The following is a 57,671-nucleotide window of genomic DNA, read 5'->3' as shown; positions in this document are numbered from 1 at the left end:
AGATCCTTGCCCCGAATAAATGAGAGAACGGTCATTCCATCCCGGTCCGGCAATCCGAGATCGAGAATTACCGCCAGGTAGGGAATAGCCTGGATTGCCGCCTCGGCGTCGGCGGCGCATTCCGCCGTATCGACCGCGAAACCATTGCCGGTGAACGCTTGGCTAATGATAGCCCTGAGACGCGAATTATCCTCAACCAAAAGAATCCGCATTACACAGCCAGCAGTTTGCCGCAATGAACAAGCCTGTTGCCGTATCTCATGGCAACGTTAGCGCCTGCCATTTTGGCCGGTTGGCTCGTTGTGCCGAATCGCGTGCTGCACGATCGGTATCGCCATCAATGCATCACGGTCTTTGGCGGTCTCGGTTATCGAACAATCGTAAAAACGCATCTTTAATTTTCCCAGGCGCTTCGACAAGGCACTAGATGTTTACGGTGGGTACAGACGGCATTTTGGTGCCGACGAATGTCTCGATTTGTTTCCGGGCTGGTCGCCCATTGGTCAAAAGCCGGTGGGCCGCGGCTTCCTGGAGCGACGTTACGATGCAGGCGAGGGGTATTGCGTATTCGGGGGCTCCCGAACAACACTCTGAAATCAAGCTCAGCACGTCCGCGTAGCTCGAATTGGCAAACCAGCTTTCGCCCGGGCCGGATGGAATGATGACGGCCGTTAAATAGGGCTCGCCGTGCCCGACGACCGCACAGAATGCAATGCGCAGGTCACCGAGCAGCATGGTCTCAACCCATTCGGGACTGATGTTTCTGCCGAACGATGTGACGATCAGGCTATCCTTGCGTCCATGGATCGTAAGAAAGCCGTTCTGATCGATCGCCCCCAGATCGCCCGTCCGCCAAGGCCGTTGTGCGGGTCCCTGTCCGAGGTATCCGTCGGTTATCGAGGGTCCATCGACAACGATTTCGCCGTTGTCGATCGACACATCGAGTTCGTTGAGCGGTCGACCGACAGTATTGGCACAACGCTCGCCCGGCCGGTTGACCGCGACGACCGAACAGCATTCCGAAAGGCCGTAGCCTTCGTGGACGGGAATTCCCAACTGCCACGCCTTTTCAGCCACCTGCCGGGGAACCGGTGCACCTCCGACCGCCACGAAACGGAGCGAAGCAGGCCCACGAATGCCGGCGGCCTGAAGTTCTCCCACCCACTGTTTGAGCAATTGTGGCACCACGACACTGGTCGTGGGTTGTTTTAGATCAAAGGCTTTCGAGATTCCCTTCGCATCGCCATGACCTACCCGTTCAGCCAGAGCGGTATCGAAATGAACGTAAGCGCCCAACATTGCCGGAATAAATATTGAACAGATCGTCTCCAGCAGCAGCGGCAAAGGCAGTACCGAAAGATAAGTATCTTCCGACGTCGCTCCGGTTGCCGTCGCCAAGGCTGTAGCCGACCATGCGATCTGCCCGCTCTCATGACGAACGCCCTTGGGCTGACCCGTGCTGCCTGAAGTATAAATAATCTGCCCGAATCCATCGACTGGATCTGGCGAACCCGTTGCCGCGACATGATCGCCGATCAGGCTGGTCTTCACGCCCGACTGCAGCGTTAACGGCCTGGTTTGCTCGTTCGTGAGGATCAGCCCCACCGACGCGTTGCGCACGACGTGACCGAGTTGCGTCGGACTGAAGAAGGTCGGGAGAGGTACAGCGATCTTGCCGGCCAGCGCGCTGGCAAGCTGAGCGATTACCCAATCGATGCCGTTTGGCGCCAGAATTCCAATCGTGCCGGGCTGAGTCTTGAGATCCGCGGCAACGCCAATCACTTTGGCCAGAAGCTCACCGCGATGGATTACCCGATCGCTATCGCTTACCGCTGCTTTATCGCCGGCCTTCATGGCGTGCCGGCTTATCGCGTCAAACAGCTTCCGCATAACGCGATCCCGTACCTTGCCGGTCGTTGCGCTCAAGCGCGAGGCGAGGACTCGGGATCGCAAAGACCTTCGGTTCCGAGGCGTAGTATGTGCCCCATCGTTCGTGGTCTGGCATCCGGCGATAGTCAGCGTCGGCCAAATGTGTCAAAGGATGACCTAGTCGATCAACCAGCAGATAAAGCCGGCGAGTAAGTGTAAAGAACGACCACAGAAAGCCGCGGCTTTCGCCGAAAGCTCCCACCGCCTCGATGAAACTCGCCGTCGCGCGAGGCGCCTGGCTCGCGAGCGTTGTGACCTCGAAGATCTCGTCCCGCGCAATTGTGCGCTTTGACGTTACGCCCAATACCTGTTCGATTGGAGAATCGAGGTAGCGTTCGGAAAAGAAGCCGTCATCATGGAGGCGAACGCCTGCGGCGCAAACTATCTTCTCGCGGTCGTTGAGAAGGGCAAAAATGCGGGAAGGAAACGCCTGGAGCTGCGCGCCATACTGAGCAGTATAGACTTCCCGAATAAACGTTTCGGCAAGACCGCGTAACGCACCGTCCTCGCGAATCACAACGATTTCGCAAATCGCGCGACCCTGCGGTTTCATGGAAGTTCCTGAATTCACAGGATTTAGAATTATTCTAAATTACGGTTTATTTGTGGAACTTGCTAATCCAACGTTTCCATTCGTTACATCATACTTCAGCGATGGCACGACCTGCATCGAATAGTCAGTTGAGCCCGGACGAATTGAAGAAGCTCGCGGACGCACAAATTGCCGAGGCCATGCGGATTGAAGCCGCGCCAGAGGGCTGAGGGTGCTGACGGTTGCCGATGCGCTGATCAATCTGGCCGAGATCAAGAAGCTGCTCTTGAAATACGAGCGACGGTTACTGAACTAGGCCATGCCGGGGCATGGTGGCCAAGCAACGTCGGCATTGGAAGCGCTCGATGCCCGATCCAGTAACGCAGTCTATTTGACGAAGCTGAGATACGAGGCGAGCGCCTCGATCTCATCCGGGCCTAGATGGGTTGCGACCATCGGCATCGGAGAGTCCCTCTCCGAATGATATCCCTCGCCCCATTGTTCAAGCCGGCCCTTTAAATAGAAATAGGCCAGTCCTCCCAGGCGAGGAATGCCTCTCACCCCCTCGGCGTTCGGACCGTGACAGGCATAGCAGGACACAATGTTGGCTTCCGGGATTCCCTCCAGATAAATCGTTCTGCCCCTGTCGGCGAGATCCCTGTTGCCATCGTTGGCGGCTTTAGGATGTAGCGCTGCAAAATAAATGGCCAAATCGCGCGCCTCACGCGGACCCAAAGCCGCCACGGCGCCCCACATATATTGCCTCGAAAATGGATTGTCTCGCGTGTGCTCGCGAAGACTCCGAAGCTGTTCCGCGATATATTGTGGCCGCTGTCCGGCCAAACGCGGCGCCACCATATAGCCCTGCCCCGATGTCCCGTGACACCAGGTGCAATTGCGGATGCTGGCGCTCCCGCTCTCACCCGCCCAGGCTGGAACGGCTGAGGCGACAATCGCCAGGATCGCTATTTTCAATCCGATCCGCTTCATGACCCTCAAGCCTTCGCGCCTCATGCATTCGTCGGCGATATTTAAGATGGCAGCACTCACGGCAGATTACTTACGTAGGCGGCGACCGCTTCAACCTGTGACCGCGTCATATTGTGCGCGGTCGGCGCCATGATGGCGGATGTGTCAACCGCCGAACCCTGACCTCGCTCCGTCTTCCACCCGCTTAACTGGCCCACGGTGTAGGGATAGAGCTGGCCCGCCAGCCGCGGGATTTCGTTCTGGCCGTGGCCGTCGGTGCCATGGCAGGCGGAGCAGGCAGGAACGTTGGCTTCCGGCAACCCTTCCTCAAAGATTTTTTTCCCTTCGGCCAGCGATCCCCTTGGCGCTCCACCGAACGGCCTCGGATTAAGACCCCTGAAATGCGTCGCCAAGGCCGTCAGCATCGATGGACTCAGGACATGCGCGACGTTGAACATGATCGGGTTGGTTCGCCGCCTCTCGATGAAGGCACGCAACTGAGCCTCGATGTAATCAGGCTGCTGTCCCGCGAGGCGCGGCATCGGAAAATATCCCATGTAACCCTGCCCCGACAGTCCGTGGCAGGTCTTGCAATATTCAAGCTTGGCCTCAAGGCCGCCTTGCCGTGCAGGCGCGGCCCTGTACTGCGCGTTTCCGGTCGCGGTAAAAATCACCGTCAGCATTGCCGCCAGCAACACCAACCACAGGCCGGTCGCCTTCATGATCCGCCTCCGCGCCAGCCGCTTGACACGATGTCCGCCTCATTTGAACGGGCCAAGACCATCACCAGCCAGGTCCCCAGATGTGAAAGTTCAGTCCGGCCTTCACCACCTGGATGTTCTGTCTGACCTCTACGTTGCCCAGGAACACATTGGTCGGGTCTGACATCGTGACGAGCCGGTGTCCAAACCCATAATAATCGTATTCGATGCTAGCGGACCAATGCTGCGAGAACGCCCATTCCACGCCGCCGCCCGCGGTCCAGCCAATGCGGTTTTCCAGGCCCGTAAAGCCGAACGGAATGTCGACGAATGAACCGCTGACATCGTACCGGTCTGCCGCCAAGGCAACGCCGCTTTTGGCGTAAAGCAGCACATTGTCGAACGCGTAACCGACCCGCGCGGTCACGCCGGTGAGGAAATCGGTTTTTGCCCGCACTAACGCCGTATCAGGACTGCCGAGCGGGAGCCCGACAGTCGTGGAACCCTTCATGGTCGAGCCCGAGGCGGCGCCTTCGATGCCGACCACCCAGGACGGGGCGAACTGGTAGTCGCAACCGATCTGTCCGCCGATTACGACGCCCCCTGGCGCCGGGCTGGCGGTGGTGATCCCGGTTGTCGGGCCGGCGCCGAATGAATCCTGCACCAGTTCTACCGGGTCAGTAATGTCCTTGCGGGCAAAGCCGCCGCCAAGATGGCCGCCGAGATAGCAGCCGGTCCAGCTGAACCGCGCTGCGAACGGCGTCTCCGTCTTGAGCGGCAGGTCGGCGGCGCGCGCGGGTGCCGCGATGGACATCACCAGCGCCGCGACGGCTGCAAAAGACAGTTTTCTCATCGGACGATCTCCGTCTGCGGGCGAGCCCGCCTACATGGCAAACCAGGCGTGGAGGAACAGGGTGTTGTTGTCGTGGGCGCCGATCGTGGAGCCGTCGAATTTGTTGTAGTAGATGTACTGCAGACCGATCCGCGCGTTGAACCACGGCCAGCCGAACGATTTGCTGAGGCCGAACGGGATATAGGCGATCTCCGCCATCCAGCCGTTGCTGTTCGGGGTGTTGGCGGTCGGGTCAGCGGCATTCGTATACAAGAATGGGTCGGCGGTACCCCAGATGTTGAAATATTGCCCGGTCAGAACGATCCTGTTGTCGCCGCCATAGGCAAACGAGGCCTGCAACTTCATGCTATTGAGCTGGTTGGTCGGATTGGCCGAAGCAAAGTTGGCAAAGCTCGCGTCCAGCCGCTGAGACTCTCGAACATAACTGCCACGTAGCGTCAGCCAGTAATTGTCGCCTTGATACTGATATTGCGTGTCGAAGCCGATATCGGTGAATTTGTCCGATTGGGACAGCGTCGCGGTCGTTCCCGTCGCGAACGTTGGATCGAGCCACGGATGCACTTCGAGATACATTCCGAACGTGCCGAACATCAGGGAATTCCTGCCCCAATGCGGTTCGAGCGCGACGCGCCAGTACGGCGCCACGCCTCCGAACAGTCCCGGCCCGTCGAACGGATTCATACCGAGCGAATTCTGCTGGCTGAAAGACAGCGTCCTGTAAGCGCTCAATTCCAGATAAAGCAGGTCATTGATCATCGTATAGGCGCCGACCCCGCCGACACGCGCGGCAAACGTGCCCTCGATCATGGTGCTTGCGGCAGGCGTGCCAGCCAGCGACGATACGGCGTAGGGAAAGGACCATGCCGGCGTAGTGTTCCACAAGTCCTGGACAGTCGGATTGTTGTTGGCGGTAATGCCGTAGACAACGTCAAGAGACCCGATGCTTGCGGTGCTGGCAAAGCGAACGTCGGCATTGTCCCACGACCAGGTATGCTTGAACTGGTCTGCCGGCGTACCCGAAAAAGCGGACAAGGGATCCGGCGCGCTGTAGGTGACCTGAGCGAAAGCGCCGATATTGTCGGTGATCGCTCCGCCCCAGAAACCGCTGAATGGCGTCAGCACCACATTATCGTTCGCGCTGTAAGGATCTGTCGGCGGCGCCACCGTTGGTCCCTGCGTGTGCGTGTAGCCGACAATCGCCATCATCGAGACCGGCGGAACGTATTCCTTTTGGTTGTCGGGCTGAGGATCCAGTGCCTTCACATACCCGCGCAGCTTGTCGAGCTCCGCCCGCGCGTCACGGCCGGTTTGCGATGAGAACGGCGTTGTCCGGAATTCGCCGCCGCCGGCGGTATATCCGAGCAGCTTGAACCTCCGGCCGTACGGGGTAAGCGCAGGAAAATCGGTATGACAGGTACCGCAGGGTTGCCCGGTCTGGCGCGCGAAACTCGGAAGTGCCTGCGCTGGCGGCGCAAAGCCGATCGCAAGAAAGCCGCTCAGCGCAGCAACAAGCGCGACCGCAGCGAGCAAGTTACTGCCGTTTCCGAAGCGTCGGGTAAAGCGGTCACTTCGCATCGCGCGCTATCCATGTCGCTCACGGCTCTTGGTGCAGAGTCGTTCACGCTGATGAGAGTAGTGCAAGCGTCGAAAGCGCGGCTAAGCCAATATCAATACCGGACCGGATTTCGCGGTGGCGAGACATTTCGGCAACAATGGTTGCGCATGCAAAAATCCACCGTGCCCGGAAGCTTGCGCTTCTTGGCTCGATGACAAATGAATCATAGCGTCCCATCTGTCATAAAAGCCCGTTTGCGGGTTTTGGCAATGATCTAGATCAAATTGTCTAGAAAAAGATTGGGCTGGATCGAACCCCCTCGCGAAGCGTAACATATTGGCTTGTAAGAAGGCGGGCTCATGAACTTGCAATCAATGTTGCTGACCGCAGCCGTCGCCAGCGTGGTCTCCGTGGCGGCGCACGCGGAGGACAAGGCAGCGCCCGCCGTCCCGGCGCAGGAGCTCAAGGCCAAGACGGACTACTGCAAGACTTGCCACGGCGTATCAGCGCAAGGATTTCGCGGTGCCGTTCCGATGCCGCGACTGGCGGGACAGCAGCCCGAATACCTGAAGAATCAGTTGCAGGCATTTATCGAGCACAGGCGCACGAATCCCGTGATGTTCAACGTCGCGCACGTCCTGACCCCGGCGATGCTGACGGACCTGACGACGTATTTCAAGGATCTCAACCCGAAGCCGCTGGGAGGGGGTCCAAAAGAGCTCATGGCCGCAGGCAAGAAAATCTACGAAGAAGGTGTTGCGAGCGCCGAGGTTCCTCCCTGTGCTTCCTGCCACGGTCCGGATGCCAAGGGCGCCGACGCGTTTCCTCGCCTGGCGGGACAGCTCAACGACTACATGATCAGGAAGCTGACGAACTGGGACAAGGAGCGCGGCCAGGACAAGGCCAATCCGGACAACTCGGCGATTATGCAGCCGATCGCGCATAATCTGACCGAAGCCCAGATCAAGGCCGTCGCGACCTATCTCAGCTATCTGGAGTAGACGCAATCAATCGGCTCACACAGCAGGAAAACGGGTCATGACAGAATCAAGCAGGATTACCAGACGGCAGGCTTTGACCATCGCGGCCGGCGCCGCGGGCGCATCGATGACAGGCGCGACAGCGGTCATCGGAACCACGGCATCGGCGCAAGCCGCCAAAGTCGCGCAGAAAGTCGTGAAGTATCAGGACACGCCGAAGGGCGAGCAACGCTGCGACAATTGCGACCTGTTTCAAGCCCCCTCATCCTGCAAGAATGTAGATGGAACGATTGCTCCACAGGGCTGGTGCATCATCTACAGGAAGAAAGCGGCATAGGATTCACGGGCAATATGCGATGACTTCCGGCTTCGAAAAATAGCCGGCGCCGGCGCGACTACTTTCGTTCGGCTTCGGCCTCCTCCTCAAGCCGCAAAATATGTACGCGTAGCGTATCGAAGCGCTCCTCGGTGACATCGCTGAACAGCGGATCCTTATGACCGGTCACGGCGGAAGCGATCTCCGTCCAATCTTGGGGCTTGAGGACCCTAAGCGCGGCAGGAAAGAAATCTCGATCTTCCATCATCATGTGGCGCCGCTCGTGCCCAATGAAATCGCGAACAATAGTATCGACGTTTTGCCGAAGAACTTCTCGGTCCGCGAGCACGTTGTCGACCGCGTGAGCGACGCTGCGCAAGCGTTCTGCCCCTTTGTGGTGTTCGCTAGCGAGATCACCGATCTTCGCAGCCGCAATCGGATCGCGCGTTCTTAGCTTGGCAAAGACAAGGTCCTCCTGGGGATGGTGGTACACCTCCGGGTAGACTTCGAAATAGCTGATCACCGCGCGAATAACCTCGTAGTCGGGGCGGTCTCCGCGGTCGAAAACCTCAAGTTCCCGTTCGAGGATGGCGAGCAGTTTCTCAATATTGCGATGTTCTCGGGATAAGCGCTCGATGATCATGGCGGCTCTCCACACATTAGACCACGATACATTATCTCCGACGCGGTAACTGCGTTTGCGGCAGATCAAACCTCGGTCGGAATAAGGTGGGGCGATTCCATTGCGCCAACGCGCTTGCTACCCCAATTCGATCTCGTCGCTGATCTCATGCGACAGGCTGACGCCGCCGAGCGTGAGGACCATTTTGGCCTGCAGCTTTTCGTTGCCTTTGAGACGGCCGGCTGCCACCGCGTCACGCACCGCCTTTTCGATTTCGCGCTGCGAGGTGATGCCGACCTTCTTGAGAAATTTGCGCAGGCTGGTGTTGAAAACGTCTTCGTTCAAAATGGCCTCCTCTCGCTACGGATGCACCGGATTGTTCAGCATGTATTCGCCGAGATCGCGCTGGCGGCTGTCGGCGCGGCTCTGGGCGTTGGCGCGCTGAACGTCGCGATCCTTGCGGCAGGCGATGTATTCCGGCGAACCAGGCTTGACATTGTTGGCGCGGCAGAAGGCATCGTCGTCATCGCCACCGGCATTGACCATGGTCGACTGTCCGCGCTCAAGGCAGCCCGCCAGCAGCGGCACGACCAGCAACAGGGCGATGCAGGTTCCCGCGGAGTTACGTCGCATATCTGAATTCCGTCCGTCACTCGTCATTGCCGGGCAAAAGCGCGAAGCGCGTCTTCATAGCTGATGCCCCGGCAATCCATCAAAAACAAGGCAGCTTCTCGAAGTATGATGGATGCCCGGGTCACCTAGCGCGACGACGCGCTTCGCGCTTTTACCCGGGCATGACGATGGGGTGACCCTCACACCCGCCCCTTCAGCGAGCCCTCGATTTCCTCCAGCACCTTGGGATCCTCGATGGTCGGGGGCATGGTCCAGGCGTCGCCGTCGGCGATCTTCTTGATGGTGCCGCGCAGGATCTTGCCGGAGCGTGTTTTCGGCAGCCGTCCCACCGTGATCGCGAGCTTGAACGCCGCGACGGGACCGAGTTTTTCGCGCACCAGCGCCACGATTTCCTTTTCGATCTCAGCCTGGCTTCTGGTGACGCCGGCCTTGAGCACCAGGAAGCCGCAGGGCACCTCGCCCTTGATCGCGTCCTTGATGCCGAGCACCGCGCATTCGGCGACGTCGGGATGCGAGGCCAGAATCTCCTCCATGCCGCCGGTGGAGAGCCGGTGGCCGGCGACGTTGATGATGTCGTCGGTTCGCCCCATCACATAGATGTAGCCGTCCTCGTCGATGTAGCCGGCGTCGGAGGTTTTGTAATAACCGGGAAACTCGTTGAAGTAGGCTTCCTTGCAGCGCTCGTCCTGCTGCCACAAAGTCGGCAGGCAGCCCGGCGGCATCGGCAGCTTGATCACAATCGAACCCATGGTGCCAGCCGGCAATCCTTTGGCGGCCTCGTCGACCACCTCGACCTGATAGCCCGGCATCGGCACCGTCGGCGAGCCATGCTTGACCGGCAGCATGCCGAGCCCCATCGGATTACCGGCAATGCACCAGCCGGTTTCGGTCTGCCACCAGTGATCGATCACCGGCCGCTTCAATTGCTGCTCGGCCCATTCCACCGTCGGCGGATCGGCGCGCTCGCCGGCGAGAAACAGCGTGCGGAATTTCGACAGATCGTAGTGGCGGATGAACTTGCCATCGGGGTCTTCCTTCTTGATGGCGCGGAACGCGGTCGGCGCGGTGAAGAACGCCACCGCTTGATGTTCCGAGATCACCCGCCAGAACGCGCCCGCATCCGGCGTGCCGACCGGTTTGCCCTCATACATGATCGAGGTCGCGCCATGAAACAGCGGCCCGTAAACGATATAGCTGTGGCCTACCACCCAGCCGATGTCGGAGCCGCACCACCAGACTTCGCCGGGCTTGACCCCGTAGAGATTGAACATCGACCATTTCAGCGCGACCAGATGCCCGCCATTGTCGCGCACCACGCCCTTGGGAACGCCTGTGGTGCCCGAGGTATAGAGGATATAGAGCGGATCGGTCGCCAGCACCGGCACGCAGTCGGCGGATTTTTTCGCAGCGATCGCCTTGGCGCGCAGCCCGGCCCAGTCGTGATCGCGGCCCGCAACGAGATCGCAGGCTTGCTGCGGCCGCTGCAGGATGATGCAGGCCGGCGGCTTGCTGCTGGAAAGCCTGATCGCTTCATCGAGCAGCGGCTTGTAGTGCACGATGCGGCCGGGCTCGAGCCCGCAGCTTGCCGAAAAGATCAGCTTCGGCTTGGCGTCATCGATCCGGGTCGCCAGTTCCTTGGCCGCGAAGCCGCCGAACACCACCGAATGCACGGCGCCGATCCGCGCGCAGGCCAGCATCGCGACCACGGCTTCCGCCACCATCGGCATGTAGAGGATGACGCGGTCGCCTTTGGCGACGCCGAAATCCTGCATCACCGCCGCAAGCGTCTTCACCTCATGCAGCATCTGCGCATAGGTGAATTTGGTGACGGCTCCCGCCAGCGGCGAATCGTGGATCAGCGCCACCTGGTCGGCGCGGCCGCCCGCGACATGACGGTCGAGCGCGTTGTAGCAGGTGTTGACCACGGCACCGGTGAACCAGCGGCCGTAAAGTCCCATGGCCGGGTCGAAAACCTTGCTGGCCGGCTCGATCCAGTCGATCTCGCGCGCCGCTTCGCCCCAAAATCCCTCGGGATCCCTCAGCGAGCGGGCATAGACCTCGTGGTATCGGCTGTTGTCCTGGCTGTTCATTGTGGCATCGCCCTCGCTGGTCGACCGTCCCGCGCCATGCCCGGTCTTGTGCCGGGCATCTACGTCTTTCTGCCTGCAGCAGCAGAAGCCAGACGTGGATGGCCGGGACAAGCCCGGCCATGACGAGGCAGAAGAAAATCATCTATTCGTCGAGCCATTGTCACGGGAAGTGGGTTCATTTCAAGGGAGGACTGGCTTTGTTCTTGATGGCCATCTGCGCACCGATCCGTTCCAGCTCCAGCGCCAGCGCCTTATAGTTGGCGCGCGCCGCCTCAAGCCGCGGATTGAGCCTGATCGCGGCGCCGAAATCGGCCAGCGCGCGCGGCCGGTCGCCCTTTTTGCGCCAGAGTTCGCCCCGCGCGTTGAAGGTATCGGCCAGCGTCGGATCGAGCCCCAGCGCAGCGTCATCATCGGCAATGGCGCGGTCGACCTGGTCCTTGCGCCCATAGGCGCTGCCGCGCGCGACCAGCGCCTTGATGCGATCGGTCCTCAAGGTCTTCTCGTTGTCGATCAGCGCGCCGCAGACGGCGATGATTTTGTCGTCATCGTCGGCGGCTGCCGCCGCGACGCAGGGCGCGGGATCGACCAACGGAGTTGAGGCTGGATCGGTGCTGATTGCATGCGCGTCGTGCGGCAGCACTGAAAGGATGAGGACCAAGGCCGTGAAATAATGCAGCATTGTCGTCCCTGCGAAAGCAGGGACCCATATTCCGTGTCGTCTCGTTTTAAAAATGCTGTTGGACAACTACCTTTAACCACAAACACCGGGGGTTATAGGTCCCTGCTTTCGCAGGGACGACGATTGATTTTACTTATCAGCTCCGCTGGGACGACGAGAGTCTACCCCACCTTCAGCGTAATCCCGCCATCGACCACCAGTTCCAGCCCGGTGACATACTTCGATTCGTCGGAGGCAAGAAACAGCGCCGCGTTGGCGACATCCCAGGCGTCGCCCATGTGGCCCATCGGCACCTGGGCGTCGCGCGCGCGCCACATCGCTTCGACGTCGCCCTTGGCGTAGCTCGCCGCCAGACCGGCCGAATGTTCGACCATCGGCGTTTTCATCAGACCCGGCAGTATGCAGTTCACCCGGATCTTCTTCGGCGCAAACTCGACCGCCGTGGTGCGCGTCATCTGGTTCATCGCAGCCTTGGTGGTGGCATAGGTGACGTAGGAAATGCCGAGATGGCGGATCGAGGCGATCGACGAGATGTTGATGATCGAGCCGCCGCCCTGCCGCGCCATCACCGGAATGACGTGCTTCATGGCGAGGTAGGCGCTTTTGAGATTGACCGCGAAGACGTGGTCCCAACTCGCCTCCGATACCTCGACGACGCTGCCCATCTCGGCGATGCCGACATTGTTGTCGAGCACGTCGATGCGGCCATAGGCCTTCAGGCAGGCCGCCACCATGGCTTCGACGTCGCCGGCGCGGGAGGCATCCGCCGTGAACGCGGCCGCCGTGCCGCCTTCGGATATGATGATATCGACCGTTTCCTGCGCGGCATTGCCGTTGCGATCGACGCAAAACACCTGCGCGCCTTCGCGCGCAAAGCTCGCGGCGGTCGCCTTGCCATTGCCCCAGCCGGGCCCGATCGAACCGGCGCCGACCACCATCGCTGCCTTGCCCTTGAGCCGCGCCATCGACTTCTCCTTGTTTCAATTTATTGTCGTTGCCGGGATTTCGTCATCGTAGCCCGGATCACTCAACCCGTCATCGCCCGGCTTGACCGGGCGATCCAGTACGCCGCAGCCTCTCGGTTAATTACAACCGCCTTTGGAATACCAGATCGCCCGGTCAAGCCGGGCGATGACAGTTGTGCCTATCAGGGCTGCGGATCGCAGGCGCTCATGGTCGTAACATTGGCGCCGATCGGATGCCCGAAAATTTCCGACAGCGTCCGGCAATTTCCGTCGTTGCACAACCGCCATTCGCTGGCGGCGCCGGAATTGCCCAGCACCACCTGCGGCATCGGCGCGCGCTTCGGCTGCCATTGAAACCAGCCATCGACCAGGCGCGCGTCCGGCGGCGGCTCCATGCCGGCGCCGGAGCCCTTGACGCGGGCCTGCACCAGTTCGAGCCCCTGCGGGGTGATGCGCCAGTCCTCCTGCCAGTCCACCTTCTCGATCGAATGGGTCCATGCCAGCGTGAACGCCGCGACCGAAAGCGTTTTGACGACGCCGAGCGAAGTTAGACAAAGGCTCAAGCCGCCGCCACCACGGGGCGCGAACGCTGCCGCCACTGCCAGAGCACGCAGGCCGCCGTCAGGATGAAGCCGGCGGTGTCGCTGAAGCTGAAATCGCCGAGCAGGCACAACGCCGCGATGAAGGCGACCAGCCGTTCCGATGGCGTCAGCCGCGTAAACAAAAAGCCGATCGCGACCATGCCGAACAGGCCGATGGCGACCAGGGCCTTGAACGTCGCAAACGCCGCCGCGCCGTAGAATCCGAGCTGGGCGGCCAGGGGATCGCCGGCCTGCAGCATCAGCGCCGGCGAATACACAAAGACGAACGGAATGACGTAGCCGGCGAGCGCGATGCGCATCGCCTCCCAGCCGATCTTGTCGGGGTTCTCCTTCGCGATCGGTGCGGCCGCCAGCGCCGCCAGCGCCACCGGCGGCGAGAGGTCGGCCATGATGCCGTAATAGAACGCGAACATGTGGCTGACGATCAAGGGCACGCCGAGCTTGGCCAGCGCGGGGGCGGCCAGCGCGGCGGTGATGATGTAGGTCGGAATGGTGGGGATGCCGGTGCCGAGCAGGATCGACAGCAGCATCGTCATGACCAGCGCCAGGAACAGGCTCTTGGCGCCGAGGCCGATGATCCAGCCGCCGAACACGGTGCCGACACCGGTCTGCGTCATCATGCCGATGATGCTGCCGACGATGGCGCAGGCCATGCCGACGGCGATCGCCGACTTGGCGCTGTCGGCCAGCGAGTCCCGGCATGCCTTCAGTGTCACCCGGCCGCCGCGCGTGATCGCCGCGATCAGCATCAAACCGCCGACCACGCCGGCCACCGGAACAATCTCAAGGCCGTTGCGCGATATCCCGACGACGACCAGCGCAAGCCCGATCCAGAAAACATATCGCAGCATGGTGGTGGAAAGGCCGAGCGCTATGCTGGCGCCGAGGATCAGCGCCACCGTCAGCGCCAGGCCCATGCTGCCGGCATAGAGCGGCGTGAAGCCCTCGAACAGCATGTAGACCAATGCCGCCAGCGGCAACACCAGATACCAGCGCGCCACCAGCGCTTGCCAGGCGCTCGGGATTTCCGACTGCTTCATGCCGACCAGGCCGTATTTGCCGGCTTCGAGGTGCACCATCCAGAACGCGGAGGCGAAATAGAGAACGGCCGGGATCACCGCGGCCTTGACGATGACGGAATAGTCGACGCCCAGCGTCTCGGCCATGATGAAGGCGACCGCCCCCATCACCGGCGGCATGATCTGTCCGCCCATCGAGGCGGTCGCCTCGACGCCGGCGGCAAAGGCACGGCGATAGCCGAACCTGATCATCAGCGGAATCGTGAACTGGCCGACGGTCACGACGTTGGCGACGCCGGAGCCCGAGATCGTGCCCATCATGCCCGACGCGAATACCGCGACCTTGGCCGGACCGCCCCGGGTGCCGCCGACCAGCCCAAGCGAAACGTCGGTGAATAGCTGGATCATGCCGGCGCGTTCGAGGAACGAGCCGAACAGAATGAACAGGAAGATGTAGGTCGCCGATACGTAGATCGGTACGCCGTAGAAACCCTCAGTGCCGTAGGACAGGTGGCTGACGACCTGGTCGAAGGCGTAGCCGCGATGGTTGAACGGCGCCGGCAGATACTGGCCGAAGAACCAATAGAGGATGCAGGCGCCGCACATCAGCGGCAGCGCGAGGCCCATCAGCCGCCGCGTGCCCTCGAAGATCAGGACCGCAAGCAAGGTGCCGACGGCCAGATCGAGCCGGCTCGGATCGCCGTCGCGGGCGATCAGGTCGGCGTAAAAAATCCACTGATACAGGCCGCAGAGGAACCCGGCGAGGCCGATCAGCCAGCCGGCCGCGCGGCCGGCGTCGCCCTTGGCGGTGAAGTTGCCGATCAGGCCGAAGCTCATCAGGAGCAGGAAGCCGACGTGAACGCCGCGCACCACCTGGCTCGGCAGGTAGTTGAAGGCCGCGACGTAAAGCTGAAACACGGCGAATGCGATGCCGATGGCATAGGCCAGGTGTCCCCAGCCGCCGGGGCCGAAGCCTTCGGGAAAGCCGTGCTCGAAATTGTCGAATTCGACCTTGACGGGTACCTCGGCGCCCTCAGCCTGCAGCATTTCGGTCGTTCCCCAACGCCCCACGAGCGACTTAGCCCCGACAACCCGGATTCGTCATGCCCGGGGCAACGCGCAAAGCGCGTCTTCGCGCTAGATGACCCGCGCCTCCATCAAAACAGTCCTTTCAAAAAATGGATCGCCGGGTCAAGCCCGGCCATGACATCCGAGCAAGTTAGCCCCTACTTGATCAGGCCTTTTTCCCTATAATAGCGGATCGCGCCGGGGTGCAGCGGCACCGGGCTGCCGAGCGGCGCGGCCTCGAGCCTGATGTCCTTGCCGGCCGCGTGCGAATTGGCCAGTTCCGGCAGCGACTCGAAGATCAGTTTGGTCATCTGATAGGCGAGATCGTCGGACACCGCTGAACTCGTCACCAGATAGTTGATCACCGCCGCGGTCGGGACGTCCTTGTCCTGTCCGGTATAGGTATTGGCGGGAATCTTCACCGCAACGAATGGCGGGCCGATCTTGTCGACCACGTCTTTGGGAACCGCCACCACGGCGACGTCGGTCGAGGTGCTCAAATCCCTCAGCGAGGCCACCCCGAGCCCGGCCGATTGCAGGGTCGCATCCAACTGCCGGTTCTTCATCAGGTCGACGGATTCGGCGAACGGCAAATATTCGACCTTGCCGATATCCCGGTAACTCAAGCCGGCGGCGGCGAGGATTGCGCGTGCGTTGAGTTCGGTGCCCGACTTGGGCGCGCCGACCGAGAGGCTCTTGCCTTTGAGATCGGCCAGCGTCCTGATGCCGCTGTCGGCGGTGGCGACGATCTGAATATAATTCGGATAGATCGCGCCGATGGTGCGCAACTTGTCGAGCTTGGTCTTGAAGCCGGCTTCCTCGTCGCCTTCCCAGGCGGCTTTGAGCGAATCGCCCAGCGTAAACGCAATCTCGCCACGGCCCTGCTGCAGCAGGATCAGGTTCTCCACCGATGCCTTGGTGGCCTGCACCTGGGTCTTCACGTCTGGAATCTTGTCGCCGTAGATTTTTCCGATCGCGACGCCGAGCGGATAGTACACCCCGGATGTGCCGCCGGTCAGCACGTTGATGAATTGCTGGCCCCGCGCAGGCAGCGCCGACAGCACCGCCGCCGCTGCGATCGCAGCGGCAATCGACCTTGAATGATTGAACATTGCCCCTCCCAGAATCGGCCGGAAATTGGACGGACCGGAACGCGTGGTCAACCCATCGGGGCGGCCACAAACGGGATTACCGAAAATAAGCGCTTGAAATCGCGACGGCTAAACCGTGGTTCCGCGGCGGAACTGAAAAACCATGCTGCCGCGAAGCACTACTGAGCTACTGAAATGTCATGTCCACGCATTTCGAAATGTCGGAGCCGAGGCCGGAACTGACGGTAATGCAGCCGCGGACTTTCTGCGCGGTGTCGTCGCTGGCCCAGACCGAGTAGCCGCCGGGACCGAAAAATGAATTGGTGTTGGGCGGCTCGGTTTCGGTGGCGTCGAACGAATAGTGCGAGTCGGTGTCGAAGATGCGGGGTTTCCTGACGCAGCCGCCGTCGGTCTGGACGTTGATCACTTCCTTGTTGTCGCGCGTCAGCGCCAGGCTGACCTGGCACCTGAAATATTCCGATGTCCTGACGTTGAAAAGATATGCGTAGGATTTGCAGGTCGCGGTATTGAGCTTGCCGGCGGCCAGCCCGCGGCTGCAGGAAATTCGCTGGTTGTTGCTGAGCTTGAATTCATCGGCGCGGGCCGCGGCAACCAGCGTCATGAGCGACAGTGCTATACCCAAACAAATCTTCATGACGTGGTTCATCCGAATCATCCCTACGACTTATTTCGCAAATACGGCTTGTAGACCGAACCGATAGGATAGTCGCGTCATGGGACACCGGAAATCACAAAGTCGCGGGGGGACGTTCGCCCACAGCGAAGCCGGTGATCTCGTTGACGGGATCATGACGTTCGTGGTTTGTTCAAGAGATTGGCGGGCCACCAACTTCGAATAAAGTTTGCCGGGAGAATGCACGATGACGAGATTTTCGACCAAGACCCTGTTGATGGCCGCAGCACTCACCGCGCTGACGACATCGGCATTCGCGCAAAGCCCCGCGCCGACGCCCTGGGTGCTGGCGCCGGACATGGGCTATGGCTACGGCAAGGACGGCAAGACCTTTTCCTACAAGATGGGCACCAACAATGCCGGCCTGCTCTTGAAGGGCGCCAAGAAGGTGCCGAAGGGCACATTGTTTTTCATCGGCCAGAACGGACAGCTTTACATGCGGAGCGGACCGTACCTTGAAGGCGACGGCAAGTTCATGTTCGGCTCGGACTGAGGATTCTAGAACGCCGCCGCGAGATCTCTGGCGCCCTGCAAATTGCTGTTGCTGTCCATCCGGCTGTCGGTGACCGCGAGCAGTCTTGCGACCGTGTTGTTGCGGATCGCCACCGGGTTACGCTCGTAACCCGAGCGCTGGAAAAAATTCGCGGTCGGGACCTGCTCGCGCATCGCCTGCGGCATCGTCACCATGTCGAGCCCGGTGCCGTCGCCGGTCAGGTTCATCATCTCGAGTTCGGCCGCCGTGAGCGGACGGGAATAGCCCTTGATGCGCGCGAAGATCACGGAGGTCAGGAGCTTGTGGGTCTGCAGCAGCGGGCCGACATCGATATCCAGCACCATGGCGTGCACCGCCCAGCCCTGCGGCGTATTCGCAAGCCTGTCGTGCTCGGCCCATTCGTCCGGCACTGATTTCGCGAACGCCACCATCCGTTTCAGCACGTCGATCTTGTGATCCATCGCCTGACGCGGCGCGCCGAACAATTGCGCCGCCTTTTCCTTCAGCACGCGCACGAATTCCGGGCCCTGCTCGGCAATCAGTTCGACGCTGTTGGTGGTGAGCAACTGGTTGTAGCCGATCGCGGTGGAAATGGCGCGCTTGCCGCCGTGCTCGATGCCCGATTGCACATCGTAGTTGCCGGTGCCCCCGGTCTCGAACGAATAGACCCGCACCGCCTGCTCGCGCGTCAGCCCCGCCGCCGCCGCGACGCGGGCATAGGCGCGCTTGAATTCGAGCTCGCTGGCGGGCCGTTGCGGCTTGAACTGGTATTGCTGGGCGGCGGCCTGCAACAGGTCGGCGACGACCGGAATGGCCTTGTGCTCGCGCGGCGGACGTTCCGGCTCGGGCTCCGGCAGCGGGTTCACCGGCCGCTTCGGCCCGGTATAGACCGGAGGCTGTGTCAGGACGTAGTCATCGAGCGCGATCGGCTGGTGCTCGCGGCGCTTGGCGTTGCGGCCGCGCCGCTTCTCCGCAATCGAGTTCCAATAGGCGCCGGCTTCCTGCTCGAAGGCTGCGCGTGCCTCGAGGTATTGTTTCAGCCTGAAGCGATATTCCGCGATCGCTTGCGGCGAAGCGGCCTGCGCCATCGCATTGGCCGTCGCCGCCGGCAGCGCCGACGCATCCAGCGCCGCCGCCTGCGGCGTCAACAGCAGCAGCGCGGCCGCGAAATATCGGGGGCGAAAACGAATCGCATCAAGAGGCATGGCTTGTTGTAGCAAGCAGATCGCGCAAGTCAGCCCCGAAATGGCGAAGGCTTCCGCGACAGCGCCGTTACTTCCAGGCGAATACCGGCTGTTCCAGCTCGGCAACGCGGGTAGCGCGGCCCGCCAGCACTTCGCGGAACTGATAGATCAGCGCCGCCGTCGGCGCGTGAATGAATCGGCCGGCGTGGCGAAACCGGATCACGCGCCGCGTGCTTTCGGGAATGGTGACAAAGTCAAACGCATCCGCACGTTCGATCGCATCGAGTGTGATGCGATGCACGGATGCGACCTCCGCGGGGTTGGGCGAAACGGTCGCGCTTTGGGCCGCCCACACCATCACGGGCGTGATGAGGTAACCGGAACGGGTCGGATAGTCGTCGAGCAGGCCCAGCACGTCATCGGCGCGAGATTCCAGGCCCAGTTCTTCGTGAAGCTCGCGCAGCGCGGCCTCAATTTGGGTTTCGCCTTCGTCGCAGCGTCCGCCCGGGAGCGCCCACTGGCTGCGGTGGGCGCGCAAGCCCGCCGCACGCAAGGTCAATAGCAGCGCGGTACCGCCGCCGTCGGCCTCAACGAGGGCGATGGCGACCGCGGCGCGCTTGAGCGCCGGCCCCGATTGGCTTTCGGGCAGCCGCGCAAACGCCGCGCAGCGCTCGGCGATATTCCGTCTTGTGGTATCGTCAAAGGCCCAGATCATCCCGCTTGACTACAATACGCGAGCGATTGATGAAATGACCGTGGCGCCCCAATTCGCAGCCGGAACCGGAAAACAGAAGAAATGACCGACAAGTCCGCGGAGAAACTCAAGGCCTCCGGCTGGACCATCGTCGAAACCAGCGGTTTCCTCAGCCTGGTCGGGCCGCTATGGCAGCGCGTCGTCAGCGGCGAGCATGAATATGCGCTCATCACACAGGACAAGCACCACAACCGCCGCGGCCTGGTGCAGGGCGGGGTGTTGATGACATTCGCGGATCGCGCTTGCGGCATGACCGCGCGTTTCGTCTCGGGCCGGCCCAAGCTTGCGACCGTTCAGCTTGACACCCACTTTGTCGAAGCCGGCAAGATCGGCGAGATCCTGACCTCGAAACCGCGCGTGCTGCGCTCGACCCGCAGCCTGATTTTCGTCAGCACCGAGGTGACCGTCGACAAGCGCTGTATCGCGATGGCCAGCGGCGTGTTCAAGATATTGAGGAACGACCCGTAAGGTTGCGAACGGCGCATGCTGAAAGGATTTGATCCATGCAATATCGTCAACTCGGCCGCAGCGGCCTGAAAATCTCGCCGATCTGCCTCGGCACCATGATGTTCGGCGGCCCGGCCGATGAGGCGACCTCGGCGCGGATCGTCGCCAGGGCGCGCGAGGCCGGCGTCAACTTCATCGATACGGCGGATGCCTATAACGGCGGCAACTCCGAGCAGGTGGTGGGCCGCGCCATTTCCAACAACCGGCAAAACTGGGTGCTCGCCACCAAGCTAGCCAATGCCATGGGCGACGATCCCAATCGCGGCGGACTGTCGCGGCGCTGGACCTTGCAGGCCGCCGACGAAAGCCTGAAGCGGCTCGGCACCGACTACATCGACATCTACTACCTGCACAAGGAAGATCATTCGACGCCGCTGGAAGAGACCGTGCGCGCGATGGGCGAACTGATCCGTCAGGGCAAGGTGCGCTATTTCGGCGTCTCGAACTATCGCGCCTGGCGGGTCGCCGAAATCTGCAACATCTGCGACCGCCTCGGCATCGACCGCCCGATCGTCAGCCAGCCCTATTACAACGCCATGAACCGGATGCCCGAGGTCGAGCATTTCCCGGCCTGCGGCTATTACGGCCTCGGCGTGGTGCCCTATAGCCCGCTGGCGCGCGGCGTGCTCACCGGCAAATACCGCCCCGATGCTGCGCCCGACAAGGACACCCGCGCCGGCCGCAACGATACCCGCATGATGCAGACCGAGTGGCGGCCGGAATCGCTCAAGCTGGCGCAGCAGATAAAGGCGCATGCCGAGGCCAGGGGCATTACCGCCGGACAATTCGCCGTGGCATGGGTGCTTAACTCTTCGTTCGTCAGCACCGTGATCGCCGGCCCGCGTACCGAAGCGCAATGGGACGATTACGTCCACGCGCTGGACTATCGCTTTACCGCCGAGGACGAAGCCCTGATCGACAAACTGGTCGCCAGCGGCCATCCCTCGACCCCGGGATTCAACGATCCGGCCTACCCGATCGAAGGGCGAAAAGTGCGCACTTCGGCTTGAAAGCAAGCCGTTTCAAAGAAAGTCATGGCTATTCGGGCTTAAAAGGCGCACTGGGAGGGACCGCAGGATGTTTTCGACAATTCGAAAACGCCTGACGCAAAGGAAACTCCATGCAAATTCTTTCCGCCCGCCACGTCAAAACCGAAGAGTCGCTGCGACTGGGCGTCGTGTCGGGTTGGTACTCGACCAAGGTGAGCGGGACCTTCGTCACCGGCCCTCACACCACCCAGGAAGATTGCCTGTCGAAAATCGCCGAGCTCAATCCGCCGCCGGCGAGAAAGAAATTCTGACCGCCGGAACGGATCGCCGGTCAAATCGAGGAGAGACAAGACATGGCGCTCACCCAAGGCGACTTTCGGGAATACGATTCCAACCGGAGGGTCGTGCTGTTCACGATGAAGAACGACCAGGCCGACGTCACCTGCGCCGTCTCCACCGAAGCGATGGATCAGCTCGAGGGCGTATCCAGGATTCAACCGGCCCAGCGCGAGCAGCAGTTTCTGAGGCTGCGCGAGCAGATCGAGGAACGCGCCGCGCGTAAATTCAGCGATGTCGAACTCGAGGGCAATCCTCCAGGCGTGATCCTGCGCACGATCGATTTTCGCGCGACGCAGAAATAGTCGGACGCGCCGTCGCCGCGACGAATTAATTGCTTGAAATAACTTACGAATCTGCTTTTTGATTTTTCGGTATTGGCCGGCATGTCCTGTTTACGTTGGGCACCGTTTCGGTCCGATGCACATTGAAAAGGCAAGCGTTGGCGGCATCCAGCTTAGAGCGGAGACTGCGCACGCCATCCGGTCGATTTGAGTGCCCGGCTAGCGACACTAACGCGCGGGTTCCCTCCCCTCCACAAAACCCCATGAAGCTGATATCGACAGGCCTCGGTCCCACGGATAGGGTCCGAGGCTCAAAAAACCATTCCGGAGAGGCGGCGTTGCAGGAGAAGTTCAAGCTGAAGCGCGACTACTATGCCGGCGCCCTGATGCTGCTGATCGGCGTGGGCGCCGCGGTGACCGGCTCCGGCTACAAGTTCGGCACGCTCGCCCGGATGGGCCCCGGATTCATGCCGGTGATGCTGGGCACCGTGCTGGCGTTTCTTGGCATCCTGATCGCCGCTACCGCGTTGGGACCCTCCGAAGACGACGACAAGAGATTTCTGCCGGACAACCCGCAATGGTTCGGCTGGTTCTGCATTCTAGCCGGTCCCGTCCTGTTCATTATCCTGGGACTATATCTCGGCATGATCCCGGCGGTGTTCGCCTGCGTCTTTGTCTGCGCGCTCGGCGACAACACCGCCACCTATAAATCGTCGTTGATCCTGGCCGCGGGCGTCACCGTGTTCGGTGTGCTGCTGTTCCATTACCTGCTGAACATCCCGTTCCCGTTGCTGCGCGGGGTCAACCTGTGATCTCGACGGCGATTACCGATCTCTATTACGGTTTCGGCGTCGCCCTCGAGCCGCATAACCTGATGTATTGCTTCCTCGGCGTGCTGGTCGGCAACCTTGTCGGCGTGCTGCCGGGCATGGGGCCGGTGGCGACGATTTCAATCCTGCTGCCGCTGACCTTCGGAATGCAGCCGGTGCCGGCGATCCTGATGCTGTCGGGCGTCTATTACGGCGCGCAATATGGCGGCGCAATCTGCTCCATCCTCTTGAACCTGCCGTGCCATCCGCCGCACGCGGTGACGTGCCTCGACGGGTTCCCGCTGACCAAGCAGGGCAAGGGCGGCACCGCGCTCGGCATCACCATCATCGCCGCCTTCGTCGGCGCCTCGTTCGGCATTACCGAGATGATTTTCCTGGCGCCGTTCCTGGTCAAGGTGGCGCTCGAATTCGGCCCCGCCGAAGTCTGTTCGCTGATGCTGGTGGGATTGCTCGCCGGCTCGACGCTGGCGAAGGGATCGCCGCTCAAGGGCATCGCGATGACGGTGCTCGGTCTTCTGGTTGGCATCGTCGGATCGGATATCGAGACCGGACAGCCCCGCTTCACCTTCGGGATCACCGAATTGTTCGACGGCGTCGAGATCATCGCGCTGGCGCTCGGCATGTTCGGCATCGCCGAGTTCATGAACAGCATCAACAACACCGAAACCGTCGACATGAAATACGCCAAGGTCGGCGTCTCCGACATGTTCCCCTCGAAGGCCGACCTCAAGCTGGCATTCTGGCCGATGATCCGCGGCACCCTGCTCGGCAGCCTTTGCGCGCTGATTCCGGGTACCGGGCCGACCATCGCCTCCTTTGTGTCCTACGCCACCGAGAAGAAAATATCGAAAACGCCGGAACGGTTCGGCCACGGCGCGATCGAGGGCGTCGCATGTCCCGAGGCTTCCACGCATTCCTCGGTGCAGGGCGATTTCATCCCGACCATGAGTCTCGGGATTCCCGGCGACACCGTGATGGCGCTGTTGCTGGGCGCGCTGATCATTCACGGCATCGTGCCGGGGCCGCAGCTCATCAGCCAGCACGCCGACATCTTCTGGGGCCTGATCGCGAGCTTCTGGATCGGCAACATCCTGCTGGTCATCCTGAACGTGCCGATGATCGGCCTGTGGGTGAAACTGCTGAGCATCCCGTACCGCTACCTCTACCCGAGCGCGATGTTCTTCGTTTGCATCGGGGTCTATGCCGCCAGCAACGACATGTTCCAGGTCGGCGAGACCATCTTCATCGGCGTCATCGGCTACATCCTGCTGCGTCTCGATTTCCACCCGGCCCCGATCCTGCTCGGCTTCGTGCTCGGCCCGCGTTTCGAGGAAAACTTCCGGCGCAGCCTGTTGATCTCGCGCGGCGACCTCATGACCTTTATCGACCGTCCGATCAGCGCGTTCTTTCTGTTCATCTGTGTCGTGCTGATCGCGGCCCAGATCTATGTCTGGCTGCGCAAGCCCAAGATCCTGGCCGAGGGAAAGGCGATCGAGGCCCAGGTGCCGACGACGCCCTATTCGGAATTGGCGGAGTAGCGGCGGCTCTCACCGGCGCGGCCCAATCCTGTCAAATGGGGAAAACGGGCGCACCGGCAGCGAGGCATCTCCGGCCGTACAACCGTGACGGGCCGGATTTGATCAAGTTGTCCTCCCTGTCGGCGTTACAAATGCGGGAATATGGGTAGAGTCCGGCGAGTGATTCGCCCCCATGGTGCTGCGTGCTTCCGGGATCGCGACGGGGACAGGGCCGCATTCACATGTCAGAACCTCGATATGCAAGCCGGGTGACGGCGCTGCTTTCGCGCTTTCGCCGCGACGGCAAGGCGAACACCGCCGTCATCTTCGCCATTGCGCTGCTTCCGATCCTGACCGCGATCGGCTGCGCCGTCGACTACTCGCTTGCCACCCGGATGAAGGCCAAGCTGCAATCCGCCGCGGACGCCGCCAGCGTTGCCTCGATTTCCCAGAAATCGCCCGGTTATACCGCGGCCGCGGCAATGAACGGAAACGGCCGGGTGAGTGCCGGCGTCACCGACGCCAACAACGTCTTTAACGGAAATATCAGCGCGGTCAGCGGCGGCTTCACAAACCTGGTGCTGACGAGCACCGTCACCAAATCCCACACGACGCTGACGTCCACCGTTACATTCAGCGCCGACGTGCCGGTCGTGTTCATGAAAGTTCTCGGCTATCAGAACCTCACGGTAACCGGAAGTTCGACCTCGAGCGCCTCGCTGCCGTTGTATCTTGATTTTTATCTGATGCTGGATGTGTCGGGATCGATGGGCCTGCCGTCGACCAACGCCGAACAAACCCGCCTTGCGGCCATCAATCCGGACAACTACTCGCTCTACCCCAATGGCTGCACATTCGCTTGCCATTTCTCCTCGCAGAACGCCTGCAACCAGGGCGGCAGCTACCCGCCCTACGGCGGCCAGAAATACAACACCAACGGATATTGCCTGGGATATTCACTGTCGCGAACCGCCGGCAACTCGAGCAATACGCCGGTAACGTCCTGCCCGACCGACGGCACCGGCGCGTGCATTCAATTGCGCGCCGACGCGGTCGGCTACGCCGTAACCCAATTGTTCATCACCGCCAACGCCACCGAGAAAGTGACCGATCAATTCCGCATCGGGCTCTACCCGTTCATTCAATATCTTTATTCGTATTTTCCCCTGACCAGCAACATCTCCGGATCTCCCACCAATTCCAGCACCATCAACTACGCGGCTGCAAACCTCGCCACCCTGCTCGATACCGGCGTCAACTCGAACCTCGGCTCCGGCGGCACGCATTTCGAGAACGCGTTTCCATCGATGAACAGCCTCATCACCAGCGTCGGTAACGGCTCATCCGCCAACAGCACGTTGCCCTATGTTTTCCTGGTGACCGATGGCGCGCAGAACAACCAGACCCAATGGGGCGGAGGCTGGGCCGGAAACAACAACGCGACCATCATGGATGCGTCGCTGTGCACGACGCTGAAGAACCGCGGTATCATGATTTCCGTGCTTTATATTCCCTACCAGCCGATCCAGAATCCGACCACTTTCGCCAATAGCGAAGACTTTGCGGTCAACGCCATCATCCCCAACATTCCCGGCGACCTGCAAAGCTGCGCATCGCCAAATTTCTTTTTCACGGCCAACACGCCCGCGGATATCACCAGCGCCCTGAATGCCATGTTCAACCAGGCGCTGGTGACCGCGCATATCACGAATTGAAAGTGACGCTGCAGGCGCGGGAATTAAAGCAGCAATCGAAGCTGAGAGGGCTCAAGCGCTCGCGCCTGCGAATTTCCGCAGCATCGCATCGAACGCCAGCTTGATGCGATGGACGAAGGGTGCCTTGTACGGGAACTCCTCGTTGTGCGCATGGACCAGCATTGAGGCGTTCACCTCGAACACGACGAGATTGCCTGAGCCGTCCAGTCCGCAATCGATGCCGAAATAATCGAGTCCGACGCGTTGCCGGATCGCGCGCAGCGACCGATAATGGCCGGCATCGAATACCGCGGCAGGTTCGGCCAAAAAAGCCTCTTCTTCCTGCTGCATCCATGGCTGGTTGGCCATGTCGGTGCTGACGTGATGCACCTTCCAGTCGCCTCCGATCGCCAGGTGATACGGCAGAATCTCGCCGTCGACGAAGATGAAGCGATATTTCCGGAAATAGCCGTCGGCCGACCGGTAGTCGATGTACTCGATCAGGTAGCGGTCGGTTTCGGGGCGTTGCGCGAGCAGCGCCGCAAGCCCGGCAGGGTGGTCGATCTTTTCGAAATCGTCGCCGCCATGGGTTCCGACCGGGCGCGCCAGGATCGAGGATGCGGACGGAAATGCCGCGTGCAATGTGGCGGCCGACAGGTCGGCGCCGGCCTTCTGGCGCAGGACCTTCGGAATGCGGCAGCCCGGTATCCCCGCCAGCAGATCCGCAACGGTGTCGCGAGTCGTCCTCTGGATCTTCAGGGGATCGTTCACGATCGGCTTGCCCAGCCGGCCGGCCAGATCGGCGGCCAGCGGCAATACCGCTTCGGCCTGGTCGGCATCGGAAATCAGGTTGATGACGACGTGCGCATCCTTTTTCAGAAGCTCGATATCGACTTCGCCGGCATCGACCAGGGCAAAGGTGTCGGTGTCGTAGACGGCATCCTTGAACAGATATTCGGTCGGCGTGTTGCCGGCGAACGGCGCGTAGAGCGCCAGCACGCGAAAATCCGCGGGAGATTTTGCCGCCGGCCGCCTGATCAGCGGCTGCATCCGGGCCGCTTGCGCGTAAGCGGCCTTGGCGGCGTCGAGGTCTCCCATCCCCTGCTGGACGCCGCCGATCCAGTAGATGCTGTCGGCATCGCGGGGATTGAGGCTGACAGCCCGCTGAAAGCTTGCGAGCGCCGACGGCAGTTCATTCAGTTCGACGCAAACCTTGCCAAGCTGATGGTGAAGCTGGCCGTCCTGCGGCCGTTCTTCGATCAGCTCGGTCAACAGCGCCCTGGCGCCGGGATATTGCTGCGTGGCGATCAGGGCGTGAACCAGGTTGGAGCGCGACGGCCAATGGCCCGGGTTCAGCGTGAGAGCATGAAGATATAGCGTGATGGAATCCCGCGGTCTGCCGGCCTTCAGGTGCGTGTTGCCGAGATTGCACCAGCAGGAGACCAGATCGGGCTTGAGCCGCAGCGCGGCCTTGTAGTTTGACGCGGCCTGTTCGAGATCGCCGCGGACCATGCAGGCATTGCCGAGATTGGAATGCAGCTCCGAAATCGCCTCGATCGACACGCAACCGGGTGCCTCGTTGCCGGCCGCGGCGAGGCCGCGTCGATACGCGGCCATGGCTGCGTCGATGCCGCCGGCCGCGTAATATTCCCGTCCGATGCGGAGCTGCCGCGCCACAAACGACCCAACGATATCGGCGTCCGAAAGACGGGTGGCTAGTGCGGATGCGGGCATGGAGGGCGCATTATGGCAGTGAGCGGAACCCGACCATGTCCGATTTATGGTAAATAAAGTCCTGCCCGGGGCCCGGCCGCGGCCGCTATTCAGCGCCGCCGTGCAAAAGATTTGCTTCCCGGTATTTCGAGCCAAGCGCTGGAAATATCCGGCAATACCGGCCGCGGCCGGCATCGCCGGAAATTTGCCGATGCCGGGGGTGCGAATCAGCCAATAATGATGCGATCGAAGCCACTCGCCTCGGGCACATCGTGACCGGATGAAACAGAACGCGGCTCCCTTGCGTGACTTAGCCGGCAGCCATCGCGGCTGGACGCCCCGGCTGGCGCAGGAATCGAGGCTGCGCCAGCTTGAGGAGATGCTGGCGCAGCGACGCGGCGAAGCAGATGACATCGATACCGAGATCGAGCGCGCGGTGCTCCTCAATGCGCTCGATCGGCGGCAAGACGCCCAGCAAGCCTTCATCGATATCCTGCGAAAGGCGCCGACGAATTTCAGCGCGCTCAACGAATTCGGGACGCTACTGACCAACATGGGCGCGATCGACGCCGCCTGCCGGGTCTATTCGGAGGCGATCACCCACCATCCCCAAAATCCGATGGGACATGTGAATCTCGCCAACCTGCTGCTTCGCGCCAACAAGCATCGGGAAGCGCGCGGCTACTACGAAACCGTGTTAGGAATCGATCCGGATTACGCGCCGGCGCATCAGGGGCTGGGCGCGGTGCTGGCGGATCTCGGCGACCGCGCCGGTGCTGCCCATCATTTCCGGAAGGGCTTTCGCGATCACGCCATTTCGACCCTGCCGTATCGCGGCGCCACACCGCCGGTGACGCTGCTGCAGCTGGTTTCCTCCGGCGGCGGCAACATCCCGACCGCTGCGTTCCTCGACGACCGCAGCTTTCTGACATCCGTGATCGTCACCGACCATCTCGATCCGTCGGCCCCGTTGCCGCCGCATCAGCTGATCTTCAACGCCATCGGCGACGCCGACCTCTGCGAGCCGGCGCTGCAGGCCGCGGCCCGTCTGATCGCACGGACGGCTGCGCCGGTGATCAACGATCCCCTCGCGGTGATGAAAACCGGCCGCATCGAAAACGCCCGGCGGCTTGGCAATCTGCCGGGCGTGATTGCCCCGCGCACGGCCGCCATGGCGCGCGGCATTCTCGCCGGTCCCGACGGCGCCAGCGCCTTGGCGAGCCGGCAATTCGGCTTTCCGCTGCTGTTGCGTTCGCCCGGTTATCACACCGGGCGCAACTTCATCCGGGTCGAGACCGCGGCGGAATTATCCGCAGCCGCAGCCGGCCTTCCCGGCGACGAACTCGTGGTAATCGAATATCTCGACGCCCGCGGCAAGGACGGCAACGCGCGCAAATACCGCGTGATGATGATCGGCGGCCGGATCCATCCGCTGCATCTGGCGATATCGCGGCAATGGAAAGTGCATTATTTCACCTCCGACATGGCCGACCAGCCCGACCATCGATTGGAGGAAGCCGCCTTTCTCGGCGACATGCCGGCAGCGCTGGGCGGCAAGGCGATCGCGGCACTCGAACATATCAGCGACGCGCTCGGCCTCGATTATGCCGGAATCGATTTCGGGATTGGCGCCGATGGCGATGTGCTGCTGTTCGAAGCCAACGCCACCATGGTGATCGCTTCGCCCGACCCCGACCCGCGCTGGGCCTATCGTCGCCCGGCGATCGACGGGGTACTGGAGGCGGTGGTCGCGATGATCATGCGCAAGAGGGCCGTCGTGGCCTGACATTGTCCCCGGCAGAGGAGTCAATTTGTCTTGCCTTGCAGGCAAGATCAAAGCTCTCCTGTCGGAGATGGTGAAACATTCCGCAATGCAATCCCTTTTATGGGTCCGGGCTCTAATTCCCCGCCGCGAGTGTCAAAGAAACGGCCCCAGCGGGGGTGAGCTGAGGCCGTCATTCCATCGGATGCCCTTGGGCGAAAGATGCATCCGGTAGTCCGTCACTAAGTTGCACCCGAGACATTGGTTCCAACTACACATCCCTAATTTTCCTCGCTAGATGGCTTACCGGGACCGTGATGGCTATTCCGTCATGAGCCGGGAGGGCCTTGCGGTGTGGACAAAGGCACGAAGCTAAGCCCGGCCTCCTATACGGGAACGCTGGCTGTCGGTGTCTGCTTTAACCGCGGCGCCCTGAGGTTCCGGAAGCCATGCGGATTGATGCCTCCCCGATCTCTGACGCTAGTCAGTCATTCCACGGTCAGCGTCTTGCCGGACGCCGTCTATTCCGATGGCTATCGCGTTATCGTCAAGCCCTGACAAATGTCCGGTACCCGACGAAAGCTTGCGGTAGATCAAAGTATGACACGCCGATCATGCGCAACCTGACCTATAGGCAATGGAGCAACATGGGAGAGAGCAATGCGGGAGCAGGTTGTCGAAGGCAGCCGGCCGCTGTCTTGGGGTGTGATGGGTTTCAGTTCTCCGCGCCGTGCCATACAGAGCTATGAGCGCGAACTAATTCGATATCGATCCATGGAGATACGCCTGCGCGATGCGCTGGCAGAGAGCGAGGCGCGGCTCCGTCAAAAAGATGAGTTGATCCAACGACAGGAACTATTGAGCAAGGAGTCCGATCACCGTCTGATGAACGATCTGCAGATGACCATCAGCCTGCTTTCGTTGCAGAGCCGCGCATCGACCAACGCGGAGACGGCCGCACAATTGGCCGTCGCGGCCAATCGCGTTTCCACGATTGCGCGGATCCATCATCGTCTTCATTCTTGCGACGGCGTGCAAGTCATCGAATTCAGAAAATTCCTTGAGGAATTCGGTCGTGATTTCTCTGCGATGCTTTCATCGGACGAGCGCCGGGAGCGGGTCGTTGTCAAGAGCGATGAAATCGATCTGCCGGCCGCGACCGCAATCCCACTTGGCTTTATCGTCAGCGAGTTGATCGCCAACGCGGCAAAATACGGCAAAGGCCAGATCGCCATCAGCCTGCAGCCCGATCCGGCCTATGGCTACGCGCTTTCGGTGTCCAATGATGGACCGCCTTTGCCGGAAGGGTTCGACCCCGGCGACAGCAAGGGGCTGGGGATGAAGATCATTCAATCTTTCACAAAACAGATTAGCGGCGAATGGCGGGTCGGCCGAGGCGACGGCGGTCAGGGCGCGCGATTTACCGTGCTGTTTCCAGGAACGGCGACGGACATCGTTTCGGCGATGCCAAACCGAGCAGCAATCACAGTGTCAAACCAGAGCGCTTAGATTAGAGGAAAGGTTTCACATGAATTCGTTTCGATCGTCCGTTTTCGTGCTCATGCTGGGTGCAGCGCTGCCCTCGTATCTCATGATGCCGGCGCACGCGCAGATAGCGGTCGACGTGAGCGTCGACGTTCCGCCCCCACCGCTTCCTTACTACGAGCAGCCGCCGATTCCGGCGGAGGGCTACATCTGGGCGCCCGGCTATTGGGCTTGGGACCCCGTCGCGCTGGACTATTACTGGGTGCCCGGCACATGGGTCGAGCCGCCGCAGCCCGAGTTGTTGTGGACGCCAGCGTGGTGGGGATGGGTCGATGGCCGTTACGGCTTCCACCCCGGCTACTGGGGCCGCGAGGTTGGTTTCTACGGCGGCATCGATTACGGCTTCGGCTACACCGGCGAAGGCTACTACGGCGGGCGCTGGGACCACGGCGTGTTCTTCTACAACCGCACTTTCAACAATTTCACCAATGTGCGGATCACCAACGTCTACAACCAGACGGTCGTGATCAACAGAAACGCCAGCCGGGTCAGCTTCAACGGCGGCAACGGCGGCATCCAGGCGCGGCCGACCCCGCAGCAGGAGGCGATCGCGCGGGAGCGTCACGTTGAGGCGACACCGATGCAGCGCCAGCATTCCGAGATCGCGAGCAAGGATCGCTCGCTGTTCTCCAAGCAGAACCACGGCGAGCCCGCGATTGCCGCGACCTCGCGCCCCGGCGTCCTCCAGGGTGAAGGCGTCGTGCGTGCGAGCCGCTCTCCGGGCGAGCCCAGCCAGCCGCAGGAGAAGCAGGGGCACGAGCTGCCGCGCCCTGGTGAACCGCCCCGTCCGGGCGTGCCACGCATGAACGAAATGGGCAGGGAGCCGGCACCGCGGGTCGAGGAAAGGAAGCCTACGGAAGAGCTGCGCCGCGTGCCCCAGGAAGCGCCGAGGGCCGAGCCGCCGCGAGTCGAGCCGAGGCCGGCTGTACGCCCCGAACCGAAGGTGGAGCAACGTCTGGCGCCACCGCCCCGTACTGAAGAGCGCCGGCCCGCACCACCTGCTCCGGCTATGAGGGAAGCGCCGCCGCGCATGGCGCCGGCTCCGCGCCCGCCCGCACCGGCGCAGCGCCCACCGGCGCGTGAGGAAGAGAGACGGTAAACACGATGTAGCGTCCGTCCGCAGGAATTCGGACGGACTTTGCATCGCCAGAACGACTAAGCCCGCCGACCGCCTTTTCCGGCATCATGGACCGCCGCGCTTAAACCTCCCATTGCGGAGGCTAGCAGCGCGACCACGATCAGATAAAGACCTGTGGTAATTTGGAACGCACTCGCAGATATGCCGGAATTGCCCCACGGGGATACGGCCGAGAACCCATGCCAGCACCGAATGCAAGGACTTGCGAATGCGCTTGCGACCAAGCCAGCGACGTACGATACTTTGTTTCCACTCCATGCTTGGAGGATCTGATCCATGCGCGCCAACGACCCGTTTGTGACATTTCTTCTGGTCCTCGTGATCGGCATTGTCGCCGGCATTCTCTTTGATCGGCTGGCTGGGCCGTCTTGGCTTGCCCGGCAGTTCTCCGGATCGGCCCGCGGCGTCCTCACCAGTGCACTCGTGGGGATTGCTGGAGCGTTCTTCGGTTATCACATCGCCATGCTGGCGCTCGGCGGCGGGCTGCTGACTTCGATCATCGCCGCGGCGGTCGGTGCTGCCGCGGTGCTGTTGGTTTGGAGAATGGCCAAGTGATAGAAGTCAGCCCTGACCAGCACGTCAGCCGGCGATCCATTGCAGAGCTATCGAATTATTCTACGGCGTTGGTGCTTGTTGTTAGCCTGCATCGAGTTTTCGTAAGCTAGTTTGGAAGAGACCATTGGGTGGTGCCGCGACGACTGCTGCACTCTATCCGAAGCCGGCAAGGGGTACTGTGCCAATTCCAGCGCCGGCGCCCTGGGTTTCGGCAGCGGACGCCTTCATTTGACGAGAGCTTGCGCTAAATCAAAACAGACGGTCAGGAATATATGAATCTTACGATCCAACAGTCTTCCGAGGGGACCGTAAATGAGATGGGTATCTAAAACTCAAGAAAGTGGACTGAAACGACAAACGAAAGGAGACTAAAATGTCGATTGGAACGATCATACTCATTATTCTTGTCATAGCCCTGCTCGGTGGCTTTAGCGGAATAGGTGGCGGCCCATTCTACGGCACCGGGTATTACGGTGGCGGAGGCTTGGGCCTGATCGTCGTCATTCTGGTGATTCTGCTATTGCTCGGCAAACTTTGAATTCTTTGGACGGCCCGCTTTGGCGGGCCGCTTTCTTTGCCGATCAACTCGGGGAATCCAGATGTCCAAACACAGTCATATGCCACCGGTGCCGCCTGCCAATCGGAGTCACAAGGGGACGGGTGATAATTCCGAAGCGGCAAACGAGATGCTGAAATTGCATGCGGACGTGAACACCCAGGAGCAAGGCGACACGGCCAACATTAAGCAGAATACGACCAACAAGGGTTTCTATAGGGGGCGCCGGATCAAATAGACGACCGGCTAATGTCGGTGAGGTCTGTGCAAGCGCCACGGAGGCGCAAAGAACAAGACGCGACCTTCAGGACGGGAGAGAAACAAATGGCTGACGAGAACAAGCCCCCACTGTTTGGCGAATTTGGGCAAATGCCGAACTTCGACTTCACCAAGCTGATGAAGGATTTCAAGTTGCCGGGCGTCGATCTCGCGACGATCATGGATCGCGAAAAGAAGAATATCGAAGCTCTGACCGAGGCCAATCGTGTCGCGTTCGAAGGCTGGCAGGCGCTCGTTCATCGGCAAGCCGAGATTCTGCAGGAATCGATCAAGCAGGCCGTCGGCACCCTACAAGGCGAGGATGCGGGTACCAAGCGCATGGACATGGCGTCGCACGCTTTCGAGGCCGCGCTTTCGAATATGCGCGAACTGGCCGAGATGGCGATCAAATCTCAGAAGGAAGCGTTCGACATAATTCGCAAGCGTGTTGAAGATAATCTTGCGGCACTCCGTGTTCCCGGAACTGACAAGTAGGATTGCGACTTGCGTCGGGAGGATGGCCGTTCGTCCATACGTCCGCTACTGAAAACTGGGAGGTGAGCTATGATTTTGCCTGTACAATACGCGTGGTCTGAGCCTGTGCTCATCGCAACCATCGTAGTATTCATCATTGATTTGGTCGGCAACTCGATCGGCTTCGGCAACCGTTTCCTGGGCGCTTTAATGAGCGCAATCGTGTTTGCCCTCGTGTTCGGAACCCTTGTCTATTTCGGTTACGGCAGCGTGTCGATGTCAGTGACGACGACGCCGAGTACAAGCGCACCTGCTCAAACGCAAAAGTAGGTCGCCCAGACAGAAATGCTACCTCCGTGCTCCGGGTGCGCACTATTCTGCAAACAAGGGGCTGCCTCACCGCGCGGATTTGAGAAAGAAGATCCTGAGCATCCAGGATGCGAAATACCTTCACGCGATCTTCCTGAGCTTTCCGATTTCGGCACGGTGCTTGCGCCTTTGCCGGACCTTACCACAGACCGAAGATGATCCATTTCGCGCCGAGGACTGTCTCCCAGATCGCCACCAACTCGACCGCCAGGACAATGATGCTCGTCAGCAGCGCAATCGAAAGCAGGAGTCCGTCCTCCTCGAGATAAGCCAGCGAGATGAGCGCGATTACGAGGGCGGGAACCACGTTGCTCAAAGGGATCGGTGTGAAGAGCAGCGTAACGTTCAGCAACACGACAACGGCGCCGACGACGCGCTTGGTCGCATCTGGCGGGGTCGGCCAGCGCGGATGAATGAGCTTCTCGAGATACCTCAGCACTGGCACAGCTCGCTGCACTAGAGCTGCAAGGTGCCGCGTCGGCATCGGACGGACGGCGACGCGGCGCGGGAACACCGGCAGGTTCTTGCCGGCGACCATCTGGAAGGCGGGGATCATGAGCAGCAGGCCGGCTACGATCGAGACACCCGGTGCAATAGCGACCACTGCGAGCAGTAGCATGATGAGGCCGAAGGAGCGCTTGTTCATGCGGCTCATTAGCCAGCCAAGGCTAAAGTGATCCGTCGGCGCCTCGTCGTGCAGCCGCTGCAGCAAGACCGAGGCGGGAACCAACGCTGTCGCGCTGGCGGGTAGCGTCAGCTTCATATTGGGCCCCCTCTCTTCCTCGACTCCCGCGATCAGGACGTCGTTTTGCTTTGCCGCCGCTGCGGCTGCGCCGACGATCAGGCTTGCGGTCGAGATAATTCCGTCGTTGGCTCCAGGCACGGCCGCCCTCCACCCGATTCGATCGACGAGCGGGGACGGCTCATCAATGTTTCCGTTAAGCCTCAGAGCCCAATGGCTGGTCTGTGCGGAGGCGAAGGATCCGCGGCTCCCTGGATCAAAATAACCTACGGCGGTGCAGCCAAATTCATTTGACTCAAATCAACTATGTCCGTTAACAGACATTGTACTTACATACTCATAATTCTGTTGACCGGAAATCCGGTTGCAGGCTTGCAGGGGCTGACGGCGGACCGGGAGGTGAGCGTTGGCAAAGTCCGCAAGGAATGAGTTTGACCCTCAGGCCTTCCTCGCGAAGGTGGGCGATGGAAAGACCGTTTTGATCTTCCACAAGAACGAGGCCGTGTTTTCGCAGGGAGACGCGGCGGATACTGTCTTCTACATCCAGAAGGGCAGGGTCAAAGTTGTCGTGCTGTCCGAGCAGGGCAAGGAAGCGGTCGTCGGAATTTTCGAGCCCGGGCAGTTCTTCGGCGAGGGGTGCCTGAACGGCCATCCGCTCCGGATTTCCACGACCACGGCGCTGGAAGATTGCGTGATCACCGCCATCACCAAGACCGCGATGCTTGCGGTCCTTCACGCCGAGCCGAAATTCTCCGAGCTTTTCATGTCGTATCTGCTTTCGCGCAACAGCCGAATTGAAGAGGATCTGATCGATCAACTTTTCAATTCGAGCGAGAAGCGGCTGGCGCGGCTTCTGTTGCTGTTGGCTAACTTTGGCAAGGGCGGCAGCCCGCAGCCGATCAAGGTGCACGTCAGCCAGGAAACGTTGGCGGAGATGATCGGCACCACCCGTTCCCGCGTCAGCTTCTTCATGAACAAATTCCGCAAGCTCGGCTTCATCAGCTATAACGGCGAGATCGAAGTGCACAATTCGCTTTTGAACGCGGTTCTTCACGACAAGCCGCAAATCCAAAGGGACTAGCTCGCCGGTCGGCGGCCATGTGATCGCATACAGAATCCTATTGGCTATCCGCGCAAGAACAGCCCAAACTGATAGGTCGGACCGAATGCCGAAACTTCGAATGGTCGGGCCGCAGGGCAACCGGTTGCTGGGGGCGCTGGAGCCCTCGAGCCGCAAGCGGATCGATCCCCATCTCGAACCGGTCACGCTCAAGCTGGGCGCCGTCGTCTGCGATGCGGGCGGGCTGCTCAAGCATGCCTATTTTCCGGAAGGCTCGGTCCTGTCGCTGTTGACGGTGCTGGAGAACGGCTCGGCCATCGAGACCGCGAACATCGGTCGTGAAGGCGCATTCGGCCTGTTCGCCGCCATGTACAGCCGGGTCTCGTTCAACCGTTGCCTTGTGCAATTGGAAGGCGGCATGGTCCGGTGTCCGATCGAGCTGTTGCAATCGGAGTTCAAGAACAGCGAGCACGTCCGCAACCTGTTCGTTAGCTACTCGGAAACGCTGCTGTCGCAGGTCCAACAGACCGTCGCGTGCAACGCGCTGCACAGTACGGAAGAGCGGATGTGTCGCTGGCTGTTGATGATGCATGACCGAGCCGAGGGCGAGGCGTTGCCCTATACCCACGAATTCCTGTCAGAGATGCTCGGCGCCAACCGCAAATCGGTGACCATGGCGGCGCAGGCGCTCCAGACGGCGGGGCTCATCAGCTACCGGCGAGGTAAGATCCAGATCGTCGATCGAGCCGGACTGGAGAAGGCGTCCTGCGAATGCTACGCCATCGTGAAGGAACGGTTCGATGCATTCCTGACGCCGCCCTCGACTGCGGTTCAGGGAGACACCGGACAACGCAAGAGGTAAGTGGACTCAGACTGAAGGCGCAAACGCCGGTACTGCGGCCGACTCCGCCGTCGCAGTCAACAGCCGCGCCAGCTCCAGGAAATGCCGCTGCAGACCAGGGGTCTGGATCTCACCGACCAATTGCATGCAGTCGGCCGCCATGCGCAGGCAGGCGAGCTCATGCTTTCGCGCGGACTCCCGATCGGCCGGCTGTCCGCCAGCCAGCCGCTGGATCTCGGATTTCAGGGCCGCGCCGAGCTCGCTGTGGCCCATCTGCATGCAGCCCGCCGTCAGGCGCATGATTTCCAGCTCGAGCTCCCGCGAATGATCCGAATCCAGCACCGCGCACTTCCTTGAAATAGGGATGCTCAGTCATGGCACGGCGATGGGCACCGTGTCGGTGGCCCACGCCACAAAGGAGGATATAAAATCTAGTCGCTTGTCAGCGTCCCTGCAGGCTCGCCGAACTCATTGCGGTCAGCTCCCGCGTTGGTACTTGGACTTGTCTGCCCGTCGATCTGGTCCAGCGCCAGCAGCAGCGACGCCACGCGGTTTGCCGACGCGGTCCAGTCCGAGATGCGGCCATAGCTGTCGGTCATCCAGTTGAAGGCACCCTGGACGATGACGAAGGCCGCAGCGGCCTGCACGACCTCGCCGAGGGTCATCGTTCCCTCGATGTATTTGGGGGTACAGAGCAGCAAGGCGATGATAGGGGTCAGCAGAAAGTTCGTGTGCGTAACCAGCGTCATCCGCATTAGTTGCCAGCAGTAGGTTCGCCAAATACGGATCACCGCGTCGAGCGCCGTTCCGATCGCCCGCCGGCCGTCCTGATGGACTTCCGGATCAAGGATCCTTTCTCCCGCCTCGCGCAACAGCGTCCCAACTGACCTCAATTCGGCTTCGGTCCGCTTGCTGTCTTCCATGACCCGCGTCAGGTGCCGCGCGATGAGTATCATCGCGGCCGTCAGCAGAATGGAATACAGGATCACCGCGATGACGAGATATCCGGGGACCACCACGATCGTCCCGAATGCGCCAAGCACAAGATCGCCACCGACCCTCCAGAGCACGCCGATGAAAATGACGGCGACGAGGACCGAAGAAAGCAGTCCGAGCAGGAGATCGACCGGCAGATCTGTCGCGATCCTCGCGTCCTCGGCGATCCGATACTCGGGAGCCTGGTGCTCCCCAGACATGAACCTCAGACGGACGATATGATCCCGTTCCAGCCAATAGTCGTAGAGATGATTGCTCAGCCACTCGCGCCATTTGCGCTGCATGGTCATGCGGCCCCAGACCGAGACGATGGCGAGAGTCAGGCTTGCTGTGCCGATTGGGAGCAGCCGTAACGCCTGTTGCCAGAGCCCGCCAGCATCCTTGCGCTCGATCGCGTCGAAGAAGTCGCGATTCCAGAAGTTGAGCCGATACTGGGTCAGAAGTTGTAAAACGATGGTGGCTACCAGGAGTCCGACAAGGAGGCCACGCCAGCCAGGCCGACGGCCCCCGCCAGAATCCGGCGGCGCTTTGCCAGAATCGAGCAAGCAGACGCCTCTCATCGGGCGCGAGGTAGTCCTTAGGGAGCATGTTCGATTCGTCTCAAAACCGCGGTGGCATCCCAAATCTTTGTAACCCGGTCAGAAATCTAAGCTTTTGACCCGAATCAAACCGGAAATTTTCCGTAGTGAGCAATATTGCACAGCAATATGGAACCCAAGGCTCCATGGTGGACACAGTTCAGATCTCAGCAAACATCGGTGATGTGAGGTGTTGGCACAAAGGGGGAGTATCGTGCCCCAAATCGAGATCGGGCCGGTAAAATGCCGGCTGGACAATATTTCGGCAAATGGGACATCCGGCACATCCTGCCAGGAGTTCTGTTTGTATGAATTTCCCGGTTGCTCCGGTTGTCCGTACGCAGTCCGGGAGACTCCGGTCTCGCGTTCGGCAGAAGATCCAATGAAACCGCGGTTCTCCGCGGCCGGATCCGGGGGTTTGTCCCACATTTCAAGATTTGCGTTTCGCCGCTAACAGACCAGAGGCATCAATGGAACAGTTCGTTCATCAGCAAACTATTGCTATTTTCCGAAGACTGCTCAGCACGCAGACAGACAACGACGACGCCCGACGCGAGAGGCTCCTGAAGCTGCTGGCGGCCGAGGAGGCGAAAAGTATCCTCGCGTCGCGACACGATGTGTCGCCCGGATCGGCATTCGCGCACCCGCGCTAGGCGAAGACCCGATCAAGGATGCCGAGAAGCCTTCTGGGGTTGGGTCCGCCAATATCTGGCCCGCAGGCGTGGAGCGATGAACCACGATAGCGGCACGCTGATTACGAAGCTTGCCAGCACGACGGCAGGAATGGCTTCGAACGCGTGATTGGCGAAGGCGGGGATCATCAGGATGGGAACGATACCGATGCCGAAGGCGACGGCGTTCGTCATCATGAATACCAGCGCAGCGATCTGAAAGCGTGTAGACATGGCAAACCTTTCCGGAGCGAACCGAAGTCAACGGTCGAAGAGCCGGTAGGTTCCGTGGACTAACCTTCTAAAAGCGTGCGCTTCTGTATGGGAATGAGATCATCCTGCTAGATCGAAAAATAAGAACATTTTCAGCAAAAAGCTTCCTGATCTTTGCCATATGTCAAACCGGCAAAACGCGTCAGCCGTGCGGGCTGAGTGAGCAATATTGACCACACCGGCGGGTGGCGCGACTGTTAAGAAGGCGAGAAAAGCCAAGAAGTCGGCGGCCAAGAAAACGGCTAAGAAGGCAGTCCGCTAAGAAGTCTCCTGCCAAGAAGACAGACAGAACACATAAGCAGGGCAGGGGTAAGGCAGCAAAACAGCCACTGAAGAACGCTGCAAAAAAGCGAGTTGCGAAAATACCTCCAAAGACGAGGGACCAGTCGATGTTGCTTTAACCGTCAGTGGTGATCGTCATGCGCTATATCGTACTACCATACATCGTCGCAGCAACGATTTTATCAGCACAGTCATCAGCACTGGCTCAGCCGGTTGACGGTGATCCAGCATCGGGTCGTCAGCTTGCGACAAATTTATGCAGCTCATGTCACCGTGTGGTGCCGATGACTCTTTCTGACAAGGCTGATCCTCCGAGTTTCCAGAGCATTGCTGACCTACCATCGACTACAGGAATCTCCCTAAACGTCTTTCTTCATTCAAACCACAAGAATATGCCGAATTTCATCATTTCAAGCGCCGAGTCGAATGACCTGATTGCTTATATCCTTAGTCTCAAGAGGAAGTAGGATGTCGTCGACTAGATGAGCTGCCAATGATGGAATCCAAACCGTTGAGCCGAAGTGGAAGGCGATTCGCAGTACCTGAGGAAACGGGGCCACCGTTGATGTAGCCGATCCTCGGCGTGATTGGAATTGATATGCGATGATTACATTCAACGTTGTCAGAGAGCAGTACGGCTGGGCCATCCGGGTGGATGAGCGGATGATTACGCCTTTCTGGTCGAGAGATTTGGCGATCCGTGAGGCGAACTGTTTGGCGCGCGCCATCCGCTGCCATGGCGAGTGCGCGGAAGTAATTGTCGAGGATGCCGTCCCCAGCGAGCCGCTCAGGAAAACCACGGATAAAAGATCCGCCGCGGCTTGAGGCGCTCCGAAAGGACGGTGGGAGCGTGGGATGGTGGCGGAGCCAGCGGCCAGGCCCGCGTTGAAGGGGCCTCAAGACTATGCTTGTCGAGATCGACGACTTCGCGGGCCGACGCAGACTGCGCCTCAAGAGTGCGCTGAGCTTGCGATTTCGGCCATGGCTGAGGGGACCGTCTCCGCCGTGGGACGACGGAGCTCCGATCCGGGCCGAGCTGTTTAGTGTCGAGCGACTTGAAGAACACGCGCGCAGCCTCGCCACCGCGCAAGCCGTAATGCCCGGCCATGTGAAGGGCCACTCATTGACGGCGAGGCTTGCCGACAACGAGGCTGTGCTGCTGGCCGCCTATCGCGACGTCGCCAAAGCTGTCGATGCGGGGGAGGCTATCACCCCCACGGCTGAGTGGCTGATCGACAATTTTCATGTGGTGGAGAAGCAGATCCGCGAAGTCCGGGTTGATCTACCACCCGGCTACTATCGACAGCTGCCCAAGCTCGCTAGCGGCCCCTTCGTGGGGTATCCGCGCGTGCTCGGCGTGGCCTGGGCGTACGTGGCCCACACCGACAGCCTGTTCGACCCGGAGATGCTGCGTCGCTACCTGCGCGCCTATCAGGAAGTGCAGCCGCTGCGCATTGGCGAACTGTGGGCGGTGGCGACCACCCTGCGCATCGTGCTCGTCGAGAACCTGAGGCGGATCGCCGAGCGCGTCGTCGACAGCCGGGCCGGGCGCAGCGCCGCGGACGTCGTGGCGGACCGGTTGCTGGGGACCGGCGGCCGCGTCGTCGAACCAGCCATGGCCGTGCTTCCGCCGCATCTGCAGACAACCTTTCCAGACAGTTTTCTCATGCAGTTGGTCCATCGCTTACGCGATCAGGATCCCAGCATTGCGCCGGCGTTGGAGTGGCTCGACGAACAACTGGCCCGGCAGGGAACGACCGCCGAAGCCGTCGTCCGCGGCGAGCACCAGAGGCAGGTCGCCGGTACCGTCACAGTGCGCAATATCATCACCAGCATGCGCCTCATCACCGACGTCGATTGGACGGAGCTGTTCGAGCGCGTCAGCCCAATCGATGACGTCTTCAAGGCCGGGAGCGCCTTCGAGCACATGGATTTCCCGTCGCGCAATCTCTATCGCAACGCAGTCGAGCACCTCGCTCGCGGCTGTGCTCTCACCGAATTGGAGGTGGCCCGCGCGGCAATGGAAACAGCGAGGCGCGCGGTCCAGTCGGGTGCCGACGACGGCAACGCCCGTCGGACCGATCCCGGCTACTACTTGATCGCGGGCGGGCGAGCCGGGTTCGAAGCAGCAATCGGCTTCGGGTCGTCTCCGCGGAGTTGGCCGCGACAGGCCTATCGCGCGCTGGGAATCGGCGGCTATGTCGGTTCCGGCGCGATCGCCGCAGCCGGACTGCTCGCCATACCCCTGTCTGTAATCGCGCTGGGGGGTCTGGATTGGAGATGGCTGCTGCTGTTCGGAATTCTCGGATTCGTACCAGCGATCGACTTGGCCGTCACGGTCGTCAACTACCTCGTCACCCGAGGTTTCCGCGCCACCTTGCTGCCGGCGCTCGAGCTGCGTGGCGGTGTCACCGCTGACCTTCGCACTCTTGTCGCCGTGCCGACGCTGCTGACCTCGCTCAAAGAAATCGACGAGCAGATCGGCCGGATCGAGATCCACTACCTGGCAAGCGCCCAGGGCGATCTTCATTTCGCGTTGTTGTCCGATTGGCGCGATGCACCAAACGAGCACAAGGATGGCGACGATGAGCTCCTGGCTGCAGCGAAAGACGGCATCGCGAAGCTGAACCAACTCTATGGGCCTGCACCGGCCGGCGATCGTTTCCTGCTGTTGCATCGGCGGCGCGTGTGGAGCGAATGCGAAGGCTGCTATATGGGGTGGGAACGAAAGCGCGGAAAGCTGTGCGAACTTAATCGGCTCCTGCGGGGCGCCAAGGACACCACGTTCGTGGCGCCCTCCACTGTGCCTAACAACGTGCGCTACGTCATTACGCTCGATGCGGATACGCGGCTTCCGCGCGAGACGGTCGGACGGCTCATCGGCAAGATGGCGCATCCTCTGAACCGGCCGCGCTTTGACGCAGATCTGGGGCGAGTGGTCGAAGGGTACGGTATCTTGCAGCCGAGGGTCACGCCTGCACTGCCAGTGGGGCACGAAGGTTCGCTCTTTCTGCGCGTGTTCTCGCGCGCAACCGGCATAGATCCTTACGCCGCAGCGGTCTCGGACGTGTACCAAGACCTCTTTGGTGAGGGCTCATATACAGGCAAGGGCATCTACGACGTGGATGCCTTTGAGGCGGCCCTACGCGGACGCGTGCCCGAGTCAACGCTCCTCAGCCACGATCTGTTCGAGGGGATATTCGCCCGCGCCGGCCTGGCCTCTGATGTCGAGGTGGTGGAGGATTTTCCTCCACGCTATGACGTTGCTGCTCTTCGCCACCACCGCTGGGCGCGAGGCGACTGGCAGCTGCTGCCTTGGCTCTTCGGATCAGGGCCCAGACGGGTCGATCCTCGACCGCTGTCGGGGGTCCCCGCGATCGGCCGCTGGAAGATGCTCGATAACCTGCGGCGGTCGCTGGTCACGCCGGCGGTTGTCGTGGCCCTGATCGCAGGATGGGCCATGCCGCTTGAAGAAGCGGTGGTCTGGACCGGTTTCGTTCTGTCGACGATCGTCCTGCCCCCACTTGTTCCAGTGATCGCGGAGATCGCGCCCCGCCGCCCTGGTGTGACGCTACTTAGTCATGTCCGGGCTCTGGGCGCTGACCTACGCCTTGCACTTATCCAGTCCGGTCTGATGATCGTTTTCCTCGGTCACCAGGCTTGGCTGATGGGTGACGCAATCGTTCGTACCCTGGTACGGCTCACGGTGACGCGCCGCAACCTTCTCGAATGGGTCCCTGCGGCCCACGCGGCATTCGGGTCGCGTCCACGGGCTCTTGATTTTTACCGCCGAATGTCGGGGGCCCTTGTCATCGGCACTGTGGCCATCGGCGTGGCTTGGTTCTGGGGACGACAAACGTGGCCTTTGGCCGCGGTGTTCGCGGGAGCCTGGTTCGCTTCTCCGGCCGTCGCACTTTGGGCGAGCCTATCGCCTCGAGTCTTGGGCCGGCGTCCGCTGGCCGAGGTCGACGCCCATAGTTTGCGCTGTATAGCCCGAAGGACCTGGCGCTTCTTCGAAGCATCAGTCACGCCCACCGACAACATGCTTCCGCCCGACAATTTGCAGGAAGTTCCCGAGTTTGTGGTAGCCCATCGTACATCGCCGACCAATATCGGTCTCTATTTGTTGTCGGTGGCGTGCGCGCGGGATTTCGGATGGGTCGGGAACCTCGAGGCTGTGGAGCGACTTGAGGCGACGCTCGCGACCATGGGCCGGCTGACGAGGTACCGGGGCCACTTCTTCAATTGGTACGACACACGTGACCTGCGTCCGCTCGATCCGCAGTACGTGTCTTCGGTCGACAGCGGAAACCTTGCTGGACACCTGATCGCGCTCGCCAACGCATGCGGTGAGTGGCGCTGCGCGGCCATGACAGAGCAGCAGCGCATCCAAGGCGTGGTGGATGCTCTCGACCTGGTCCGGGATGAGGCTCGTCGGTTGCGCGGTCTGCGCAAGTCCAAGGCGGTATCATGGCGGCGGCTCGATGACGAGATCAGTCGGCTGGCGTCTGGTCTGCTTCGGACGAGCGCCCGCGACGTTGGCATCGACCAGCGGCTCGCGGAACTTTCCGAGCAGGCCGCGATCCTTGCCGACGCCGTCCATCAGACTGTTCTCGAAGAAAGCGACCAGGCGGGCGCCGACCTGCAGTTCTGGGCGGATGCAGTCGGTGCCTGTATAGAAAGTCACCGGCGCGATCTCACCGCGACTCGCACAGCCTCGCTGGAGGCCCGGCTGAGATCGCTGGAGGAAGCCGCGCGGTCGACAGCGCTATCGATGGAGTTCGACTTCCTGCTCGATCCCGACCGGCTGCTCCTCTCAATCGGATATAGGGTCCCTGAGGGCGAGCGCGATCTACGCTGTTACGACCTTCTCGCCTCGGAGGCGAGGCTCGCAAGCTTCTTGGCCATCGCCAAGAGGGACGCACCGGCGCGGCATTGGTTCCGGCTGGGCCGTGCGGTGACTGCGGTAGCAAATGGCGCGGCACTGATCTCGTGGTCGGGCTCGATGTTTGAGTACCTGATGCCTTCCATCGTCATGAGGGCGCCGGCCGAGAGCTTGATAGAGCAGACCAACCGGCTGATTGTTTACCGCCAGATCGAGTATGGAACGACGATGCGAGCGCCATGGGGCGTCTCTGAGTCCGCATACAACGCGCAAGATCTGGAGTTCACTTATCAATATTCGAACTTCGGCATTCCAGGTCTCGGCCTGAAGAGAGGGCTGGCGGACAATGCCGTGGTCGCTCCCTACGCCACCGCACTGGCGAGCATGGTCGACCCTCAGGCCGCCGTGGAGAACTTCGAGCGGCTCGAGGCCCTCGGCGCCCGCGGCCGTTACGGTTTCTACGAAGCGCTGGACTTTACCCGAGCCCGCGTTCCGGACGGAGATCCCGTTGCCATTGTGCGTGCTTTTATGGCGCACCACCAAGGTATGACAATCACCGCGATCGCCGATGCCCTGCTGGACGGCGTAATGCGAGACCGCTTCCATGCGGAGCCGATCGTTCAAGCGACAGAGTTGCTTTTGCAGGAGCGCGTGCCACGCGAGGTCACGGCGACTCCGCCGTTGGTCTCGGATGCGATGTCGGCGGCCAGGATCCGCGAGATCGAAGGACCCGGAACCTGGCGAAAGGTCAGCCCGTACAGCGCTACGCCGGCTACGCAGCTGCTGTCAAACGGCCGTTATTCGGTGATGCTTACGGCGGCCGGGTCCGGTTACAGCGCCTGGCGCGACCTGTCTGTGAATCGCTGGCGAGAAGACGCCACCTGCGACGATTGGGGCTCATACATCTTCTTGAGGGAGATCGCGAGCGGAAAGGTCTGGTCGGCGACCTACCAGCCGATCGGTACCGAGCCTGAAGAATACGAGGTCACCTATAATGAGGATCACGCCGAGTTCACACGTCGGGATGGGGCGCTGGTGACTAACCTGGTGGTGCTGGTTTCCGCCGAAGACGATGCGGAAGTGCGCCGCGTGACCATCTCCAACCTCGGCGACCAACCGCGCGAGATTGAGGTGACTTCCTACGTCGAACTGGCTCTGGCATCGCAGGCCGCAGACGTGGCGCACCCTGCGTTCTCGAAACTGTTCATTGAGACCGAGCATCTCGCCGGCCTCGGCGCAATATTGGCGACCAGACGGCGGCGGGCGCCCACTGAGCCGGAGGTCTGGGCTGCTCACCTTGCGGTTGTCGACGGAACTGCGGCGGGCAAGCGCGAGTTCGAGACTGATCGCGCTCGGTTCCTGGGTCGCGGCGGCAGTATTCGCGCACCGGGCGCAGTGATGGGCGGCCGACCACTCTCCGGCTCGACAGGTACGGTGCTCGACCCGATCTTTGCTCTGCGCCGCCGGGTGCGGATCGCGCCGGGCGCGACGGCACGGATCGATTTCTGGACGATGGTCGCCTCCTCACGCCAGGAGATCCTAGATCTTGCCGACAAGCACCACGATGTCGGCGCCTTCGAGCGCGCCGCCGCGCTCGCCTGGACGCAAGCTCAAGTGCAATTGCACCACCTCGGCATTACGCGCGGCGAGGCCGGGCAATATCAGCGTCTGGCGGGTCATCTTATCTATGCCGCGCCCGTGCTGCGCGCGCCGTCGGAAACTATCGAAAGGGGAAGTGGCGGGCAGCCCGGTTTGTGGGGCATGGGCATATCTGGCGATCTACCAATCATCGTGGTCCGCATTTCCGACATCGACCAACTTAACGTGGCGCGCGAGGCGCTCCAGGCGGTGGAATATTGGCGGATGAAACGGCTTGCAGCGGACTTGGTTATCATCAACGAACTCGCCTCCTCCTACGTTCAGGACCTCCAGATCGCACTGGAAACACTGGTTAGGGCCAGCCAGTCCCGGCCCCAGATTGGAGAAGATGGGCCGCCCGGGCACAACTTCATGCTGCGCGCCGACCTGACCTCGCCGGAGGCCTTGGGCCTTCTTGCGTCCATCGCGCGTGTTATCCTGATCGGAGCGCGCGGGCGGCTCGCCGATCAGCTTGAGCGCGTACCCGAAGGCAGACCTTGGCCCCGGGTCACGGCACCGCGTGCTTTGCCCGCTTCCGAGCTTCAGATCTCGCGACGACCGCCTGGCGTGGAGTTTTTCAATAGTCTTGGTGGCTTCGCAGAGGGCGGCCGCGAGTACGTGACGATCCTCGGCCCAGGCCAATCGACGCCAATGCCGTGGATCAACGTGATCGCCAATCCTAACTTTGGTTTTTTGGTGTCCGCGGAAGGCGGCGGTTATGCTTGGTCCGTGAATAGCCGCGAGCATCAGCTGACGCCTTGGTCCAACGATCCTGTCACTGATAAGCCTGGCCAAGCGTTCTATCTTCGGGATGAGAAGACTGGAGATGTCTGGAGTCCCACGGCGCTCCCAATTCGGGACGAAGCGGCGACCTATTTGGCGCATCATGGATGGGGTTACAGCAGATTCGAGCATACCTCGCACGGCATCGCTGCGGAGCTACTCGAGCACGTGCCGCTCGCCGATCCGCTGAAGATCTCGCGCTTGAGAATGCGCAATTATTCGGGCCGCACCAGACGGCTGTCGGTGACGGCTTACGTGGAATGGGTGCTCGGCGCGTCCCGCAGCGTGGCGGCGCCATCGACAACCACGCGCATCGATCCGGAAAGCGGGGCGATGATTGCAACCAACCTGTGGAATCCAGCTTTCGCGAAGCGCTCCGCCTTCGCGGACCTGGCTGGGCGCCAAACGAGCTGGACGGGTGATCGCCGGGAGTTTATCGGCCGCAACGGATCACTTGCCTGGCCGGCGGCCCTGATTAACGGGGCTGCGCTGTCGGGACGGGTCGGCTCCGGACTTGATCCCTGCGCCGCTCTTCAGACCATGGTCGAGATAGCGCCGAACGGTGTTGCCGAAATCGTCTTCTTCCTCGGCGACGCCCAGGACGAGACGGAAGCGCAGTCGCTGATCGCGCGCTACCGTCAGACGGACCTGGACGCCGTGCTCACTGAAGTCCGTGGATTTTGGGATGAGATCGTCGACGCGGTCCAGGTCAAGACGCCGGACCGGTCGATGGACATCATGCTCAACGGCTGGCTCGCCTACCAAACGCTCGCCTGCCGCGTCTGGGCGCGATCGGGTTTTTACCAAGCCAGCGGCGCCTTTGGTTTCCGGGACCAGTTGCAGGACTGCATGGCGCTCGCCACAATCCGCCCGTCGATAACCCGCGAACATCTCCTCGTGGCCGCGCGCCGCCAGTTCGTCGAGGGCGATGTCCAGCACTGGTGGCTCCCGCACTCGGGCCAGGGCGTGCGCACGCGCATATCGGACGACCGCGCTTGGCTCGCTTACGCTGTCGCGCACTATGTGAAAGTCACCGCCGACGCCCTCGTGCTCGATGAGGTCATCCCCTTCCTGACGGGCCAGGCGCTACAGCCGGGCGAGAGCGACAGCTTCTTCCAGCCAACCGTCTCGGACGAGACCGCCAATCTCTATGAGCATTGTGCCCGTGGGCTGGACGCGAGCCTGGGGGTCGGCAACCATGGCCTTCCGCTGATCGGCGGCGGCGACTGGAACGACGGCATGAACCGCGTCGGCGAAGGCGGCCGGGGCGAGAGCGTCTGGCTTGGCTGGCTGTTGCATGCTGCTCTCGACGCCTTTGCAACCATCGCTGATGCGCGCGGTGACGCGACGCGGGCGGCGGACTGGCGCAAGCACATGCGGGCGCTGACGACTGCCTTGGAAAGCGAAGCTTGGGACGGCGACTGGTATAGGCGTGCATGGTTCGACGACGGCACCCCGCTCGGCTCGGCGACGAACGAAGAGTGCCGCATCGACTCTATTTCTCAATCCTGGGCAGTGATCTCCGGCGCGGCGCGGTCCGACCGCGCGGCTCAAGCTATGAGGGCCGTCGACCGCGAGTTGATTCTGCACAACGACGGGTTGGCGTTGCTGTTCACGCCACCCTTCGACCGCACGCCGCTTGACCCTGGTTACATCAAGAGCTATCCGCCAGGCGTGCGCGAGAACGGCGGCCAGTACACGCATGCAGCCCTCTGGTCCGTGATGGCCTTTGCAGGTCTCGGAGATGGCGACAAGGCAGCGGCTCTCTTCTGGATACTTAATCCGATCAACCACGCCCGCACGCGCATCGACATGCACCGATACAAGGTGGAACCTTATGTTGTCGCCGCCGACGTCTACGCCGCACCCGGTCATATCGGACGCGGCGGTTGGACCTGGTACACGGGCTCGGCCGGCTGGATGCAGCGCGCCGGCGTCGAATGCATCCTGGGACTTCGCATCGAAGGCAGTGTTCTGTATCTTGACCCCTGCATTCCCAAGTCTTGGCCTCGTTTCGAGATCACACTCCGCCACGGCGCGTCACGGTACGAGATCCTGGTCGAGAACCCGCAAAGCGTGCAGCGAGGGGTCGCGGCGGCAAAGCTCGATGGCGCGAACATTGCCGAGCGGCCGTTCTGCTGCCCGCTCAAAGACGACGGCGCCATTCATCGGCTGGAAGTCCGGCTAGGCTAGTGCACGGACTCGGCCGCAGAGGCCATGCCGGCATGGCCAATCCACGGCCGTGTCATACCCATGAATACTGTAACATTCGTGCCACCAGATGTTTGAAAATGCTGGTTTAATCACCCATCGGTGCTTCGGGGCATTACAAGCCCGAACTTTCGATTAAGATCGTCTCGCGTACCCGGCTGGTACCTCAAACGAGTCCGTTGCTGGGGGCAAAGCGGAAGTCATTTGCTCGCATTGAGCTATTCCTGTGGCACGAACCGGACCACCAGCAATGTCAGCAGTTCGGAATAGGATAGCAACAAGAAACGTCATGTTCGCGGAGCATCAAAAAGCAAATAGCGGAATTTGAAATGTTACGGCCACTACGCTGGTGGTCACAATACATAAGGGGGCTTATGGCGCGATCCCGCGGGTTGAGATTGATAATATGTACGGCTTTTTCGGCTCTTTCTGCAGTCGCAAGCGCGCAAGCACCTGGGGCAGTTGTCCCGGCCGGTAGAATGGTCCTTCCTCCGACCGCTCGCGGGATCTACGTGTGGCCGTATGACTGGGCGGTCAAGAAAGGCGACTTCGACAAGGCCCTTGCCGTTCCGGGCGTTGACGGAGTCGGCGTGCACTTCACTTGGTCGGAGATCTCGCCTGCGATCAAGAAGTATGACTTCACGGCGATGGACCGTCAGCTCGCGGTGGCGCGTTCGCGCCATCTAGCCGTGGAACTCGCGGTCTCGGCGGGCCAGGGCATTCCGGATTGGATATTCACGCCGCCCCCGGCCGGTCTGGGTCTCCAGCGCCTCGATTTTGAAATCACGTACCACGGCGGCGTGGAGCCCTGCCACAAGGTCTCGATGCCCACGCCCTGGGATCCCAGGTACCAGAACGCCTTCGCCGACATGCTGGCAGAGCTCTCCGCGCATTTGCACTCCACGGGCTACGACCGCGATGTGGCCGTGATCAAGCTCACCGGCATCAACACCCTCACCGAGGAACTCGCCCTACCCAACGAGGATCCCGCCGAGTCGCGCAATCCGAACCCATGCGTGACGGACAGCCCACGCGTCTGGGCGACTGCCGGGTATCGACCCTCGCTCGTTATCCGCGCCATGAAAGGGATCGCCGCGTCGTTTCGGCGCTCCTTCCCGGACAAGCTGGTAAGCCTCCCAATCATAGTCATGGGGGCCTTGCCGCCCATCGGCGAAGACGGGCGGCCGATCCCGCGGTTCAAGGCAATCGAACTCAACAACAGGCTTCTCGACGACCTCGTGCTTACGGCGACGCAGGCGCTCCCGGGGCACTTGGTGTTGCAGGACTGCTTCCTCATCGGCGACCTGCCAGCGGACCAGCGGACCGTGAACCTCGCGCTCGCCAACAACCTGCCGATCGCGTGGCAGACCAACATTTGGTTCGGCAAGATCGGCAAGGGCGCTGCTTGCGGTGGACAAGGCAACAGCTTCCTAGAGAAGCTGCAGCACCCGACCGCCTGCAATGAGAAGTCCTTCCTTAACTTGCTCCACAATGGCATGTATCCCCAGGGCGGGTCAGGACCCAGCCAGAACGCGCTGTTCATTGAGGTGTTCCCGTCGGACGTCGTCGAATTCCCCGGCGCGATCAAGGCCGCGCACGACGAGTGGAAACGCTGACGTGCGCCGCTGCATATCCGCTTTCTGGGGAAGAGCGGACGTCGATCCAGGGGCTCACGAAGTCCGCTAATAGCTGCTTAACCGATCTACCTAGTTGCCAGCCATCGGTTCACTTCGGCAGCAATGCCAAAACGCCCAGCTTCCCTGGGCCCAGCAAATCTCTGTTCGCCGAGCGGCATCTCGCGTGCTTCCGCAATAACCTCCGTCGCCCGGTTATCCAAAAGCGGCTATCAGGTTTGCACAGTCATTGCTCTATGCCGTTGGCGCGAAGGATTGCCCGAACGCATTGGTCTCAACCATCACCTCGTGAAGGAGATCACACTTTGGGCACTCAAAGGTGCGAATATCGAAACCCACACGTGCAGGCATGATGCGAGCGAGCATCATGTGAGTGCGGCATTTTGGGCAAGCGGGGCGATGGATGTGAAGGTTGACGCTGTCAGGCAAGAAATAGGACTTTTGCATGATGCTTATCCCTGGCATGAGGCGGGAGCGCAACACTCTCAGTCACCGTTAGTGTGCCCGTTGAAGAAGCGGTGATGGCAACCAACATTGATTTTTGAGCGACCATTCGCTGACCAATATTGATCGGTTTTCGCCGAAATGGCGGAACATGCCCAATGCAATCTTTCTGCAGTGGTCAGTATTTTCGACAATTTGGCTCAGCATCCATGGCCGTTATTTCAGTCGCCCTTGAGCACGGGAAAGAACACGGCATCGTCTCGGAAAATCCTGTTTGTTCGACGCCGTCACGACTGGATGCATAGGGGGATGCCCCAAGAGAGTTGACGCTATATATTTCCGTATCGCTATCGGGGACGGGGTTTATGTATCCAGTTCTTCGGCCTTCTGTTAACCGACGACATCTGCTCACGCTGGGCGCTAGGCTATCGTTAGCGAATTTCGCTTCGGCGACCATCTGGCCGCACTCCGCCGCAGGCCAATCCGGTCTGATCGAGGGCTACGCCGACGGCGACGGAGTAAGGCTGTTCCTTGTCCACGGGGGCGAGGGCGAGCTCATGTTGTTCCTTCACGGTATCCCAGACAGCTGGACGCTTTACATGAGCCAGCTCGCGGAGTTTAGCCGAGACCACATGGTGGTGGCTTCCAATTTGCGAGGGTTTCCGCCATCGGATCAACCGGAAGCAGTCGAGGCCTATGCCATGTCGAGATCGTTGGGCGACGTACATGCCCTGCTTCGGCATTTCGGCCGTGAGCGGTGCATCCTGGTGGGCAATGACTGGGGTGGCTACATTGCCTGGGTGTTTGCTTCGGCCTATCCAAGCTGTGTTGAACGCTTGATCATTCTCAATGCACCGCACCCGGCCATATTTCTCCGTGAGATCCGCAATAGCGCGGCACAAATTCAGGCATCGCAATACGAGCGCGATTATAACAGTGCTGTCGCCGCTTATCCGTCCTGGTACAACTACTACCGCGCGGATCCGATCAAGGTGCCTTCTTCCATCGCTGATGCAGCGCATACGGAAATGCCTGACCTCGCTGCCCGATACTTTGCCGATGCAGCGGAAGCTCCCGCCACTACATCACTCCGGGTGGACGTTCCGACACTGGTTCTCGGTCGGGACGGCTGCACCATACACGACCGCGCCCCGGCGATTTGTCGGGCATTCGATTGCAGGAATCTGTATCTAAGCAAGACCCGCGCCGAGCACCTTGCGATTGTCAAATCCGGCGCGGTCTCGAATGAAGTTTTCTCTGCCGGACGCAAACGGTTCAAAACGCTGGACCTGCCACGATGATGGACGGCAGCATCGATACTGTTGAACCGGAAGAGGGAGATTTCTTCGAAGGTGTGCAGCGAAATGACGCATGTGCAAAGCGCGTCACTCCGCACCGTGCAGATCATCTCAAACAACCGATCAAATCCTTGCGTAGTTTAGCAGCGCCGTGAAGCCGACTTCGAGAAATGGCGTCACGACGTGGCGTGGAAGGTTTACCCTCGTCGGCGGCTCGCCGCCTTTCGGTACTTATCTTCGCATTGGGCTTCCTCGAATCCACGGTCGCGCATTACAGGCCGTTGCCTTCTGTTATCGAGCAGCTTGCTCCTGAGATGGTGGACGAACCGGTCGATTCATGCTTCGTTCCGTTCACCCCTACCCACTTGAACGATTTCCCGCCTTCGTGGCCTACAATGCCGGAGAACGTACAACTCTGGAAACTTCCATCAAAGCTTATTTCCAGCAGAACTGCTCCACTAATAGCGGACACATTGGCGACAAGTTTCCCGCCAACAAACCGCCAGCGCGTTTCTCCCGGAGCCTTTTCCGCAGCACTGGAGCCTCCGCCCTTGGTTCGATGGCTGTCACGTACAAATATTCGCCCCAACGTACTTATATAAATTATGCCCGTAGAGATTTGGCTCCCGACCGTTGGACCGCTACGGCCCATCATTGGCGTACTAAACGTGGCGGAGATATGGATCGTTTTGTTTCGCAGCTGCGCTGGAATGCCTTGCGCCAGTAACGGAGAGGTGACGAACATACAGAGGATCATGATTGGAAAAGAGACTTTCACAGGAAGCCATCCTCTCTCGGCAAAATTTGTCGCCCAGCGCTTCGACGTATACTTCTGTAAGCTGTTGGTGGCACCTTCGAACGCCGCCATGCAAGCTAGCATTAAGCGCGACGTTTAAAACTGTCAATAATCCTATCGCCAGCTCTCACTTGCTTCCGACGATGTCACAGCGATGTTTCGGGCGATTGACCAACGAGGGCTTCAACTTGGCGCTCGCCTCGATTAGAGAATCCAATTGCAAATCGACGCGCTATCCGTACGATCCCAATTCGGCTTAAAGGATTTGAGGGACACGAACTATGTACAGTCTGCGATGGGCACCGATCTGGCTTGCCATGTTTGTGACGACAGGATTAGCAAACAGTTCGAAAGCCATGGCTGGCGTCGTGCTGATCACTACCGAGGAGGCAAAACTCCCCGAACCAAAGGAATTAGCATCTTCGCGTGCAATCACGCGCGGCCCCCGCATAGACCTCTCGGATCTCGAGAGCGACACGTTACATTCGCCTATTCACTTCAAGCTTATATTTCGAGCGTTTGGAGGCGCAAGCATTGATCTCAACACCTTGACTGTGACCTACCTCAGAGGACCCGGCGTTGATCTAACACCCCGGATAAGACCATTTGTAAAGCCAACTGGCATTGATATACCCGATGCTGAGGTTCCTCCCGGCAACCACGCGATCCGCGTCGATTTGAGGGACTCTCAAGGACGACCCGTTACAACAAATTTCATAGTGACGGTGACGCCGAACTGAAGGGGTCTTTCGGTGCATTGCCCATTTTGTAGTTCCAACATAGACCGTGCCGCGTTGGTTTGTCCTGCTTGCCAGCGCGATACGGCTGTGCCCGCGTCTCTTGCGTCAGAGCGGGATGAATTGCTCAAGAAGCGTGAAAGGCTGATTTCAAATTTGAAGGAAGCGAAGACCAAGCTAGCCTCGCAGAAATTATCTAAGTGGCACCTAGATTGATCGCACAGCACCACGGTTCAGACACGCGGGTCGAGTATCCCTGATGGAATGTCCTTTTTGCGCCGAGACCGTCAAGGACGAAGCTATTGTCTGCAAGTATTGCGGCAGGGATTTGCGTGTCGTGCGACCGGTCATCGCGGAGATTGAGTTGGTTAACATCGAGCTGGAGCGCCTGCAGCGTGAGCTTGATGATGTCAATATCAAACTGGCATTCTTGAACAAGCCTTTGCGCTCCGTGACTATTTTTGGCAGTCGTTACATTTTGCTGCCGCAGCCCTTCTGCTGGCGTGCCATTATCTCGTGATAATCCAGCTCGATCTGCCGACCTCGTATTTGCGAATTATCTCGGTTCTAGTCCCGCTGCCTTTCGGAGTGGCTCTATTTGCTATCCGCAGAATTGGATTTCGCGGGGCATTTGGCGTCGGCGCTGCCACGGCATTGATCGCCGTCACTGGCATGCTAGCCGTCGTCGGCCTGGTCGATCGGGTGCCGGTGCTTCCGCAATCCGCGCGAGACTGGAGCGAGGCCATCGAATATGGCCTGAGTATCACTTTGTCCTATGACGCGGGCGATATGTTGGCGTTAGTGGTGTTTCGTTTACTGCCGTCCAGGATAGCAACTGCGGGCCAACCCAGCGGCGTTGCGATCCGATTCGCGCAGCTGCTGGGTCCTCACGCCGGTGACGAGACGCTCAGACGGAGAGCGCGGCGAATCCAGGAAATTTCAAAAGCCATTGTGCCACTGATAGGCCTGTTACTGACCATTGGCGGCTCGCTCTTTACCGGTCTCAAGCATATACTGGGAACGTGACGCCTTAACCCAGATCGCTTGCAGACGATGGATTGGCTTAGTATAAGCAGAAACTCTCATAATTGGGGCCTTTTATGCGGTCCACAATCCTTATTGTTTTTGGATTCTTGTTTTGTATCTCCAGTACGCAGGCTTTGGCGGACAAGCGCGTCGCCCTTGTCATTGGCGTGTCCAAATACCAACAGGTTCCGCGACTCACTAATCCGGTACACGACGCTGAAGCGATGTCTTCGTTGTTCAGGAAGGCGGGCTTCGATATTGTCGATAGCGAGTACGACCTCGGCGTTTCCGATCTGCGCCGGGTAATTCGCGAATTCGCCGAGACTTCGCGGGACGCAGATATCGCGGTGATTTATTACGCGGGTCACGGCATCGAAGTCGATGGAACGAATTATCTCGTACCCGCAGATGCGGCGCTGTTGAGCGACTTCGATGTCGAGGACGAAACTGTATCGCTTGACCGCGTACTGAAGGCACTTGACCCCGTCAGGCGGCTCAAACTGGTTATTCTGGATGCCTGTCGGGCAAATCCCTTCGCGCGAACCATGAAACGAAGCGTTGCCAGCAGAGCGATCGGTAACGGACTCGCAGAAATCGAACCCACGATGTCGAACACGCTGATCGCCTTCGCCGCGAAGGGTGGTAAGGTGGCAAGCGATGGAGATGGACACGACAGTCCCTTCGCGCTGGCACTCGTCAAATTCATTGCCGAGCCGGGGCTAGATATCCGGATAGCATTTGGCCGCATTCGTGACGACGTGCTAAAAAGCACGGCGAACCGCCAGGAGCCGTTCGTCTACGGATCGCTTGGTGGCGAGACCATGGCGCTGGTCCCCCAGGTTACGAAATCCTCCAATCCAGAGGCGGAAGCACGGGTCGATTACGAACTGGCAGCCCAAATTGGGACCAGGGAAGCGTGGGACTCTTTCCTTTCAAGTCACGACACCGGCTTGTATGCAAACCTCGCTCGCGCGCAAAATAGCAAGTTGTCAGCAGCGCAGCAAACAAGCACGGCAGCCGACGATGCTCAACGTGGGGCCGAGGAGCAAGCCGCGCAGAAGGCCGAGGAATTCCGTAGGCAGCTTGAAGACCAGAGTAGCCGTCAGACAGCCGAGACAAAGCGAAAGCTCTCCGAGCAGGCGAAGAAAGAACTCGACGAAGCGCGGCATCAGTTGGCCGAACAGGCGAAGAAGGAACTCGATGAGGCCAAACGTCAGCTCGAGCTTGCACAGCAGCAAGCCGATGCCGCTCGACGACAAGTCGAGGACGCCAAACGTCAAGCGGTTGCGGATGCCCAGCTTCAGGTCGAACAAGCCAAGCGCGGTGCCAAACAGGAAGCTGAGAAACTTGCTGCTCTGACTCCGGCCCAGTCGGTTCCGCAAAGCCCGTCACCGCCGTCTCTCCAAATTGATCAAGCCGATATCGCGCGATTGCTGCAAGCTCACTTGAAACGCGTCGGCTGCAATCGAGGGTCGGCCGACGGCAATTGGGATGACGGCTCCAGGAAAGCTCTCGAGTTATTCAACAAGAACGCTCAAACCAAATTCGATACCAAGCTCGCAAGCCTCGATGCCCTTGACGCGGTCCGCAGCAAGCCCGACCGCATATGCCCGCTTATCTGCGCAAAAGGGCAGCGTGCGGAAGGCGATCAGTGCATTCAGATCAGCTGCGGAAGCGGCTTCTTTCTAAGCTCCAGCGGATTATGTGAGAAGCGCCCGGAGCCAACTCCGAAAGCACGGACGGCGACCCACCAAGAGCCGGCAGCGCCGCGGCGATCTGGTTCGTCAGATGGCAAAAGGTGTTTTTCTTTCAGTGGAAAAACCTATTGCGAATAGCCACGTTTCAACAGTCTGCGGGAAGGACCACTGGCTATCCGCAACAGCTTGACGTTTGGCCGATTGCCGAAATTTTTAATGTAGCATCTACTACTGTGTAGAGATCACGACTTTCCGTGGGCAGCCATGCCTCAGATTTAGGTGCGGCAGTACCTGGGATCTCATTTCGCGGCTCCTTGGCTGACAAATTGATTTCAACTGGCCAGCGTAAGAACCGAAAGCTCCGCAGTCTCACCGCCAGATGGCACGATTGCCAGCTCCAAACGAAACGTACGTTGCCTGTGTCCTCCCTGGGGATACCATCGCTAATTTGAACGAAACTCAAAAGGCCCGATTGACGACATGGCTTTGTCGACAACGTCGAGCTGGCATCGAATATCCGTCGATTACGGATCATACTATTACTCTTGCTAAGTCGATGCCTGCGATGCAGACAGGCGAACGTATCGATCGACTCTTATTGTACTTCAACCAATTCGATATTGGTCACCGAGTAAACGTTTGGACCTCAGACGAATTTGACCCTCGCGAGCGTGAACCTCTTTGTCTCGCGGCTGAATCCGAATGCAAATCAAAAAGCGAACTTGCCTCGCTGCTCCAACTCGCTGTCGATACTACTTGGCTGTCAGTTCCCGCCCAGAATATCGGTACCGCGCAATATACGCCGTCTGTTACCGGCTGGTTA

At 60.5% G+C, this 57,671-nt stretch carries 55 protein-coding genes and 1 pseudogene (1 of these 56 running past the window's edge); 31 read left to right on the top strand and 25 right to left on the bottom strand.

Annotated elements, in window-relative coordinates; all coding sequences use genetic code 11:
• From E7813_RS21950 to E7813_RS21920, 7 genes are all read right to left on the bottom strand, one after another.
• A protein-coding gene (locus E7813_RS21950) for a response regulator transcription factor (protein WP_291577371.1) crosses the window boundary here: on the bottom strand, positions 1 to 212 show its 5' portion. Its footprint begins 463 nt before the window's first position; 212 of the gene's 675 nt are visible here — the first part of the coding sequence; its start codon is at positions 210 to 212; its stop codon lies off the left edge, out of view.
• 211 nt (positions 213 to 423) lie between these two features.
• The gene (locus E7813_RS21945; RefSeq protein ID WP_291577370.1) at positions 424 to 1,890 is read right to left on the bottom strand and encodes an AMP-binding protein; all 1,467 of its coding nucleotides are present in this window, start codon (positions 1,888 to 1,890) and stop codon (positions 424 to 426) included.
• Positions 1,874 to 2,482 (bottom strand): thermostable hemolysin, encoded by a 609-nt coding sequence (locus tag E7813_RS21940; protein WP_291577369.1) that lies wholly within the window; start codon positions 2,480 to 2,482, stop codon positions 1,874 to 1,876. Before E7813_RS21940 ends, E7813_RS21945 begins: the two co-directional genes overlap by 17 nt.
• A 366-nt stretch (positions 2,483 to 2,848) precedes the next feature.
• Positions 2,849 to 3,511: a c-type cytochrome gene (locus E7813_RS21935; protein ID WP_291577368.1), complete on the bottom strand. Its 663-nt coding sequence runs from the start codon at positions 3,509 to 3,511 to the stop codon at positions 2,849 to 2,851.
• Positions 3,508 to 4,152, bottom strand: coding sequence for a c-type cytochrome (locus tag E7813_RS21930; RefSeq protein ID WP_291577367.1), 645 nt, complete (start codon positions 4,150 to 4,152; stop codon positions 3,508 to 3,510). Before E7813_RS21930 ends, E7813_RS21935 begins: the two co-directional genes overlap by 4 nt.
• A 61-nt stretch (positions 4,153 to 4,213) precedes the next feature.
• The gene (locus tag E7813_RS21925) at positions 4,214 to 4,984 is read right to left on the bottom strand and encodes an outer membrane beta-barrel protein (RefSeq protein WP_291577366.1); all 771 of its coding nucleotides are present in this window, start codon (positions 4,982 to 4,984) and stop codon (positions 4,214 to 4,216) included.
• Between the two features lie 30 nt (positions 4,985 to 5,014).
• Positions 5,015 to 6,559, bottom strand: a complete 1,545-nt coding sequence (locus E7813_RS21920; protein WP_291577365.1) for a cytochrome C — start codon at positions 6,557 to 6,559, stop codon at positions 5,015 to 5,017.
• Between the two features lie 339 nt (positions 6,560 to 6,898).
• Between E7813_RS21920 and E7813_RS21915 the strand changes: the two genes are divergently transcribed.
• The gene (locus E7813_RS21915) at positions 6,899 to 7,540 is read left to right on the top strand and encodes a c-type cytochrome (protein WP_291577364.1); all 642 of its coding nucleotides are present in this window, start codon (positions 6,899 to 6,901) and stop codon (positions 7,538 to 7,540) included.
• A 37-nt stretch (positions 7,541 to 7,577) separates the two neighbouring features.
• Positions 7,578 to 7,856 (top strand): high-potential iron-sulfur protein, encoded by a 279-nt coding sequence (locus E7813_RS21910; RefSeq protein WP_291577363.1) that lies wholly within the window; start codon positions 7,578 to 7,580, stop codon positions 7,854 to 7,856.
• 58 nt (positions 7,857 to 7,914) lie between these two features.
• Here E7813_RS21910 and E7813_RS21905 read toward each other — a convergent pair whose 3' ends face one another.
• The 10 genes and pseudogenes from E7813_RS21905 to E7813_RS21860 form a co-directional block, all read right to left on the bottom strand.
• Positions 7,915 to 8,478 carry a hemerythrin domain-containing protein gene (locus tag E7813_RS21905; RefSeq protein ID WP_291577362.1) on the bottom strand — a complete coding sequence of 188 codons (564 nt, stop codon included), beginning with the start codon at positions 8,476 to 8,478 and terminating at the stop codon, positions 7,915 to 7,917.
• 117 nt (positions 8,479 to 8,595) lie between these two features.
• Positions 8,596 to 8,802, bottom strand: a complete 207-nt coding sequence (locus tag E7813_RS21900) for a DUF6494 family protein (protein WP_291577361.1) — start codon at positions 8,800 to 8,802, stop codon at positions 8,596 to 8,598.
• Between the two features lie 15 nt (positions 8,803 to 8,817).
• Complete coding sequence (locus E7813_RS21895; protein ID WP_291577360.1) at positions 8,818 to 9,090, bottom strand: hypothetical protein; 273 nt, start codon at positions 9,088 to 9,090, stop codon at positions 8,818 to 8,820.
• 179 nt (positions 9,091 to 9,269) lie between these two features.
• Entirely contained in the window at positions 9,270 to 11,180 is a 1,911-nt protein-coding gene (locus E7813_RS21890) for a propionyl-CoA synthetase (RefSeq protein ID WP_291577359.1), read from the bottom strand.
• A gap of 205 nt (positions 11,181 to 11,385) precedes the next feature.
• Positions 11,386 to 11,859, bottom strand: a pseudogene (locus E7813_RS21885) (hypothetical protein); the annotation flags it as partial.
• 161 nt (positions 11,860 to 12,020) lie between these two features.
• Positions 12,021 to 12,824, bottom strand: a complete 804-nt coding sequence (locus E7813_RS21880; protein WP_291577358.1) for a glucose 1-dehydrogenase — start codon at positions 12,822 to 12,824, stop codon at positions 12,021 to 12,023.
• A 182-nt stretch (positions 12,825 to 13,006) separates the two neighbouring features.
• Positions 13,007 to 13,387 (bottom strand): DUF1850 domain-containing protein, encoded by a 381-nt coding sequence (locus E7813_RS21875; protein WP_291577357.1) that lies wholly within the window; start codon positions 13,385 to 13,387, stop codon positions 13,007 to 13,009.
• Complete coding sequence (locus E7813_RS21870; protein ID WP_291577356.1) at positions 13,384 to 15,492, bottom strand: TRAP transporter permease; 2,109 nt, start codon at positions 15,490 to 15,492, stop codon at positions 13,384 to 13,386. The genes E7813_RS21875 and E7813_RS21870 overlap by 4 nt, the downstream gene beginning before the upstream one ends.
• Positions 15,493 to 15,671: 179 nt before the next feature.
• Positions 15,672 to 16,625, bottom strand: coding sequence for a TAXI family TRAP transporter solute-binding subunit (locus E7813_RS21865; protein ID WP_291577355.1), 954 nt, complete (start codon positions 16,623 to 16,625; stop codon positions 15,672 to 15,674).
• Between the two features lie 166 nt (positions 16,626 to 16,791).
• A complete protein-coding gene (locus E7813_RS21860) occupies positions 16,792 to 17,271 on the bottom strand; it encodes a hypothetical protein (protein WP_291577354.1) in 480 nt (159 codons plus the stop codon).
• Positions 17,272 to 17,485: 214 nt separating this feature from the next.
• Between E7813_RS21860 and E7813_RS21855 the strand changes: the two genes are divergently transcribed.
• Entirely contained in the window at positions 17,486 to 17,791 is a 306-nt protein-coding gene (locus tag E7813_RS21855) for a hypothetical protein (protein ID WP_291577353.1), read from the top strand.
• 5 nt (positions 17,792 to 17,796) lie between these two features.
• Here the strand turns inward: E7813_RS21855 and E7813_RS21850 are convergent, their stop codons facing one another.
• Positions 17,797 to 18,996 (bottom strand): hypothetical protein, encoded by a 1,200-nt coding sequence (locus E7813_RS21850; protein WP_291577352.1) that lies wholly within the window; start codon positions 18,994 to 18,996, stop codon positions 17,797 to 17,799.
• A gap of 67 nt (positions 18,997 to 19,063) precedes the next feature.
• On the bottom strand, positions 19,064 to 19,690 hold the full coding sequence (locus tag E7813_RS21845; protein ID WP_291577351.1) for a CoA pyrophosphatase: 627 nt from the start codon (positions 19,688 to 19,690) through the stop codon (positions 19,064 to 19,066).
• An 81-nt stretch (positions 19,691 to 19,771) separates the two neighbouring features.
• On the opposite strand from E7813_RS21845, the gene E7813_RS21840 reads away from it, so the two are divergent.
• From E7813_RS21840 to E7813_RS21810, 7 genes are all read left to right on the top strand, one after another.
• Entirely contained in the window at positions 19,772 to 20,197 is a 426-nt protein-coding gene (locus E7813_RS21840) for a PaaI family thioesterase (protein ID WP_291577350.1), read from the top strand.
• Positions 20,198 to 20,232: 35 nt separating this feature from the next.
• On the top strand, positions 20,233 to 21,246 hold the full coding sequence (locus tag E7813_RS21835) for an aldo/keto reductase (protein ID WP_291577349.1): 1,014 nt from the start codon (positions 20,233 to 20,235) through the stop codon (positions 21,244 to 21,246).
• 110 nt (positions 21,247 to 21,356) lie between these two features.
• Positions 21,357 to 21,536: a hypothetical protein gene (locus E7813_RS21830; RefSeq protein ID WP_291577348.1), complete on the top strand. Its 180-nt coding sequence runs from the start codon at positions 21,357 to 21,359 to the stop codon at positions 21,534 to 21,536.
• 42 nt (positions 21,537 to 21,578) lie between these two features.
• A complete protein-coding gene (locus E7813_RS21825; protein ID WP_291577347.1) occupies positions 21,579 to 21,866 on the top strand; it encodes a DUF1488 family protein in 288 nt (95 codons plus the stop codon).
• A gap of 317 nt (positions 21,867 to 22,183) precedes the next feature.
• Positions 22,184 to 22,657 (top strand): tripartite tricarboxylate transporter TctB family protein, encoded by a 474-nt coding sequence (locus E7813_RS21820; protein ID WP_291577346.1) that lies wholly within the window; start codon positions 22,184 to 22,186, stop codon positions 22,655 to 22,657.
• Positions 22,654 to 24,213, top strand: a complete 1,560-nt coding sequence (locus E7813_RS21815; protein WP_291577345.1) for a tripartite tricarboxylate transporter permease — start codon at positions 22,654 to 22,656, stop codon at positions 24,211 to 24,213. Before E7813_RS21820 ends, E7813_RS21815 begins: the two co-directional genes overlap by 4 nt.
• A 221-nt stretch (positions 24,214 to 24,434) precedes the next feature.
• Positions 24,435 to 25,907 (top strand): pilus assembly protein TadG-related protein, encoded by a 1,473-nt coding sequence (locus E7813_RS21810; RefSeq protein ID WP_291577344.1) that lies wholly within the window; start codon positions 24,435 to 24,437, stop codon positions 25,905 to 25,907.
• A 51-nt stretch (positions 25,908 to 25,958) separates the two neighbouring features.
• On the opposite strand, the gene E7813_RS21805 is transcribed toward E7813_RS21810, so the two are convergent.
• Positions 25,959 to 27,620, bottom strand: coding sequence for a tetratricopeptide repeat protein (locus E7813_RS21805; protein WP_291577343.1), 1,662 nt, complete (start codon positions 27,618 to 27,620; stop codon positions 25,959 to 25,961).
• Positions 27,621 to 27,900: 280 nt separating this feature from the next.
• Here E7813_RS21805 and E7813_RS21800 point away from each other — a divergent pair, with 280 nt between their 5' ends.
• The 7 genes from E7813_RS21800 to E7813_RS21770 all read left to right on the top strand — a co-directional run bounded on the left by E7813_RS21800 (position 27,901) and on the right by E7813_RS21770 (position 34,217).
• On the top strand, positions 27,901 to 29,385 hold the full coding sequence (locus tag E7813_RS21800) for a hypothetical protein (protein WP_291577342.1): 1,485 nt from the start codon (positions 27,901 to 27,903) through the stop codon (positions 29,383 to 29,385).
• A 636-nt stretch (positions 29,386 to 30,021) separates the two neighbouring features.
• Positions 30,022 to 30,870 carry a sensor histidine kinase gene (locus E7813_RS21795; protein WP_291577341.1) on the top strand — a complete coding sequence of 283 codons (849 nt, stop codon included), beginning with the start codon at positions 30,022 to 30,024 and terminating at the stop codon, positions 30,868 to 30,870.
• A gap of 19 nt (positions 30,871 to 30,889) precedes the next feature.
• A complete protein-coding gene (locus E7813_RS21790; protein ID WP_291577340.1) occupies positions 30,890 to 32,005 on the top strand; it encodes a hypothetical protein in 1,116 nt (371 codons plus the stop codon).
• A gap of 315 nt (positions 32,006 to 32,320) precedes the next feature.
• A complete protein-coding gene (locus tag E7813_RS21785; protein WP_291577339.1) occupies positions 32,321 to 32,599 on the top strand; it encodes a transglycosylase in 279 nt (92 codons plus the stop codon).
• A 373-nt stretch (positions 32,600 to 32,972) separates the two neighbouring features.
• A complete protein-coding gene (locus E7813_RS21780) occupies positions 32,973 to 33,137 on the top strand; it encodes a DUF3309 family protein (protein WP_291577338.1) in 165 nt (54 codons plus the stop codon).
• 342 nt (positions 33,138 to 33,479) lie between these two features.
• Positions 33,480 to 33,908 (top strand): phasin family protein, encoded by a 429-nt coding sequence (locus E7813_RS21775; protein ID WP_291577337.1) that lies wholly within the window; start codon positions 33,480 to 33,482, stop codon positions 33,906 to 33,908.
• Positions 33,909 to 33,977: 69 nt separating this feature from the next.
• Entirely contained in the window at positions 33,978 to 34,217 is a 240-nt protein-coding gene (locus E7813_RS21770; protein ID WP_291577336.1) for a hypothetical protein, read from the top strand.
• 178 nt (positions 34,218 to 34,395) lie between these two features.
• Here E7813_RS21770 and E7813_RS21765 read toward each other — a convergent pair whose 3' ends face one another.
• Complete coding sequence (locus tag E7813_RS21765) at positions 34,396 to 35,139, bottom strand: exopolysaccharide biosynthesis protein (protein WP_291577335.1); 744 nt, start codon at positions 35,137 to 35,139, stop codon at positions 34,396 to 34,398.
• Between the two features lie 265 nt (positions 35,140 to 35,404).
• Between E7813_RS21765 and E7813_RS21760 the strand changes: the two genes are divergently transcribed.
• Together E7813_RS21760 and E7813_RS21755 are read left to right on the top strand one after the other, a co-directional pair.
• Positions 35,405 to 36,079, top strand: a complete 675-nt coding sequence (locus E7813_RS21760; RefSeq protein ID WP_291577334.1) for a Crp/Fnr family transcriptional regulator — start codon at positions 35,405 to 35,407, stop codon at positions 36,077 to 36,079.
• Between the two features lie 85 nt (positions 36,080 to 36,164).
• Positions 36,165 to 36,920, top strand: a complete 756-nt coding sequence (locus E7813_RS21755) for a Crp/Fnr family transcriptional regulator (protein ID WP_291577333.1) — start codon at positions 36,165 to 36,167, stop codon at positions 36,918 to 36,920.
• A gap of 6 nt (positions 36,921 to 36,926) precedes the next feature.
• Here E7813_RS21755 and E7813_RS21750 read toward each other — a convergent pair whose 3' ends face one another.
• Together E7813_RS21750 and E7813_RS21745 are read right to left on the bottom strand one after the other, a co-directional pair.
• On the bottom strand, positions 36,927 to 37,241 hold the full coding sequence (locus E7813_RS21750; protein WP_291577332.1) for a hypothetical protein: 315 nt from the start codon (positions 37,239 to 37,241) through the stop codon (positions 36,927 to 36,929).
• 89 nt (positions 37,242 to 37,330) lie between these two features.
• Entirely contained in the window at positions 37,331 to 38,440 is a 1,110-nt protein-coding gene (locus E7813_RS21745) for an SbmA/BacA-like family transporter (protein WP_291577331.1), read from the bottom strand.
• A 503-nt stretch (positions 38,441 to 38,943) separates the two neighbouring features.
• Between E7813_RS21745 and E7813_RS21740 the strand changes: the two genes are divergently transcribed.
• A complete protein-coding gene (locus E7813_RS21740) occupies positions 38,944 to 39,126 on the top strand; it encodes a hypothetical protein (protein WP_291577330.1) in 183 nt (60 codons plus the stop codon).
• A 12-nt stretch (positions 39,127 to 39,138) separates the two neighbouring features.
• On the opposite strand, the gene E7813_RS21735 is transcribed toward E7813_RS21740, so the two are convergent.
• Positions 39,139 to 39,378 (bottom strand): hypothetical protein, encoded by a 240-nt coding sequence (locus tag E7813_RS21735; RefSeq protein ID WP_291577329.1) that lies wholly within the window; start codon positions 39,376 to 39,378, stop codon positions 39,139 to 39,141.
• Positions 39,379 to 39,836: 458 nt separating this feature from the next.
• Here E7813_RS21735 and E7813_RS21730 point away from each other — a divergent pair, with 458 nt between their 5' ends.
• The 6 genes from E7813_RS21730 (at position 39,837) to E7813_RS21705 (ending at position 52,747) form a co-directional block, all read left to right on the top strand.
• On the top strand, positions 39,837 to 40,166 hold the full coding sequence (locus E7813_RS21730; RefSeq protein WP_291577328.1) for a cytochrome c: 330 nt from the start codon (positions 39,837 to 39,839) through the stop codon (positions 40,164 to 40,166).
• Positions 40,167 to 40,302: 136 nt separating this feature from the next.
• Positions 40,303 to 40,524, top strand: a complete 222-nt coding sequence (locus E7813_RS21725; RefSeq protein WP_291577327.1) for a hypothetical protein — start codon at positions 40,303 to 40,305, stop codon at positions 40,522 to 40,524.
• 79 nt (positions 40,525 to 40,603) lie between these two features.
• Entirely contained in the window at positions 40,604 to 49,198 is an 8,595-nt protein-coding gene (locus E7813_RS21720; protein WP_291577326.1) for a glucoamylase family protein, read from the top strand.
• Positions 49,199 to 49,728: 530 nt separating this feature from the next.
• Positions 49,729 to 50,832, top strand: coding sequence for a beta-galactosidase (locus E7813_RS21715; protein WP_291577325.1), 1,104 nt, complete (start codon positions 49,729 to 49,731; stop codon positions 50,830 to 50,832).
• 827 nt (positions 50,833 to 51,659) lie between these two features.
• A complete protein-coding gene (locus tag E7813_RS21710; protein WP_363331201.1) occupies positions 51,660 to 52,595 on the top strand; it encodes an alpha/beta fold hydrolase in 936 nt (311 codons plus the stop codon).
• Complete coding sequence (locus E7813_RS21705) at positions 52,592 to 52,747, top strand: hypothetical protein (protein WP_291577324.1); 156 nt, start codon at positions 52,592 to 52,594, stop codon at positions 52,745 to 52,747. Before E7813_RS21710 ends, E7813_RS21705 begins: the two co-directional genes overlap by 4 nt.
• A 116-nt stretch (positions 52,748 to 52,863) precedes the next feature.
• Here the strand turns inward: E7813_RS21705 and E7813_RS21700 are convergent, their stop codons facing one another.
• The gene (locus E7813_RS21700; protein WP_291577323.1) at positions 52,864 to 53,460 is read right to left on the bottom strand and encodes a hypothetical protein; all 597 of its coding nucleotides are present in this window, start codon (positions 53,458 to 53,460) and stop codon (positions 52,864 to 52,866) included.
• 284 nt (positions 53,461 to 53,744) lie between these two features.
• Here E7813_RS21700 and E7813_RS21695 point away from each other — a divergent pair, with 284 nt between their 5' ends.
• The 5 genes from E7813_RS21695 to E7813_RS21675 all read left to right on the top strand — a co-directional run.
• Positions 53,745 to 54,128, top strand: a complete 384-nt coding sequence (locus E7813_RS21695; protein WP_291577322.1) for a hypothetical protein — start codon at positions 53,745 to 53,747, stop codon at positions 54,126 to 54,128.
• A gap of 256 nt (positions 54,129 to 54,384) precedes the next feature.
• Entirely contained in the window at positions 54,385 to 54,645 is a 261-nt protein-coding gene (locus tag E7813_RS21690; RefSeq protein WP_291577321.1) for a hypothetical protein, read from the top strand.
• Positions 54,642 to 55,151 (top strand): hypothetical protein, encoded by a 510-nt coding sequence (locus E7813_RS21685; RefSeq protein ID WP_291577320.1) that lies wholly within the window; start codon positions 54,642 to 54,644, stop codon positions 55,149 to 55,151. Before E7813_RS21690 ends, E7813_RS21685 begins: the two co-directional genes overlap by 4 nt.
• 74 nt (positions 55,152 to 55,225) lie before the next feature.
• On the top strand, positions 55,226 to 56,986 hold the full coding sequence (locus tag E7813_RS21680; protein WP_291577319.1) for a caspase family protein: 1,761 nt from the start codon (positions 55,226 to 55,228) through the stop codon (positions 56,984 to 56,986).
• Positions 56,987 to 57,296: 310 nt separating this feature from the next.
• Positions 57,297 to 57,671, top strand: a 375-nt coding sequence (locus tag E7813_RS21675) for a hypothetical protein (RefSeq protein ID WP_291577318.1), incomplete at its 3' end; no start/stop codon positions are given.

This window comes from Bradyrhizobium sp. (genome assembly GCF_004799405.1).
In the GTDB taxonomy this organism is placed as follows: domain Bacteria; phylum Pseudomonadota; class Alphaproteobacteria; order Rhizobiales; family Xanthobacteraceae; genus Bradyrhizobium.
The sequence above is the reverse complement of the archived record's forward strand: the minus strand, read 5'-3'. Positions and strand labels throughout refer to the sequence as shown.

What these genes read in the sequence shown, in the direction of transcription:
- E7813_RS21795 (WP_291577341.1), top strand. Translation starts at nt 30,022, where the DNA reads ATGCGGGAGCAGGTTGTCGAAGGCAGCCGGCCGCTGTCTTGGGGTGTG.
- E7813_RS21865 (WP_291577355.1), bottom strand. Translation starts at nt 16,625, where the DNA reads ATGTTCAATCATTCAAGGTCGATTGCCGCTGCGATCGCAGCGGCGGCG.
- E7813_RS21690 (WP_291577321.1), top strand. Translation starts at nt 54,385, where the DNA reads ATGGAATGTCCTTTTTGCGCCGAGACCGTCAAGGACGAAGCTATTGTC.
- E7813_RS21775 (WP_291577337.1), top strand. Translation starts at nt 33,480, where the DNA reads ATGGCTGACGAGAACAAGCCCCCACTGTTTGGCGAATTTGGGCAAATG.
- E7813_RS21915 (WP_291577364.1), top strand. Translation starts at nt 6,899, where the DNA reads ATGAACTTGCAATCAATGTTGCTGACCGCAGCCGTCGCCAGCGTGGTC.
- E7813_RS21695 (WP_291577322.1), top strand. Translation starts at nt 53,745, where the DNA reads ATGGCTGGCGTCGTGCTGATCACTACCGAGGAGGCAAAACTCCCCGAA.
- E7813_RS21835 (WP_291577349.1), top strand. Translation starts at nt 20,233, where the DNA reads ATGCAATATCGTCAACTCGGCCGCAGCGGCCTGAAAATCTCGCCGATC.
- E7813_RS21735 (WP_291577329.1), bottom strand. Translation starts at nt 39,378, where the DNA reads ATGTCTACACGCTTTCAGATCGCTGCGCTGGTATTCATGATGACGAAC.
- E7813_RS21790 (WP_291577340.1), top strand. Translation starts at nt 30,890, where the DNA reads ATGAATTCGTTTCGATCGTCCGTTTTCGTGCTCATGCTGGGTGCAGCG.
- E7813_RS21785 (WP_291577339.1), top strand. Translation starts at nt 32,321, where the DNA reads ATGCGCGCCAACGACCCGTTTGTGACATTTCTTCTGGTCCTCGTGATC.
- E7813_RS21940 (WP_291577369.1), bottom strand. Translation starts at nt 2,482, where the DNA reads ATGAAACCGCAGGGTCGCGCGATTTGCGAAATCGTTGTGATTCGCGAG.
- E7813_RS21860 (WP_291577354.1), bottom strand. Translation starts at nt 17,271, where the DNA reads ATGAACCACGTCATGAAGATTTGTTTGGGTATAGCACTGTCGCTCATG.
- E7813_RS21905 (WP_291577362.1), bottom strand. Translation starts at nt 8,478, where the DNA reads ATGATCATCGAGCGCTTATCCCGAGAACATCGCAATATTGAGAAACTG.
- E7813_RS21930 (WP_291577367.1), bottom strand. Translation starts at nt 4,152, where the DNA reads ATGAAGGCGACCGGCCTGTGGTTGGTGTTGCTGGCGGCAATGCTGACG.
- E7813_RS21780 (WP_291577338.1), top strand. Translation starts at nt 32,973, where the DNA reads ATGTCGATTGGAACGATCATACTCATTATTCTTGTCATAGCCCTGCTC.
- E7813_RS21700 (WP_291577323.1), bottom strand. Translation starts at nt 53,460, where the DNA reads ATGGCGGCGTTCGAAGGTGCCACCAACAGCTTACAGAAGTATACGTCG.
- E7813_RS21720 (WP_291577326.1), top strand. Translation starts at nt 40,604, where the DNA reads ATGCTTGTCGAGATCGACGACTTCGCGGGCCGACGCAGACTGCGCCTC.
- E7813_RS21770 (WP_291577336.1), top strand. Translation starts at nt 33,978, where the DNA reads ATGATTTTGCCTGTACAATACGCGTGGTCTGAGCCTGTGCTCATCGCA.
- E7813_RS21845 (WP_291577351.1), bottom strand. Translation starts at nt 19,690, where the DNA reads ATGATCTGGGCCTTTGACGATACCACAAGACGGAATATCGCCGAGCGC.
- E7813_RS21805 (WP_291577343.1), bottom strand. Translation starts at nt 27,620, where the DNA reads ATGCCCGCATCCGCACTAGCCACCCGTCTTTCGGACGCCGATATCGTT.
- E7813_RS21855 (WP_291577353.1), top strand. Translation starts at nt 17,486, where the DNA reads ATGACGAGATTTTCGACCAAGACCCTGTTGATGGCCGCAGCACTCACC.
- E7813_RS21850 (WP_291577352.1), bottom strand. Translation starts at nt 18,996, where the DNA reads ATGCCTCTTGATGCGATTCGTTTTCGCCCCCGATATTTCGCGGCCGCG.
- E7813_RS21895 (WP_291577360.1), bottom strand. Translation starts at nt 9,090, where the DNA reads ATGCGACGTAACTCCGCGGGAACCTGCATCGCCCTGTTGCTGGTCGTG.
- E7813_RS21920 (WP_291577365.1), bottom strand. Translation starts at nt 6,559, where the DNA reads ATGCGAAGTGACCGCTTTACCCGACGCTTCGGAAACGGCAGTAACTTG.
- E7813_RS21840 (WP_291577350.1), top strand. Translation starts at nt 19,772, where the DNA reads ATGACCGACAAGTCCGCGGAGAAACTCAAGGCCTCCGGCTGGACCATC.
- E7813_RS21870 (WP_291577356.1), bottom strand. Translation starts at nt 15,492, where the DNA reads ATGCTGCAGGCTGAGGGCGCCGAGGTACCCGTCAAGGTCGAATTCGAC.
- E7813_RS21730 (WP_291577328.1), top strand. Translation starts at nt 39,837, where the DNA reads ATGCGCTATATCGTACTACCATACATCGTCGCAGCAACGATTTTATCA.
- E7813_RS21890 (WP_291577359.1), bottom strand. Translation starts at nt 11,180, where the DNA reads ATGAACAGCCAGGACAACAGCCGATACCACGAGGTCTATGCCCGCTCG.
- E7813_RS21880 (WP_291577358.1), bottom strand. Translation starts at nt 12,824, where the DNA reads ATGGCGCGGCTCAAGGGCAAGGCAGCGATGGTGGTCGGCGCCGGTTCG.
- E7813_RS21740 (WP_291577330.1), top strand. Translation starts at nt 38,944, where the DNA reads ATGGAACAGTTCGTTCATCAGCAAACTATTGCTATTTTCCGAAGACTG.
- E7813_RS21705 (WP_291577324.1), top strand. Translation starts at nt 52,592, where the DNA reads ATGATGGACGGCAGCATCGATACTGTTGAACCGGAAGAGGGAGATTTC.
- E7813_RS21725 (WP_291577327.1), top strand. Translation starts at nt 40,303, where the DNA reads ATGATTACATTCAACGTTGTCAGAGAGCAGTACGGCTGGGCCATCCGG.
- E7813_RS21925 (WP_291577366.1), bottom strand. Translation starts at nt 4,984, where the DNA reads ATGAGAAAACTGTCTTTTGCAGCCGTCGCGGCGCTGGTGATGTCCATC.
- E7813_RS21810 (WP_291577344.1), top strand. Translation starts at nt 24,435, where the DNA reads ATGTCAGAACCTCGATATGCAAGCCGGGTGACGGCGCTGCTTTCGCGC.
- E7813_RS21680 (WP_291577319.1), top strand. Translation starts at nt 55,226, where the DNA reads ATGCGGTCCACAATCCTTATTGTTTTTGGATTCTTGTTTTGTATCTCC.
- E7813_RS21945 (WP_291577370.1), bottom strand. Translation starts at nt 1,890, where the DNA reads ATGCGGAAGCTGTTTGACGCGATAAGCCGGCACGCCATGAAGGCCGGC.
- E7813_RS21755 (WP_291577333.1), top strand. Translation starts at nt 36,165, where the DNA reads ATGCCGAAACTTCGAATGGTCGGGCCGCAGGGCAACCGGTTGCTGGGG.
- E7813_RS21710 (WP_363331201.1), top strand. Translation starts at nt 51,660, where the DNA reads ATGTATCCAGTTCTTCGGCCTTCTGTTAACCGACGACATCTGCTCACG.
- E7813_RS21910 (WP_291577363.1), top strand. Translation starts at nt 7,578, where the DNA reads ATGACAGAATCAAGCAGGATTACCAGACGGCAGGCTTTGACCATCGCG.
- E7813_RS21825 (WP_291577347.1), top strand. Translation starts at nt 21,579, where the DNA reads ATGGCGCTCACCCAAGGCGACTTTCGGGAATACGATTCCAACCGGAGG.
- E7813_RS21830 (WP_291577348.1), top strand. Translation starts at nt 21,357, where the DNA reads ATGCAAATTCTTTCCGCCCGCCACGTCAAAACCGAAGAGTCGCTGCGA.